Raw genomic sequence first — 57,671 nt, forward strand, 5'->3', positions numbered from 1 at the left:
ACCTGAAACAGCATAACTTAAAGCCAGGCATTTACCTGATCTCCCTGCAAAACGGCGCTGCCACTACCCACCAGAAAATTGTGGTGCAGTAAGCTTGAATAGCCTAGTAATTAAAACAACCCCTTAATAGTATCATCTTCCGGGTTATTGGCTGCGGACTGGATTAAACCAGCCCGCAGTTTTTTTTTATTGGTGGGTGAACATAATTACCAACATGTTGTTTTGAAACCGATTGTTACTTTTTACTGCCAATTCTCTACCGTTTTTATGAGTTACCATATTTTAGAACGCACGCAGTTATTACCAATTTCCCTAACAGAAGCCTGGAAGTTTTTCTCTGCCCCGGGCAATTTGAAGCACATAACTCCCGCCTACATGGGCTTCGAGGTCATTTCCGACTCGGGTTCAGAAACCATGTACCCCGGCCAGATCATTAATTATTATGTAAAACCTCTATTCGGTTTTAAAATGTTCTGGATGACCGAAATTACGCACGTAAAAGACCAGGAATATTTTATCGATGAGCAGCGATTCGGTCCTTATCAATTCTGGCACCATACGCACTTTTTCAGGGAAGTGCCGGGCGGGGTGGAAATGCGTGATCTGGTGCATTATCGTCTACCTTTTGGTCCTTTCGGCAAACTGGCGTATGCGTTATTCGTGAAGAAACAATTACAGGAAATATTCGATTTCAGAAACCAGGTATTGATTGAGCGGTTTGGAAAATTTGCGGAAAAGGGTGAGGCAAACACGTTGCTCAACAAAAAGTAAAACTGGAAATCCAGAAAATAAAAAAGCCGCTCCAAAAAAGGAAGCGGCTTTTTTTGTGATCCCGCTGGGATTCGAACCCAGGACCCATACATTAAAAGTGTATTGCTCTACCAGCTGAGCTACAGAATCATTAAAATTAAGAAATCTGGTAAAAAGATCTTTCTGCTTTTTTTAAGCAGAAAGATCTGATGGTGATCCCGCTGGGATTCGAACCCAGGACCCATACATTAAAAGTGTATTGCTCTACCAGCTGAGCTACAGAATCTTTTCTTAACTTTGAAATTCGAAAGGCGTCTCCCTGAATTGCGATGCAAAACTAATAGCTTAAATTTTAAATGCAAAACTATTTCTACAATTTCTGCTTATTTTTTTTCACAATTTTATTAAGTTTTAGCCAACCTGTTTATTCTCAAAAATTTACGCCACAGCTCCAGGCCGCCGATTCGCTTTATAAAAAAAAGCAATACCTCAAATCGCTGGAGCTTTATCAGGATATTCTGCAAAATGGCGAAGAATATACGCCGCAAATGCTTTTGAAAATGGCTTATATGGAAGAAGCGCTTCATCGGTATGAGCGCTCTATGTATTACTTGAACCTGTATTACAACCGCCACCCAAGCCGAACTGTGCTGCGGAAAATGGAAGAAGTAGCCCAAACGCACGGCCTTACCGGTTACCAATACCGGGATATCGATTTCTTCCGGACTCAGTTCAAGAAATATTATATGAAGATCCTGGAACTGATGCTGATTGTGGCGGTAGCTACGGTTACGATCATGTTTCTGAAACGGCAAAAAGATTTTTTCCGCAAACCAGCATTTCAGATCAGTTTTATGTTTTATCTGGCCTTCCTGTTCTACTACATCAATTTCCTTACTTTTCGCCGGGAAGGAATTACGCAAACGCGCCAGGCTGCATTAATGGCGCAACCTTCGGCGGGGGCCAAATGGCTGGTTAATTTTGCGCCCGGCAACCGCCTGTTTATTACCGGCGAAACCGATATCTGGTACAAAGTAAAATGGAACAATAAAAGTGCTTTTATCCGGAAGAAGAATCTGCAGGTTTTACCCGATTAAGCTGCAGTTTTTAGGGTTAAAAGCATAGCGTTTTTGACCCAAAACTAATTGATCGGGTTAGTAAGAAGCCTAAATATCTTTTGCTTATTTCTGAAAACTCAAACAGAGTTGGCATAAGATGTATTTTGTTAATACATTTGTCTGAAAATCGGCAAACATCAGGCTATGCCTAAACCCTACCTCCTTTTACTAAGAGCGTATTTATTGCTCTTTACTTTTTTCCTGCTAAACCATACCGTTTTTGCGCAATGTCCTGTTGCTAGTAGCTGCACGCCGGGTAACGCACCAACTTCAACATTTCCTTTTGGGATGGGGATTTTTAACGTTTCTGTTGGCAGCGGTGCAAACGGCTTTTCAAATGCTACCACGGGCGGCGCCTCGGCTGGTTACCAGGATTATTCCTGCACGCAAAAAGCTACTGTACTGGAAGGCGTAAGCACCAGCATTTCTGTTACCACCAATCCGAATGCAAATGAAAACGTGCGGGCTTGGCTGGACCTGAACAACAACGGTATTTTCGATCAGACCACGGAACTCATCTTTTCTTCGGTGAATGCGAAAGTGCATACTGGTTCGTTTACCATTCCGGCAAGCGCAGCAGTGGTAAAAAATGCGGTGCTTCGCCTGCGGGTTTCGGCCGATAACTTTTCTTCGGCGTTACCTACCCCCTGCTCTACGCCAGCTTACAGTCAGGTGGAAGATTATGGTATAACGGTAGTGCCGAACACCAATAAACCGGCTGTCGCTTTTTCGGTGAACAACCCGGTTACCTGTTCGCCTACGGTGCAGTTCCAGAATTTAACCCAGAATGGTGCTACATCTTACCTTTGGGAATTTGGCGACGGCACTACTTCCAATGCAGCCAACCCAAGCCATACGTATGCTGCAACCGGAACTTATACCGTAAAACTGAAAGCCTGTAATCTGAATGGCTGCGATTCTTTGACACAGACCAATTTCATTACCTACCACAATACTTCACCAACTATATCCAGTTGTATTCCAACAACTCAAAATTATTGTTGCAATTATGGTATTACGAATGTCAATTTTGGTAATGGATTAATGGTCAATAGCTCTGCCAATGGTTCGGTAGGATATGAAGATTTTACCTGCTCAAAAATTTTTACAGTGTCAGCAGGGAAATCATACCCGATAACCTTAAATACTGGTAATATTCTGCAAGATGTTAGGTTATATATCGATTTAAATAATGACGGAGCATTTACTGGTCCGAATGAGACAATTTTACAACTCTTCAGCCAGGTTAATCCTGTTGCGAATATCATAATGCCAACCACGACTTTTCTGAATGTACCACTACGAATGCGCATCGTCTCCGACATTCCGGGAAGTATGTTTAATAGTTGTAGCGGGATACAATTAGGCCAAGCCGAAGATTATACTATTAAAATTATTGAACCTCCGTTTGCTACATTTAACTATAGCGCTCAGATACTTTGTGATGGGACTGTTTCTTTTTCAGAAAGCTCAATGCGAAACCCAACCAGTTGGTTCTGGAACTTTGGCGATACAGCTTCAGGCCAAATAAATTACTCAACGCTACAGCACCCAACGCATACTTTTTCCAGTGCAGGCATTTATAATGTAACCTTAAAAAGCTGCAATAGCCAAGGCTGCGATTCTATTTCTGCGTTGATAAATGTCGCAAAAAATCAATCTATGAACCTACCGTCGGTTTGTATTCCTGGCATTAATTTTAACAGATCCAAATTCGCAATTTCTAAAGTACAGCTAGGAAACATAATTAATATTACCAGCGACTCCAGCCACACTTACTTCAATTATGCTTGTAATAATTTCACTAATTTAACTTATGGTAGTAATAATCAGGTCAGTATTTTAACCCATCATATAGAACCAATTTTAGTACAGATCTGGATCGATATGAATAATGATGGAGTTTTTAATTGGAGTGAAAATGTATTTATGTCTGCATCCATATACAATCATTATGGCACTTTAGATTTCCAACCAGGCACAAATCCTGTTCGGAATACATATTTGAGAATGAGAGTAAGATCAACAGGCGCTAGTCAAGTGCCTTTTCCTTTAGCGTGTGATAATATAAATGTAGGCGAAACTGAAGATTATGCTGTTATGTTTGTTGATCCTACTGGAATATCTGAAAATGATTTTTCTAATTCGATCAGCATACACCCAAACCCCAGCAACGGCACTTTTTCCCTCGAAATCCCTAGCATTTTTCAAGAACATTTTCAGCTGGAGGTACATAACCTGATCGGGCAGATAGTAGCGGAACGTGAACTTAAAAATGCCGAACCCATCACGCAGATCGATCTCAGTTATTTACCAAAAGGCGTTTACCTGGTCCGGGTTTTTAATCATACAAATTCGGCAGTTAAGAAAGTTGTAATCTACTAAACTCTAACAAAAAAGGTCCTCCATAATTGAAGGACCTTTTTTAATTATAAGCACTTTTTCATCCCGAAAGCCTACCGTTTTCAAACAAAAAACGCTATGCTTTTCACCTCAAAAACTCAAACCTATTTAAACGGCGAATCTTTTTCCTTTTTCATGTGGTTGTAAACCAGCTTATCGGCCAGGCTCGGGAACCAGCGGTTCAGGAAAATGGTAAATTTGCCCTGAAACGTTAAAACCAGGTCGCGTTTGCGATGAATGGTAGCGCGTAAAATATGGTCGGCAACTTCTTCGGCGGTCATCATTTTACCTTCGTCGCGCGGCGATTCGCCTTGCACTTGTCCGTTGGCAGCCAAAGCGGTGTTTCGAATATTGGAAGCCGTAAAACCCGGACAAGCCACCAGCACGTGCACATTTTTTGGCAGCAATTCAGTACGCAACGCTTCCAGGAAACCCTGCATCGCAAACTTAGAAGCCGAATAACCCGTGCGGCCCGGTAAACCCCGGTAACCGGCAATAGAAGAAACCCCGATAATAGAACCTTTAGCCGCCGTAATATAGGGCAAAGCGTATTTAGTAGCGTAAACCGTACCCCAGAAATTAATGTCCATCACCTTGCGGATCACGTCCAGTTCCAGGTCTTCGAATAACGCGCGCATGGAAATACCCGCATTGTTTATCAGAATATCGAGCCGCTGAAAACGGGAAATGGTTTCTGAGATCATGCGTTCCACATCGGTTTCGTTGCTCACATCGCCGGCAACGGCCAGGCATTCAATTTTATTGGCGGACAGTTCGGCGGCTACTTCATTCAGGCGCTGCTGGTCACGACCGGTTATCACTACTTTACAACCAGCTTTGCCAAATGCAAAAGCGCAGGCTTTGCCTATGCCGGAGCTACCACCGGTAATAAGCACAACTTTGTTTTTCATATTTTCTCTAAACGCGAAGAATGCAAAGGTAAGGAGTAACAAGTTTTTTCCGAGTACCTGCTGCCAATCTTTTCGTGATCCGGCTTCAGCCCGAATTTATACCTGAAACGACTCCAAAACACAATAAATACTATTTAAAGCAGAATCTTGGTTTTCAGCGGGTTTTGTGGAAAAATATTTTTGTTACCACAGGCAACGGCCGGACAATTTCGTGCGTCCTGTTTTTGGCGAAAATCTTGTTTTTTTCCGTGAATAAATTTTACTAACCGTTTGCACCAACTACTTTTATAGAGCTGAAGTTATGCAAAAACGGTAGCAAAATGGGCTCAAAAAGTCTGAAATAACACTTTTAGTGCTTTAAAACGCAGGATTACAGGAATTCCTCATTCAGAATTTGCATAAAAAACACAATCTGGATATGGAATTCCAACATTCTTTAACAACTTGCGACCGAATCTTGTATGCTGTACTCTTAATTTACGGAGCTACTGCAGGCTTAAAGTCTATTAAAAAACGAAAAAACTGCCTTACTACTACTATATGAAAAACTCCTTACTAACAAGGATTTCCGTTCTACTGATTATCGGGCTAAGCTTATTCCAGGCAACGGCTTTTGCCCAATGCCCGATAGCCAATACCTGCTCGCCGGCTCCAGGCGCCGCTCCAAGTGCTAACTGGATCTTCGGGATGGGGATTTTTAACGTGAACGTAAACAACGGCGCGATCAATAATGCTACGCAGGGTGCAGCCCAGGGCTACCAGGATTATTCCTGTACCATCGGTACTTCCCTGTTTGCCAGTATGAGTTACCCGATCAGTGTTCAGACCAACCCGAATGCGAACGAAAATGTGAAGGTCTGGATAGATTATAATAACGACGGCAGTTTCCATGCTACCAACGAACTGGCTTTCAGCTCGCTTAATGCAAAACTGCACGCGGGTACTTTTACCATACCGGCCACAGCCGTAACCAATACGCCACTACGCATGCGCGTTTCCGCCGACAACTTTTCGTCAGCAATGCCTACGCCCTGCTCTACGCCCCAATATTCGCAGGTAGAAGATTACCGCATAACTGTAACCGTTAATACCAATGCTCCGGTTGCCGATTTTTCTACTTCAGCCACTACCGTTTGCGCACCAACAGCCTGCTTTACAGATCTGTCGCAGAACGGGCCTACTTCTTGGTTATGGAATTTCGGCGACCCGGCTTCCGGCGCGAATAATACTTCTACGTTGCAGAACCCTTGCCATACATTCTCGGCGCCGGGCACATATACCATTACGCTTACGGCTACCAATTCTGTGGGCGCAGATACCGAAATAAAAACTAACTATGTTACTTATCACACCAATGTGCCGGTAGCAGCTTCCTGCACCCCGAATACCATTAATTACTGCTGCGGTTACGGTATTACCAACGTAAACTTCGGAAATGGCTTAATGACCAACACCTCAGCCAACGGGGCAGCCGGCTACCAGGATTTTACCTGTGCGAAATCGGTTTCGGTAATAGCCGGTAATATTTATCCGTTTGCCTTAACCACGGGCTCAAATCCGCAGGATACCCGCATTTACATAGACCTGAACAACAATGGCAGCTTTGCTGATGCAAACGAAATGGTGGCGCAAGTACTAAACCAGGTGAACCCGACAGGTAATATTACCATTCCCGGCACTACTTTTATGAACACGCCTTTGCGGATGCGCATCGTGTCGGATGAGATCGGCAGTTCTTTCAATAGTTGCAGCGGTATTCAAAGCGGTCAGGCTGAAGATTATACCATTATCATTACGCCTAATCCGAATCCGCCGGTTGCCCAGTTCACCTCCAATTATGCAACCGCCTGCGATACCGTAGTGCAGTTTACCGATCTTTCAAGCAACGCACCTACATCGTGGCTCTGGAATTTCGGCGACCCGGCTTCCGGGGCAAACAATACCTCTACTTTGAAAAACCCGGTGCACATTTACCACAACGCCGGAAATTATACCGTTACATTAACTGCGACCAACAACAACGGCGGCAACAGCATTACGAAAACCAATTACATTTCGGTAGTTAAACCGTGCCTTATTTATTGTCCATCCGGCGGCCACAATAACAATAACGTTCACATTTCCAATGTATCTCTGAGCAACCTGAATAATCCTTCCGGCCAAGCCGTTGGTGGTTATTCCAATTTCACCGCGATGGCTGCCACCTTATTACAAGGCAGTCCGGCCACTTTAAATGTTACGCGGGGCGGCCCTATCTTAAGTTCATCGGTTAGTGCCTGGATCGATTATAACAGGAACGGCTACTTTGAAACTTCCGAGCAGGTAATGTCTGTACCAAGAACAAACGGGGTTGCTACGGCCAGCGTTCTGGTTCCTGCAAGTGCACCGTTAGGTTCAACCCGCATGCGGGTAATGACCTCAACTACTATAAATGCACCAAACAATCCTTGTTTCAGCAATCAGTTCGGCATGGAGGTGGAAGATTATACCATCATTATCCAGACGAACCAACAACCTCCTATCCCGGATTTTACAGTACCCAGCCAGATATCGTGCAGCGGAATCGTAGCTTTCAGCGATAATTCCATTAATATCCCTACATCGTGGTCGTGGAATTTCGGCGATCCGGCTTCCGGGGCAAATAATACTTCTACGTTGCAGAACCCAAGCCATACGTATGCAAGCACTGGTCAGTACACCGTTACCTTAATTTCCTGCAACAGCTTCGGCTGCGATACCATCATTAAAACCAATTTCATTAACTACGACCCTACAAATGCTTTCTGTACAACAGTAGTAATGCCCGCAAACGGCACGGCGCCAAATGCAACTTTATGTGCCGGAACTGTTTATGATCCGGGCGGGCAATTTGGTCAGTATCCGAACAGTGCTGACAGCAAACTGACCATTGCACCAGCCAACGCCGGTACGGTTACGCTTACATTCTCTACCTTCGATCTGGAAAGCGGCTGGGATTTTCTGAGAATTTACGACGGTCCGAATACCAATTCACCGCTCATTGGAGTTTACTCGGGCACTAACCTGCCTAATGGCGGTAGCATTACTTCTACCAGTTCTGCGTTAACGCTGCATTTTACCAGCGATAATGGTGTAGTACGAAATGGTTTTGCGGCTACCTGGAACTGTACTCCGGTTACTACCAAACCGGTTACCAACTTCCGGGCCGACCTTACCAATATTTGTACTGGCAGCGTACCTTTCCAGGATCTATCTACGAACAGCCCTACATCCTGGCTGTGGGATTTCGGAAACGGTACTACTTCTACCCAACAAAACCCAACCGCAACGTACGCTACCACAACACCAGGAACTTATAATGTAACCCTGATTTCCTGCAACAGCTTTGGCTGCGATACGATTGTAAAAACGAATTTTGTGAACATTACGGTGCCATGCTTAACGTATTGTGCATCTAATGGCCACATGAATAATAACCAATGGATTAAAACCGTAAATACCGGCGGCATTAACAATACTACCGGACCTGACGCAGGGGGCTATGGTAATTATACCTATATATCGGGTAATATGATGTTAGCCAGCACCAACCCGGTTACGGTATCTGTTGGCAATACCAACGGTTACTTTCCATACATAGCCATCTGGATAGACCTGAACAAAGATGGTATTTTCCAGACTACAGAAAGAGTTTATAATGATCGCGCCATGAATGTTGGATCAACTGCTATTTCCACCACCGGCACTATTACGATTCCTGGCACTGCTCAGTCTGGTTTTACCCGTATGCGCGTGATCATGAGCCCGAACTTCAACCTTACCAACCCGTGTATCACCAACCAGAATCAGACCGATACGGAAGATTATACGATCAATATCACTCCGAACACGCTTCCTACGGTAGCAGATTTTACCGCCAACCTGAATAACATCTGTACTGGAACGGTGCAATTCAACGATGCTTCTTTGAACGGGGCAACTTCCTGGCAGTGGAATTTCGGGAACGGCAATACTTCCACCCTGCAGAATCCGGTCGCCACGTATTCTACTACAACCCCTGCAAGCTATAACGTAACGCTTATTGCCTGCAAAAACGGCGTTTGCGATACGATCACCAAAAACAACTTCGTAAATATTACTGTGCCTTGCTTAACGTATTGCGCTTCTAACGGCCATAATAACACCAACCAATGGATCAGCAACGTTACTACCGGCACAATCAATAATACCAGCGGACAGGATGCCAATGGTTATGGCAATTACACCTACCTGAATAACAGCATGGTGCTGGGCACAACTACGAACCCAGTTACGGTTACGTTGGGAAGTACAACGGGAGGAAACCGATATGTTGACATCTGGATCGATTTTAATAAGGACGGTATTTTCCAGACTTCGGAAAAGGTTTATAATGCCTTTACCAATAATATATCCGGGGTAAATTCTACTTCAGGTAATATCACGGTGCCGGGCACGGCCCAGACTGGGTTTACCCGCATGCGTGTGATCATGAGCACAAATTTCAACCTGGCAAATGCGTGTATCACGAACTTACCAATGGGCGAAACGGAAGATTATACCATCAATATTCTGCCAAACACATTGCCGGTAGTCGCTAACTTTACCGCCAATCTTAATAACGTTTGCAGCGGAACGGTGCAATTCAATGATGCATCTTTGAACGGGGCAACTTCCTGGCTGTGGGATTTCGGGAACGGTACTACTTCTACCCTGCAAAGTCCGGTCGCTACGTATTCTACCACTACTGCGGGCAGTTATAATGTAATGCTCACGGCCTGCAAAAACGGCGTTTGCAATACCATTACCAAAACCAACTTTGTAAACATTACGGTGCCTTGTTTAACGTATTGCGCATCCAATGGTCACAACAACAGCAATCAGTGGTTAAGCAATGTAACCTTTGGCACTATTAACAATACTACCGGGGCAGATGCCAATGCTTATGGCAATTATACTTACCTGAACACCAACGTGATAAGCGGTACGCCATCTAACCCTATTTCCCTGACTTTGGGCAATAGTACCGGGCCGTTTGGTTATGCCGATATCTGGATCGATTTTAATAAGGACGGCTTCTTCCAGAGCACTGAAAAAGTATTGAATATGCAGTTTAACGGTATGCCATTGGTTGCTAACGGTATAATCAATATTCCATCTACTGCGAGCCTGGGAGTTACCCGCATGCGCATTATCTACAGCCAGACTTTCGGACTTTTCGACCCTTGTGCCTCTAATATGTGGATCGGTGAAACAGAAGATTATGCTATCAATATTCAGCCGAACACCATTCCGCCAATTACAAACTTCAGCGCTGACCAGACAATTACTTGTAACGGAGTGGTTAATTTCACAGATCTTTCTCAGAATAACCCGACTTCCTGGTTGTGGAATTTCGGCGACGGCAATACTTCTACTTTGCAGAACCCAAGCCACACCTATGCAACCCAGGGAACTTATAATGTAACGCTTACCACCCAAAATGCTTATGGCAATAACCCGCACACCAAACCTGGTTACATTACCTATAGCACTACGCATGCTTCCTGCTTCAGCGTGAACATGCCGGTAAATGGCACTACCGTTACCCGAAATACCTGCACGGGCACTATTTATGACGACGGCGGACCATTGAATATGTATTCTAATAATGCCAGCGGCACAGTAGTAATAGCTCCAACTGGCGCAACTTCCGTTTCGCTAACGTTTACCGCCTTCCAGCTGGAATCCTGCTGCGATTATGTTACGATCTACGATGGGCCAAATACCAGTTCACCGGTTATAGGCATGTATAACGGTACTTTCCTGCCGAACAATGGTGCACCGATCGTTTCTACAGGCAATGCGTTAACCGTTCGTTTTACAACCGATGGCAGTGCGGTATTTTCAGGGTTCGCCGCGAACTGGAACTGTACGATCAATACAATGCCGCCAACACCGGATTTCACCGTTTCGCCGCCGATAACCTGCGATGGCCAGGTAACTTTTACCGATGCTTCCAGCAATATACCGACTTCCTGGTTGTGGAATTTCGGCGATGGTAATACTTCTACTTTGCAGAACCCGATCCACACCTATGCGAACCCGGGCACTTACTCAGTTTCGTTAACCGCTGGAAATGCGAACGGTTCGAATATCGTTACTAAAAACGGCCATATTCTTTTTGACCCGAACAACGCTGCCTGCCGCACCATTACCATGCCGACCAACTTTAGCGCTGTAACTACCAGATCTTGTACCGGTGTTTTGTATGACGACGGCGGCCCGAATAATTCCTACTCCAATATGGCAGATGGTATGGTGATTATTGCCCCAACCGGCGCTACAAGCGTTACGCTTACCTTTACGGCCTTCCACCTGGAATCTTGCTGCGATTATGTAATGATCTACGACGGACCGAGCATCACTTCGCCGCTACTGGGTACTTTTAACGGGACAATGTTACCGAATAACGGTTTACCGATAACTTCTTCCGGTGGCGCCCTTACGGTAAGATTCATGACGGATGGCAGCGGCGTGTACCCAGGTTTTGAAGCCAACTGGACCTGCCGCAGCAATGTGGGTATTCCGAAGGAAGGATTTGGTCCGGCAGTTTTCGAAGTTTACCCGAACCCTTCGGCCGGCATGATCAACCTGCGCCTGAACACCGCCGCGTCGGAAGATTTTGACCTGGAAGTTACCAATGTGCTGGGCGAAGTTTTACTCCGCAAAGAAGTAGTGCTTTCGGAAGACAAAGCGAATCCGCTGGATCTGCGCAGCCTAGCCAAAGGCGTTTACTTTATCAAAATTCAGAACAGTAAAACTTCCGGCGTAAGAAGAATTGTGCTGGAATAATAATCCCGATCAGCAGACTGGTTCAGAACTGGTCTGCTGATTTTTTGAACCACTCTTTTATTTACTAACCACATACTTTTTTGCTCCAAAACCATAGCGTTTTCTGGTTACTGCTGATAACAAAACGGTAGGGTTTGAGCCTAAAAAACTCAGAGTACATTTAGTTATTATTAATTTCGATCCGATTCAGACATTAAAAAAGGCTTTCAGGGGCAGGCAACTGAAAGCGGGTTGGATCGCGTCCTGTAATAAACAAGCCCTGCAACGGCAGCTGAAATTTATTCCGGCCGGCCGATTTTACTTAGAACTGCTTTAAACAAACTCGTTAATACCTTCCTATGCGTATTAAAAATTTACTCAAGACGTTATTCCTTCTAATTTTCCTGTTTCAGATGCGGGAACAGGCACAGGCGTCGCACTTATACGGCGGCGAATTTACCTACGAATACCTGGGCCAATTTGGCTCTCAGGCAACCCCCTTCCGGTACCGCATTACCCTGAAGCATTATGTTGGTTCGAGCGGCGCGAGTATTACCGACCCAATGGTATTTAATTATTATAGTTCTAACGGAAATAATTCGGGTTCGCACCTTTTCAATTCATTACCAATTTTTGCAAGCCCGGCTCCGTCTGCACTTCCAAATTTACCATTACCAATTCCGTCGAGTTGCCCTATTCCATTTCCACAGATCAAATTACTAACCTTCGTACATGTTGTAGATCTGCCATTATCTTTTAACGGCTATTATGTAACCGCCGTAGCCAATGCCCGGAACAGCGATATTACCAATATTACTGGTGGAAATATGTCATTATACATGCAGATTCCGCCGCCGTTCTTAGAAAATCCAGGTTCTTCACCGGTTTTCACCGATACAGCTGTGGTAGTAATTTTTGCAGGTGATACAACGAACGTTGTAAACAGTGCATTCGATGCCGATGGAGACCGCTTGATCTATTCTTTTAACCAACCTTATGCTTTTAATGCGGGTTTGTCGACTTTTAATACTCCCCCACAAACTGTAACTTATTTACCTGGCTATAGCTTTGCCCAACCTTTTGGGGTAGGCGGTTATGCCTCTATTAATGCCAGTACCGGTTTAGCAAAATATTATGTGCCCCCTATTCCGGGTAATACCCAGGACCGTAAGTATGTAGTATCTTTTCAGGTGAAGGAATACCGGAATATTCCGGGGGTGGGCGACATTCTGATCGGTTCGAGTATCCGGGATATTCAGCTGGTTGTAAAAGATATACCGCCCAATAATAACCTGAAACCTAATTTCACTTATACCGGTCCTAAAAATATAACCATTACGGAAGGGGCTGCTATTCCGCCAATCCTTTTTACGTTCACCGATCCAAATGTTGGGCAAACCCTGAAAATTACCGCATCCAGCCCGTTGCTTGATGGCCCCGGTAATAAAAATGCCAGCTTCAACGGCGCTACCAGCAACACAACCATAAAAAATGCAGTTAGTGGCACTACGGCAACCTTCAACTTCACTTCCGTTTGCGGCGACGCCAATATTTACCCGCTTAACATTACCGTTCAGGACGAAAACATTTGCCCGCCGCTCAGTAAAACAGAAACCTTCCAGATAGAAGTGTTGCCTTACGAAGGTCCGCAGCAGATTTCCGGCGATACCACCGTTTGCAGCAACAGCACCGAAACCTATAATATCTTGGGCAAAGCTTCCGCCAATTACAACTGGCGGTTATCCGGCGGCGGCAACATTCTGGGCAATAAAAATAACGACTCGATCCGGGTGCAATGGTCAACCGCCGGGCGTTATAAATTAACAGCTATAGAAACCAGTACCGGCAGCTGCACCGATTCCATCAGCTTTTTTGTGAATGTATCGCCAGGAATTGCTTTAACGCTGAACGCTACGGCTACGGCAGTTTGCGTAGGCACCCCGGTAACTTTAACGGCAGCCGGCGGCACCAATTATACCTGGTCCGATGGTACCAATACTTTTGCTGGTTCAACGCTGACGGTTACGCCTACTGCCACCACTACTTATTCGGTTTCCGGTACGGGAATTACGGGTTGCAACGGCGCGAATTCCATTACGATAACCGTAAATCCGCCACCAACGGTAGATGCCGGTACTAACCGCAGTATTTGCCAGGGAAGTGCAGCAACCTTAACCGCAACAGGTGCATCAACTTATTCCTGGACCGACGGAGTAAGTACCTTCACCGGAAACAACATAAATGTAACGCCTTTAACTACCACAACTTACACCGTAACCGGAACCAATTCTTTGAGTGGCTGCTTCAGTACCGATCAGGTTACTATTACGGTGCTTCCGGCTCCGGTAGTGGATGCCGGCGTAAACCAGGCTGTTTGCGCAGGTACGCCTGTTACTTTAAATGCCACCGGTGCTACAACTTATACCTGGACGAACGGAACCAATACTTTTACCGGCTCCAGCATTACCGTTTCACCAACCGCCACCACCACTTATACCGTAACCGGCACCACCAATTCTTGTACTTCCACGGACCAGGTAACAGTAACCGTGAATCCGTTGCCGGTAATTACAGCTTCCAACCGCACCATTTGCGCCGGGCAAGCGACTACCCTTTCGGCGACTGCAACCGGAATCAGCAGCTTTACTTTTACTGATGGCACCAATACTTTTACCGGCAATAACATCAGCGTTTCGCCGGCGGCTACTACAACGTATACCGTAACCGGAACTACTGCTTCGAACTGCAGCGCGAATACCCAGTTAACTGTAACGGTAAATCCACCTCCGGTTGTAGATGCCGGCGCAGACCGCGCAATTTGTCTTGGAACCCCAACTACGCTTACTGCAACTGCAAATGGCCCGATGACTTTCAGCTGGACAGATGGCACCAATACTTTTACTGGCAATAACCCTAGCGTTTCACCGGTGGTAACTACTACATATACCGTTACAGCTACCAACACGTCAACCGGTTGTATCAGCACCGATCAGGTAACCATAACTGTAAATCCGAAACCAACTGCGAACGCAGGCACTAACCAAACAGTTTGTTCCAACGAACCTGCTACTATTGGTTCTCCTGCAGTTGCCGGCATTACGTATTCCTGGACCGGCACCGGTTTATCAAGCACTACCATCGCCAATCCGGTTGTTACTTTGCCAAACACAACAACTGCCCCCATTAACCAAACCTATATTGTAACCGCTACAAATTCTTTTGGTTGTATTGCGAAAGACACGGTGATCGTAACTATTAAACCAATGCCAATTGCCAACGCTGGTTCCGATAAAACGATCTGCTCCGGCACGAATACAACGTTGGGTACAACTGCCAGCGCTGGCTATACTTATTCCTGGTCTCCGGCTACGGGCTTATCCAGCACCAGCGCAGCCAACCCTACTGTTTCGTTAACGAATAATACGGCTTCCCCGATTACCCAGAATTACACCGTTACAACTACTTTAAACGGTTGCGTAACTACCGATCAGGTTACGGTAACGGTTAATCCGGCCATAGTTGTAGATGCTGGAGCTAACCAGGTGATCTGTTCCGGAAATATGGCAACGGTAGGAACGGCGGCGCAACCGGGTTATACTTATAGTTGGGCTCCGAATCCTGGTTTATCGAGCTTAACTGCTGCTATGCCGGTATTTACCGGAACCAATACCACAGGCAGCCCGATCACGGTACTACTTTATGTAACTGCTACGGCCAATAACTGCTCCAAATCAGATTCAGTGCTGGTAACGGTAAATCCTTCGCCGCTGGCGGATGCTATTTCCGGCCCTACCTCAATTTGCCCTGGCTTATCCGGTGTGAAATACAGCATTGTGAATCCGCGGCAAAGCAATTACCAATGGTCAGTTTCCAGCGGTAATGGTACAATTGTTTCCGGTCAGGGAACTACGGAAATTACCGTAAACTGGAATGGCGCTGCTTCGGCTTCGGTATCTGCGCAGGCAGTAAATACACAAGGTTGTACTGGCCCAACATTCAGCTTACCGGTAACTATCAACCCGATCTTAGTAACACCGCAACCGGTTGGTCCAACGTCTATCTGTAAAAACCAGGCGGGCAATGTAATGTACGTAATGCAAAACCCAACCATTGGTTCTAGCTTTACCTGGACCGTAACCGGCGGAACTGTAACGAGTAGCAACGTTAAAGGCGACACCGTTTACATTAACTGGACTTCCGTTGGAGCAAACAGTATTGTGGTGCAGGAATCGAGCACCGGTTCGGCTAATTGCTTCGGTAATTCACCTACATTTGCCGTAACGATCCTGCCTTCACCTAACCCGCTTTTAGCCATTTCCGGCCCTTCGGATATCTGCCTGAATACGGCGGCAAACTTTACAATTTCCGGTGCTGCAAATTCCACTTACGCCTGGACAGTAACGCATAATGGAACTACTACCCCGCTAACCAGCACTTCCGGCACGGTTCCTTTCCAGTCAAATACTTCCGGCTTGCACACGTTAACGGTAATTGAAACGAATGCGAATGGTTGCGTAGGCACTCCGATCACGAAAGTTGTAAACGTAGAACCAACGCCGGTGATATCGCAGATCTTCGGCAATGCAAATGTTTGCCCGGAAAATCTGAATAACCAGCTGTTCTATGTGCAGGGTGGAATAGGCTATACGTATAACTGGCAAGTTTCCGGCGGCACTATGGTAAATGCCGGCTCTACTAACGACAGTATTTATGTAAACTTCGATAACACCGATACCAAACAGATTAAAGTAACGCCTATATCTGCTCTGGGATGCGAAGGCGCACCAGTGTTATTAAATGTTATTCTGGATGCTTCGATAGTTAAACTGAATAATATTTCTACGGGTGCACAGAACGACAAAGTAGTGGAGCTGGATCTGCAAATGCTCCGAAACACTACCGGCAATACCAAATCTATTGAAGTTTACCGCCGCGAAGCCGGAACCACTACTTTCAGCAAAATTCAGACGCTACCCAATACGGCTCTAAGCTTTACCGATAACGGCGCGCAGACCAGCAACAAGGTTTATGAATACCGCCTGGAAAGCCTGAACGAATGCGGAACAGTGCTGAACAGCACCACGCATAAAACCATGATGCTGGAAGTAAAAGCCAACGAAGCCGCTAAAACCGTAACCCTGAACTGGAATGGTTATTACGGTTGGAATGTAAGCGGTTATGAAATTTATGCGCAAGCCGATAACGGAAATTTCTCGTTGCTGCCGACCAAAACCTTAACGGCTAACGATACCTCGGTTACTTTAAGCAATATTTCTTCACTTGGTTTTAACCAGTGCTTCCGCATAAAAGCAAAAAGTGCCGATACGCGGGTTTCATGGTCTAATGTGGCGTGTGTGAATTTTGTGAACGAGCTGAAATTCTACAACATCATTACCCCGAACGATGACAATTATAACGACAAATTCGTGATTGAGAACATTAACCTTTACCCTGGCAACGAACTCAGCATTTTCAACCGTTGGGGCAATGAAGTGTACCGCAAAAAAGATTACGATAACTCCTGGAATGGTAAAGATCTGGCTCCGGGCACTTACTACTTCCTGCTGAAATTGAAAGACGGCCGCAGCTTTAAAAACTGGGTTGAGATTTCGAAATAAAGCTCTGCTCTAAATCCAAACTTCCGAGCCGATCAAAAAAAGCCACCTGTTTTGCAGGTGGCTTTTTTATTTTCATCATCAATTTAAAGTTAAAACTCTCGGAAGCTTCCGCGACTTTTCAGGCTCAAAACCCTACCGTTTTTACAGTTTTATTTCTCTGAAACTTCATTCTGAATACGCTATTGTAAATGTTGGCAGCAGTAATGATTAATGAAGCATAAAGCCTGAATTTCAGGGCCAAAACCCTACCGTTTTAAGAAAATTAACAGTATAATTCTTAAAAAAAACGGTAGGGTTTTGAGCCAAAAAAATCAATAAGACTACGCTTTATCGCACGATCGTAACGTAACCTTTGTATGTTTTCTTCTCGAATTTCACGCGGTAATAATAAACGCCGTCGCTTATATTTTTCCCGTTCCAGGCAAAGTTGCGGTCTTTAGAATCGTAAACCTGGTGGCCCCAGCGGCTGAAGATCCTTATCTCCATGAAAACATCGTTGCATTTATCTTTGGGCAAGGTCGGCATTACAAACTTATCGTTAAAACCATCGCCGTTCGGGGTAAAGATATTGGGCGGCAGAAATTCTACCAGATCCGGATTTTCCGCTAACCACACTTTTACTAAAACGGTATCAATATGGTCGGTAAAACAGCTGTTATCTTTCACTTTAAAGCGCAGGTCATATTCGGTTCGTTCCAGAAATTGCTCACAAGCCGGCGTCCAGGAAAACCCGGACCGCACTTCGCCTTTCCCGGTTAGCGACGTTAAATTCATGCTCAAAGCTGCCGCATTAAATCCAACGCCTTCCATAGAAACCACCAGGTCATCCTGGTCCGAATCGGTGCTTAGCAAGTTAAAATTCAGGGTTTGGCCAACTTGCGCAGAAGCTTCATTATTCACCAAGTTTTGCGTTACAATTACGGGTTTAGCATTCGGTTTGGGCACCACCAGGTAAGTAAGTTCCAGCGTATCGGTGCCGGCATTTCCGCAGGCGTTATCTCTGGCTATAAGGTTTACTTTGTATAGCGTATTCGGCGAATTCACATTACAATCGGCCCAGCAGATCTGCCCGGTTAAGGTTTGCCCCGCCTGCGCAATCGTGCCCGAAGCAGGCGTAATAACCGGTTTCTGCGCAAAATTGACCGGCACCACTTCCAGCGTAATGGTCTGGCCTAAATTAGAATCGGAAAAGGAAAAAGGATAGCAATAATCGGTCGCATCGGTTACAAAAAGCGTATCGCCTTCCTGATAATCCTGGGTGGCGCCGGGTAATCGTAAACTGAGTTTTGGTTTCTGGTTGCTCTGGCAGGCCGTTACTTTCACCTGAATATCGCGGCGCACCTCTCCTATTTTCACATTATTGCGGAATTCTGAAATGGTAACGGCAAAAACATATAAACCCGCATTTTGCGGCCTCACCGAAAGCAAACCAGTTGTAGCGTTAATATTAAGCGCCGGGGAACCAGGAATCATATTCGCTAAACCATAACCTGGTTGCCAGATTACCGGGCGATACGGAGCAGGATTCGGAACTGATTGGATTGGAAATTGCTGGTCGGTGCTGCCATACATTGGCTCTGAAAGTTCATAAACCAGTTGGTCGCCGTCGGCATCGGTAGCCTGTAGAGAATACTGATACAGTTCCTGCACGCATAAAATATCGGGGGGCATAGGCGGTAAAACCGGGCTGCTATTAATAAATGCTGCCGCATTTTTAGTTACTGCCGGAAACTCAGCATAAAACACGAACCCCGCAAAATTCGGCTGTTGAATATTGGCAATGCCGCTGTTCCGGCAACAACGATCCCAGACGATGTAATAACCGTTCGGATTGCTGTATAACGCAGGCGCCAGGTATTTCTGTAACCGGTACTGCAAAACTTTGGTTTGTATAGAAGCGTTTTTACACTGCAGGTTCACATAAGGCACAAAAAAGGTAGAACTAATGGGTATCCTGAAAGCTTCTACCATTTGGTTCGTTTGCTTACTGAACGTTGCCACATCCACAAATTGATCTTCGTTTCCCTGCGGACCATTTAAGCCTGCCGCATCGCCGTAAACATTCAGCTGGATCTGGTAGGTAAAATTGCTTTGGTAAGTTATCTGAAATTCGCCGCCTACCAGGTGATTGGCAAAAGTCGTTTGGCTCAAAAACGCTATGCAAAGGAGCAAAAAAAGTCTGACGTGCTTCATAATTATAAATTTACCTATTTTTTAATACATCCGGTATTTTCCGATGCTTTATATTAATTTTGCGGCATCGTGAAAAAGAAAAAATTTGAGCTGATCCCGCAGGTCCGTATAGAAGAAATGGTTGCGGAAGGAAAATGTTTGGTGCGTTACCAGAATTTAGTGGTTTTTGTGAAAGATGTAGCCCCCGGCGACGTGGTGGATCTGCAGGTTACCAAAAAACGCAAGAGTTACCTGGAAGCCAAAGCCGTTAAATTCTACGAATATTCCGATGTGCGCGTAGAGCCTTTCTGCGAACATTTTGGCGTTTGCGGCGGCTGTAAATGGCAGCACATTGGTTACGAAACGCAATTATTCTACAAGCAGAAACAGGTAAAAGACAACCTGGAGCGTATTGGCAAAGTTTCTACCTCCGAAATGCTGCCTATTCTGCCTTCTGACCAGTTGAGCTATTACCGGAACAAACTGGAATTCACCTTTTCCAATAACCGCTGGCTGACGTACGAGCAAATAAAATCCGGCGAGGAATTCGACCGGAATGCTTTGGGTTTCCATATTGCCCAGCGCTTCGATAAAATTATCGATGTGCAACATTGCTACCTGCAGCCTGCGCCATCGAACGAAATTCGTCTGGCAGTAGCGGCATATGCCCGTGAAAATGGCCTCGTTCACTTCGATCTGCTACGCATGGAAGGCTTTTTGCGCAACCTCATCATCCGGACAGCCAACACCGGCGAGCTGATGGTAATTGTGCAGCTGGGCCGCGAAGAAGCAGAAAACCGTATTGCACTGCTCGATTTCCTGCTGCAGAAATTCCCGCAAATTACCTCGCTCCATTACGTGATCAATAGCAAAGGCAACGAAACCTTCCATGACCTGGATGTAGTGTGCTACCACGGCTTGCCTTACATTCACGAAAGCATGGAAGGTTTGCGTTTCCGCGTGGGCCCAAAATCTTTTTACCAGACCAATTCCGCGCAGGCCTACGAACTCTACAAACTGACCCGCGAATTTGCTGACCTTACCGGCAAAGAAAACGTGTATGACCTTTACACCGGCGCCGGCACCATTGCCAATTTCGTAGCACGCCAGGCCAAACAGGTTATCGGCGTAGAATACGTGCCAAGTGCCATCGAAGACGCCAAAATTAACTCCGAAATTAACGAAATTACAAACACGCACTTTTACGCCGGCGACATGAAAGACGTACTGAACGACGAACTTTTCGCCAAACACGGCCGCCCGGATGTGATCATTACCGACCCGCCGCGCGCCGGCATGCACCCTGATGTGATTAAAATGCTGCTCGATGTACAAGCACCGAAAATTGTGTACGTAAGCTGCAACCCGGCCACACAGGCCCGCGACGTAGAAATGCTTTCGGAGAAATATACCGTAACCAAGATCCAGCCGGTAGACATGTTCCCGCAAACGCACCACGTAGAAAATATTGTTCAACTCATTGCCAAGTAATTATGCAGAACGACCCTGAACTGAACGGTAAATATCTCGGCACCATTACCAAAGATTTCGCCATCGTAGCCGATACTTTAAAAGAAGCTTCGTACCAGATCCGCAAACGCGACATCTCCAAATTCCCGATCTTTATTTTCTCGAAACAGATCGTTCCGCTGGGTTCCCTCCTGCTTCGCGCCGACGAAGCTGCTTTGGAATGGCATGTTTTCGCATCTTACCTTTCCAATTTTGTAGAGAAGAACGTAATATCGGAAGAAAAAGTAGCCGATTTCCAGGCTGCTTATAAAGATCCTGACGAATTCTGCTGCCTGTTCGTGGTAGATCATGAATTCACCAATTTCGTATTTGTTCCCTATCCGGAAGATTAAAATTTTTAGAAAACAACAATTAATTTAACATAATTTTCAAACCAATACACAAAAACGGTAGGGTTTGAAGCCAAAAAAGCCAGGTCTTTATATTGACTTGACTTTTTTATTTTTTGCAATACTGTAAATTGACGTAGCAATGCTACGTCTCTATATGATCGGGAAAACGGTATAGGTATTATTGCTGAAAGTGTTCCCAGCCTTGTGCTTTTAACGGGTAAGCATTTCCACTTGGTGTAACCAGGTTTAAGCCTTCTTCTTTCGGAACGATCTTGCCCAGAATAGTAATATCCGGGTGATTTTTAATTTTATCGAAATCTGAAAGTTTTACCGTAAAGAGTAATTCGTAATCTTCACCTCCGTTCAAAATGCAGGTTAACGGGTCTATCCGGAATTCTTCGGCCGTATTCAAAACCTGTTCATCGGCCGGAAGCTTATCCTGGTAAATAGCCGCACCCACTCCCGATTGACCGCAGATATGGAAAAGTTCGGAAGCCAGCCCGTCAGAAATATCGATCATGCTGGTTGGTTTTACGCCAAGTTCGCGCAGTTCATGAATCACATCCATGCGTGCTTCCGGACGTAACTGGCGTTGCACCAGGTATTCTTTTTGTTCCAGTTCCGGTTGCATTTCGGGGTTCGCCATAAAAGCTTGTTTTTCACGCTCCAGTATCTGCAAACCTAAAAAGGCGGCCCCGAGATCGCCGGTTACGCAAACCAGGTCATTCACCTGCGCTGTATTCCGGTAAACCACATCTTCGGCATTAGCTTCGCCAATAGCCGTAACATTAATAATAAGCCCGGAATTAGATGAAGTAGTATCGCCACCCACCAGGTCGACTTTATAATTCTCGCAGGCGATCCGGATCCCGTCGTAAAGTTCTTTTATAGCTTCTACCGAATATCGGCCTCCAACTGCCAGACTCACCAGAATTTGCGTGGGCGTGGCATTCATGGCCGCAATATCCGAAACATTTACAGCTACCGCTTTATAACCCAAATGGCGCAACGGACAGAAAGTAAGATCGAAATGCACGCCTTCCACCAGCATATCGGTAGAAATTACCACTTGCTTTTTGCCTGGCTCGATCACCGCCGCATCGTCGCCGATACCGTATTGCGTAGAAGCATTTTGCCGGGTAGCCGATAGCTTCAATTCATTAATAAGTCCAAATTCGCCGATTTCCTGTAACGAAGTAAGTTTCATAGTAAATAAATGATTTTCAGAAGTTAAAGAACAGCCTCTATACTAATAAAGCCGTTTAAAGAATATAAAATTATTACTAAACGCTAATTAAATCTGCTATGAAAACAAGATTACTGGCACTGGTGCTGGCAACAGCCCTATTAGCCGCTTCGTGCGCCGCGCCCAATTCCCGGGCTTTTCACAATCGTTCTAACCGCATGATGTCGCTTGATAGAACCCGTTAATTTTTTTAGTATTTATTCTTTAAAAGCCGCAAGTTAAGGCAAAAAAAAGAGAGAAGTTTCCTTCTCTCTTTTTTATTATGTATTCAGTTTAAGATTACTGAACTACTACGGTTTTGTAAATAGTGGTTTTGTATTCGTTATCGCCTACAAATTTCACGAAGTACATGCCTTGCTTTAAAGAAGAAACGTTTACTTTAATTTCAGCAGAAGCGGCGTTTGCCGGAACCACTTTAATGTTCTGACCAACAGCATTCAGGATGGTAATTTCAGAAACTTTCGTGTTCTTAATGCTGATAGACAGCTCTTTGTTGGTTACCGGGTTCGGATAAACGTTGATTGCGCGGTTGAAATCTTCCAGTACGCCGGTAACGCTATAAGTACCAAGTTGACCTGTATACGTATGACTAGCTAAGTTAGAGTAATCTTGTGAATAATAATCAGCAGGGGTTGTACCACCATTCCATTCAGAAAATTTCTCCCACTCATCAGAGATCAGGAAGGATCCAGAGGTAGGATTAACTGTGGTTCCGTGTTCGATATTACTTTTACGGTTTAATGACATGTTTTTGCTAGAAGCTAACAAAACATTTTGACCACCCACAGTTGTATTAGAGAACCATGCACCACCTGCAGGATCTTCACCGATTACACCAAATATATCAACAATTACAGGTGTTCCAGCTCCAGGCAACTGTGGATCTGATGCAGTTGGATTTAATTTTCCAGGAGTACCTCCGATCCAACGAATTAATGCAACTGCATCATTACCATTCCAGGCAGCTGCTCCACCTTTTGTGATTACTGATGAAGCAGTAGATGTATAAGCTGCCGCCTGCTGATCCCAAACGTTAACAATTTCAAGTAATGTTGCATCTACAGCGCCGTAAACAAATACATCGGCAGAAGCTAATTGATTGTTACCTGTAGTTGGCTTATTACGGATTAGCTTTTCTTCTTCTGTTGGTACAGGACTTCCATTAGAAAAACGAGCAATAGAATATTGGCTCATATCTACAGAAGAAGTAGTTGGATTAAAAATCTGTATTGCTTTTTCATTACCTAATGAAGCTGTGCCACCTCCAGGAGGAACCGTAGTATTTGGGTGCGCACCTTCGTTATAAGCTGAGAAGAACAATTCATGCCCTTGGGCAAAAGCGCCGGTTGCCATAAATAATGCACCAGCTAATACGTAAAGTTTTTTCATAAAATGTTGCCTTTTATAGTACAAAGTTACAGAGACTATTACTTTATTCCTAAATGGAAGGTTATTTTTATGTTAATATGCATAATAAATTTTGGAATTCCACCTACCAAGCACTCCCTAACAACGTCAGAACCAACTTGAATGACAGCAATTTTATCCCTCATGCATTAGACCCGGAAATCAGAATAAATATTAAGTATTCTATTAATGATAGCTCACAACAATTAACGCAAGAGCAGTTATTAGTGCATTAAATTTCCGGAACCAGCTCTTGCTAACGAACGTTAGGTTGCTTATATTTGTCTTTATAATATGACTACCAGCACGCTTTCGCGAAAAGATCAGATAGAACAAACCGCTACGGCGCTTTTTAAAAGCCGCGGTTACGCCGCTACGAGCATGCGCGACCTGGCCACCGAACTTGGTCTGGAAGCTGCCAGCTTGTATTCGCACATTAAAAGCAAAGAAGAAATTCTGCAGCGCATCTGTTTTAGAATGGCCAATGAATTCTTCGAAGGACTGATGCAAGCCGAAAAAACGATAGGGAATTCAACCCAAAAACTCGAAGCCGCCATTAAAAGTCACTTAACGGTGCTAACTAAGCAGCCTGCCGCTTCGGCCGTTTTTCAGAACGAATGGAAACACTTAAGCGAACCGTTCCTTTCCAATTTCCTGAAGCTGCGCCACGACTATGAAAACCATTTCCGCCAGATCATTCAGGAAGGAAATGCCAGCGGTGAATTTGCCGTAGCCGATGAGAAAATGGCTACTTTAATGTTGCTTTCCAGCCTGAACTTTGTGCACGCCTGGTACAAACCTTATGGCAAATTAAGCCCGCAACAGATCAGCGATACCCTCAGCAATATGCTTTTAAACGGTATCGTTTCGGGCGGAAAAAGTCAAACCGCTGTTCGGGATTTATCAATCCCGAATCAATCTGATGGAGATGTATACATCCCCGCGCAGAAACCTGCCGGATTTAAAAATCCGAAAGAGCAACTAAAGAATATTCATCAAAACTAAAATATCATTTTCTAATTCTTAATTAAAGAAACTATGTACGGAGGAGGAAATATTTTTGAAGCCACCAAATTCGACGACCTGACTACTGAAGATCCGGTAAAACTGGCCGAATTTGAAGCCCGCATTGCCCGCGGCGAAAAGATCGAACCAAACGACTGGATGCCGGAACTTTACCGCAAGCAATTAATTCGCATGATCGAGCAGCACGCCCATTCCGAAATTATCGGCGCTTTGCCGGAAGGTACCTGGATCACCCGCGCGCCGGGTTTCCGTCGTAAAATGGCGCAAATGGCTAAGGTGCAGGATGAAGTTGGCCACGGCCAGTTACTTTATTCCGCTGCTGAAACGCTTGGTAAATCCCGGGAAGCCATGCTGACCGACCTGATTAACGGCAAAAGCAAATATTCCAACGTATTCAATTATCCGGCTTTAACCTGGGCAGATTCCAACATTATTTCCTGGCTGATCGATGCCGGCGCGATCGTGAACCAGATGGCCAACGCTAAAGGTTCTTATGGCCCGTATTGCCGCGCGTTAGACCGGATCTGCGCAGAAGAAGCGTTCCACCTGAAATACGGCCACGATGCGGTAGTACACATGGCAACAGGTTCGCCAAAGCAACGCGAAATGATCCAGGCGGCATTAAACCGCTGGTGGCCCCCGATCATGACTTTCTTCGGTCCTTCCGATAAAATGAGTACGCACACCGAAACCCTGGTTCGCTGGAAAGTAAAAATGGCAACCAACGACGAATGCCGTCAGCAGTTCCTCGATATGTACGTACCAAAGATCTGGGAATTAGGCTTAACCGTTCCGGATCCGAAACTGCGCAAAAATGAAGACGGCGTTTGGGAATTTACAGAACCGGATTGGGTTGAATTCAAAGAAGTAATTAACGGCAACGGCCCGTGCAACAAAGAACGCTTAGCCGTTCGCCGCACCGCCGAAGAAAAAGGCGCCTGGGTTCGCCGCGCGTTACTGGCTCCTAAGAAGGAAGCTAAATACGTGAAGCCGCTGGCGTAAACGCGAAGTTAAAAGTTATGAGTTCAGCGTTATGAGTTTTTTTGGAAAAACGCTATCGTTTTCAGACTTAAAACTCGTTTCGTAACAAAAAAAACAAGGAATTGCTGTTCGGGATTTATCATTCCCGAACCAACCTGATGGGGATGTATACATCCCCGTGCAGGAAACTTCCGGATCAAAAAAATCCGGAAGAGCGAAAAGGCAAAATCCTAACTCATAACTTTCAACTCATAACTAATAAAAAAAAACGGTATCAATTTAAGCGCAAAAAGTCGTGGTAACACTTAACTTTTAACGCTTAACTCATAACTAAAAAACGATGAGTTTAAAATCATTAGATCCCCGGGTTACCCGCTTAGAACTGCCGGAAAACCCGACCGAGCCAACACCGAAACCGGAGCTCGACCAGCTGATCACCTACGAAGTTTTCCACCAGAAAAAGGAAAACGCTGCCTATACATACGTTGGTCCGGTGCACGCGCCGAACGAAGAAGTTGCCTTCCTTTTTGGCAAAGAGCAATACAGCCGCCGCTATGCATGCACAGGCATGTGGGTAGCTGAAACCAAAAACGTAATGGTTACGCCTTACACCGACGAAGCCGTTTCGGTTTACGACGTGATCCGCATTCAACCGGAAAACGCTATGGAAAACCAAGGCAAAACTGCTGAAAATTACGAGATATTCCACCTGAAAAAACGCGGCAAAGCTCACCAGCATATGGGTACTGTATCGGCAATTTCGTACGAAGGTGCACTGGCGGAAGCGAAAAACCAGTTCGGCGATAAGAAGCCTTGCGTGAACGTGTGGGTTGTAAAAGCTACCGATCTGTTCCGTTCCGAAGCCGAAGACAAAGACATCTGGAGCACCACCCAGGAAAAAATTTACCGCGAAGCCACCGCTTACCGCGTAATGGACAAAATAACTAAGTACAAAGAAGAAAACTCCGTAGCGCAATGAACACCGAAGCCTTAAAAGACCTCCTTTACAAGATCGCCGACGACCAGTTAATTCTCGGTCACCGCAACTCCGAATGGACCGGCTTCGGCCCGATGCTTGAAGAAGACATCGCGTTTTCTTCTATGGCGCAGGACAAACTCGGCCACAGCCTGGCGTTCTACAAAATCCTGAATGACCTCGGCGAAGCGGAACCAGATACCGTAGCTTTCACCCGCAACGCAAACCAGTTCCATAACTGTCAGTTAGTAGAGTTACCTATTGGCGAATACGATTTCAGCTTGATCCGTCACTTTCTGTTTGACAACGCCGAGATTCTGCGTTTCGACATGCTGACCCGCTCAAGCTACGAACCAATTGCCAAAGTTGCTACCAAACTGAAAGGCGAAGTAAAATACCACGTGCTGCACGCCAACACCATGATCAAGCAACTCGGCAATTCAACCGACGAAGCCATCGAACGCCTGCAAAATTCTCTGAATGAAGCGCTGCCGTACGCTTTAGGCATTTTCGAAAAATCGAAATTCGAAAACGAACTGATATCCGAAGGTATTTTTGAAGGCGAAGAAAAACTGCAAGCTCAGTGGCTGGAAAACATCAAAAAAGTGCTTTCTCAAACACATTTAGAATTGCCTGATCTTTCTTCCATCACGCCAAAATCCGGCGGCCGCTACGGCGAACACACCGAACACCTGCAGCCACTTTTAGACGAAATGGCCGAAGTGTTCAGTATCGATCCAGGCGCCGAGTGGTAAAATTCGATCGTTCGACTTTTTGATATTCGATTATTCGATAACCGGGTTTTAAAGCTGCTCTTTCGGATTTGTAATCCGAAAGTTTGCAGGCCGCGGATTTGTAATCCGCCTGCGTATGCAGAAAAAACGGTATCTAAATCGGTTAAAAAAGTCGAACAATCGAATATTGAACAATCTAAAAATCGAAACGCATGTTAACCAAAGAACAAGTACTTATCTGGCTTGAAGAAGTGAAAGACCCGGAAATTCCGGTGCTGTCGCTGATTGATCTGGGCGTAATTACGGACGTAATGGTATCGGAAAACGGCGAAAAAGTGCAGGTGGAAATGACGCCTACGTTTGCCGGCTGCCCCGCCATGGATTACATGAAGCGCAACGTAGAAGAAGTGCTTACCAAATACGGCGTTACAGATTTCGAGGTGCGCATGAGTTTCGACAAGCCTTGGGATAGCAACAAACTTTCGGAAAAAGGAAAAGCCGCGCTGAAGAAATTTGGCCTCGCTCCTCCCCCGGAATACAACTTAATTCTGGATCTGGATATTCTGGAGCACGTAAAATGCCCGTATTGCGATTCCGAAAACACCGAGTTAAGAACGCCTTTCGGACCAACGCTTTGTCGCTCGATGCACTATTGCAACAATTGCCGGCAAATGTTTGAGCAGTTTAAACCGCTTTAAAAGCTCCCCTCCTTTTCAATGAGGTGTTAGGGATAGTTGAAATTTAATTTAAAAAGCGCTTCAATTTTAACTAAATTGAAGCGCTTTCTCATTATTACCATTTAAACTAAAAACTGCTTAATGAAAAGAATTCTCTTCGTACTTTTTGGAACATTTTGCATAGCGTTTTACAGCTGCAAAACTGATAAAACCAAAACCACAAAAGTTAAAAAAGGGCATGTAATTGCTAAGAAAACAGATGCAGAGGTTAAATCTGACCTCGATAATCTGCAAAAGGAAATGGACGCCGCCTGGAATGAAATGATGGCTTCTGATGACCAGAAAATTGAAAATCTGCAAACACTTTTAGCCAGAATTGGGCGCGATAAAAGTTTCGAAAAAAGTGCTCTGACGGAATTGCTGACTGCACAAAATAAGATAAAAGCCCAGCGTTATGATCGACAGGGAGTTGCCAGCGTAGCCGCAGTAGATGCTTATGATTCGGCACAGATCAAATTGATGGATGCCACATATGAAATTGTAGAAGATGCTAATTTATCGCAGCGCGATACCGTTGCGGGAAAATTGGTTTCCCAAATTCAGGAAGATGATTCCCGCGTTCCTATTTTCAGAGGCCGTTACGATAAAGCGGCCAAAGCATATAATCAATATTTAAAAGATTATCAGCCACAAATTCAGAAACTAGGTTCGCCGTATAATGAAATGAAATCTGCACCGCTATTTGTGGAGCAACCACTACTGTAGAATCAGGGTTTTCTGGATTCAAGGATTTTCAGGACTTTAGTTTATTCTGAATTATTTATTAAAAGATAAAAAAAGAGCTTTTCCGGAGATGGATAAGCTCTTTTTTATTTGATGTGCTAAATTCCTCTTACTTATAAATTCGATGAAATTGGAGGCTGTTGCTTCCAAAGTTAATTAGCAAGCCGAGTGGAAGATTATAAGCAACCAGGTAATTTTTAGCTTGAGCAAGCTGTATATCTTCAAGTTTTATGAGAGCCTTTAATTCCAGCATAATTTGGGATTCAACAATAAAATCGGCTCTACGGGTACCAACCTGAATATTATTGTAATAAATAGTCTGTTCCTTTTCCCGTTCAAAATTCAACCCGGTACTTTCCATTTCTATTGCTAAGCAACGCTGATAAATTACTTCCTGAAAACCATTGCCAAGTTTCTTATGAACCTGCATGGCGCAACCAATTATTTTATAAGTAAGCTCATCGTTTATCATGGCATAAAACAAAAGTTAAAAGGAAGCAACGGCATAAAATAAAATAGGTTAGAAAATCTGAAGCAAACGCCTCAAATCTTCTAACCTATTTTTAAACTAATTGCATCCAGAACCTTAATCAAAAAAAACTAAAGTCCTGAAAATCCTCAAATCCTGATTCAGAGAGCAGCCATTTCAGCTTTCACAAAATCAGCCAAGCTTTTAATATAATCCGTAGAGAAATCGAAACGGATTCCGGCTGCTTCGTAAATCTCGCTGATGGATTTGGTATAACCTAAAGCCAGTGCATTTTTATAACTTTTTAAGCCTTCCGCCGGATTTTCTTTAAAATGTTTCCAGACAGCAATTGCACCAAGTTGCGCCATGGCATATTCAATGTAATAGAACGGCACCTCGTAGAGGTGAAGTTGTTTCTGCCATACGTAAGTTTTAAAGTTTTCCAATCCTGCCCAGCTAACTTCTTTCTGATTGAATTCATCGAACAATTCTACCCATTTCGAGTGGCGTTGCTCCAAAGTATGCGTCGGATTTTCGTAAACCCAGTGCTGGAATTTATCGATGGTGGCTACCCAGGGGAACGTTTCTAATACGCCTTCCAGGTGCGTTTTCTTGGCGCGTTTCAGTTCGTCGGCATCCGGAAAGAAAATATCCCAATGATCCAGCGTCAGCAATTCCATACTCATCGAAGCCAGTTCTGCAACTTCAGAAGGCGGATGTTTGAAGGCGCTTAAAGCCAGGTTTCTGGTCAAAAATGAATGCACGGCGTGGCCACCTTCATGCAACATCGTTACTACGTCGCGCAAAGAGGAAGTAGCATTCATAAAAATGAACGGTACACCAACTTCATCCAACGGATAATTATAACCACCCGGCGCTTTGCCTTTGCGGCTTTCCAGATCCAGGTGACCCATATTTTTCATGGTTACCAGGCAATCACCTAAAAACGAATCTAACCGGTAAAAACATCCAATACTTTTTTCGAGTAATTCGCTACCGTTTTTGAAAGGCGTAAGCGGCGGTTTGTTGCTCGGATCAACATCCAGATCCCAGGGCTTCAATTCGGTTAAACCAAGTTCAGCTTTACGCTCACGATCAAATTCGCTGATCATTGGCGTTACAACTTCCGCTATAGAATTCTGAAAATCAAAGGTATCCTGCGGCGTGTAATCGAAGCGGCCTAATGCGGCAAACATATAATCGCGGAAGTTGGCAAAACCGGCGTTGGTGGCAACTTTATGGCGCAGCGTAATTAGTTCAGAATACAATTGGTCAAGTTTCTCCCAATCCTGGCTACGTCGCTCCTGAATAGACCGATAAGCTTCTTCGCGTATTGCTCGGTCCGGATTTTTCAGACGATCGGCAGCGCGTTGCAGGGTCATTTCTTCGCCATCCAATGTAACGGTCATAGCACCGGAAATGGCGGCAAATTGTTGTTGTTTGGTGCTGATCTCGGTATTAAGCGGTATGTTTTCTTCCCGGAAAATTTCCAGCGCTTTTTTAACCGAACGCAGATAAATGCGGTATTTCTCCTGGTCCAGTTCGTTCAGATACGGCGATGCGATCAGCTTTTTATTCAGCTCATGATCGTAAGGCGCCATTTTCGGATCGATCTCTTCTACAAAAAACTGGAAAGCTGCTGTTGCTTCTTCGTTCGTAGTATCGCAGGTCATTTTAATGTAACGCCAGCCCATATCTTCCTGCAGCGCGCTTTCCAGTTCGCTGCGGTCCAGCATCCATTTTTCGAGTTCGGAAGCCGAATTTACATTGCGGTCGCGGAGCTCGATAAAGTAAGGTTCTATGGTAGCCCAGTCGGTTACGGTAAACGAATCGGGTAAATATGTGCGCGGCGTTTTGGTTATTTCCGGTACGGTTCTTTCGAGGGTATTCATAGTAGTAATTCGGGTGATGATTCAGAAATTACAGGTATCACGTAAAACATAGCTTCCGTGTTCCTGTATTTTAAGCGCTATTAACGTGGTAATATAGGAATTTTTAGAACAAACGCTACACATTCCCACTAAAAAAAAGCCATGCGGATTTTCAAAACGGTAGGTTTCAGGCAGTAAAAAGTCAGAAGGCGTTTAAGGTGTTAATCAGCCAGATATTCCTGACCAGGAAAATAGAATTACTAAAATAAATAGGGTGTTGAAAGAGCAAAAAAAAGTGTCAGGTAAGAATACCTGACACCATAAAATCTAATTAGCAAAAAGCAATTATCCAATCTCGATCACAACGTCGCTGGTAAGCGGATGGCCTACGCAATTCAGTACGTAACCTTCCTGCATTTCTTTATCTGAAAGACCTTCGCGTTCGTCCATGTGCACTTTACCGCTCAGGCATTTGCCGCGACAAGCGGTACACAAACCAGCCTGGCAGGAATAAGGCAGATCAATATCCTGGTCTAAAGCCGCTTCCAGAATGGTTTGACTTGGTTCAACCGTCACTTCGTATTCATCGCCATCGTAAATAATTTTTACGGTCTGCGTTTTAATCGTGCCATCGGTTGCTTCACCGGCATTTACACCTTCGGTATCTACTGGCTGCGCGGTTGTGGCCGTAAAGCTTTCTTTATGCACTTTATCGGCGGGCACTTTCAGTTCGGTTAAAGCTTCTTTGGCACCGTCCATCATTACTTCCGGGCCACAGATATAATATTCGGTATCCAGAAAATTAGTTACGCCCTGCGCCTGCAATAAAGAAATGATCTTTGATTTATCGAGATTTCCCGTATGCGAAGCCGGGAAATTGGCTGCTTTCGGCTGATTGAAAACATGCTCAACTTTAAAACGGCCGCCTGCTTCTGCTTCCATTTTATCGAATGCCGCTTTAAAGATCGTTGCATCTTCGTCGCGGTTGCCGTAAAACAGGATCACTCTCGAGTTTTTTTCGTTCTTCAGTACCGTTTTGGCAATGCTCATTAAGGGCGTAATACCGCTGCCGCCGCCTAACAATACCACGGTGCGCGTGGCGTCGGCTTTCGGTTCCAAACAGAAATTCCCGATCGGCGCCATTACTTCCATGGTATCGCCAACCTTTACGTTATCCGGCAAAAAGTTCGACATTAAACCACCCTGCACCCGTTTTACGGTTACCGAAAGGCGGTGTCCTTCGTGTGGGGCGCTGCATAACGAATACGCGCGGCGCACGCTTTTCCCGTTAATATTGGTGATCAGGGTTAAAAACTGGCCCGATTTGTACGGAATGGTTTGTTTTTCCGGATGTTCGAAATGCAAGGTGATCGCATCGGCGGTTTCCTGGGTAATATCTACAACTTTTAAGTTCAGGTATGGGCTACTCATATATACAAACGGGTTTACCGGGTTTCGGAAGGCCTAAATTACAGGGCACGAAGTTACAAGTTTATGCCTGTTTTGTGAAGTTTTGCAGCGGGCATTTTACTTTTTTCTCCGAAAATGCTACCGTTTTGTTTAAGCAACCCGTCAATCAGAAGTTAAATCCCCAAAAAGCCAGCTTTAGCTCAAAATTTAAAAGCTAAGTTCTCACATTCATGAAATTCATGAGTCGGAATATTATTTCAGAAAAACAGCATATCTTTTTGCCTGCATTCGCAGTATAGGCACCAAATTTATTTTCTGATTTTCCATGATAGATCTTAGCAGGTACACCCGCACCATTACCAACTACGCCGTGCTTTACGGCATGAAAATCGTGATTGCTTTACTGATCTTAATAATAGGCCTCTGGCTGATCAGGCGTATTACAAATTTGCTGCACCGTTTAATGGAAAAACGCGGCGTAGATGCTTCCCTGATCCCGTTTTTGAGCAACATTGTAAATATTCTGCTCAAAATCATGCTCATCATCATCGTGATCTCCCAGATCGGGATAGAAGCAACTTCGTTCTTAGCCATTCTGGGTTCGGCGGGTATTGCCATTGGTTTAGCGTTGCAGGGCAGTTTAAGCAATTTTGCGGGCGGCGTTTTGCTACTCACGCTGCGGCCATTCCGGGTAGGAGATTTTATTGATGCGCAGGGCCAGAGCGGTAAAGTTCACATCATTAACATCTTCAACACGGTAATAAAAACCGGCGACAACAAAACCATTTTTATACCGAACGGACCTTTAGCCAGCGGCACAATTGTGAATTATGACTTAGAAGAGAAGCGGCGGGTAGATCTGAAATTTTCGATTCCGGCTGGTAAAGATGTGAACAAAACCCGCGATATTATTTACAATCTGGCCGCGCAGGATTTGCGCATCTTAAAAGAGCCGGCTCCCAAAATTGTAGTTTCAGAAACTACGGGCGCAAATGTAACGCTCTTAGTGCGCGTCTGGGCCAACCACGAAGATTACTGGGATGTTTATTATTCGCTGCAGGAAAATATTAAAGATGCGCTTCACAAAGAAGACATCGTTTAACTACTGCTGCTGCTTCAAACAAAAAACGCTATACTTTTAGAACAGAAAAGTATAGCGTTTTTTTTAAAAAATTGAATAACGTTATTTTTTAAACAAGTAAAATCTATCTTCTGAAACAGGATCTGTGTTTTCTAAAATTACTTTACTTTCTAATGTTGGAGGAACGGCAACATCTTTACTCAGCAACAAATAATCTATTCTATATTGCTCCACAAAGTCATTCTGACTTTCCGGAATGCTTTTAAAAGTATTGGCTGCTTTTTGCCTGGCCACAAATTTATAAAAGCTGGTATTCTGAACTAACTGCGTTTCTAAAGCCACCTTCGCAGGATTGATCGGAATATCAAAAATGCCCAGGTTAATGGTGTGGTAAGCGTACTTATTATCGGCATAAGCCAGATAAAGCCCTTTCGGAAAGATATTTGAAGATTTCGGGTAAGGATTCTGATACTCATCCGGGTGCCGCATATATACGCCGATCGGATTTAAACCATCTAACTTCTGCAAAACTGACTGAGCAAAACCGGCAGAAAATTCGGGTTTTACATTTATGTATTTTATAGTTTCGAGGTAGTTAAAAACAACATAAACCAACACGATTGCCACCAGATAAACTTTTCGGAATGCTTTTGCCCAGGCAACGCTTAGCAGAAACACCATTAAAATGTTAAAAACCGGCGCCGCAAGATTCGTTAAAAACTGCAGGGAATCGTTCATTTCTTCATTTATGGCCCAACTTAAACTGGCCGCCAGTATCATACAAGCAGTTAAAACAATTCCGTTACTTTTTAAAGACCTACGGAAATCTTTTAACCCGATAAAGTAAACTGTAAATAGAATAAACAAGCCAGTAGTTACTATTAGCTGCAGCACAGTTTTCAACTCTAAAACAACCATATTCTTCAGGTTATTCCAAGTTAATAATTGGCTTAACTGCTCCGAAAGATAACTTTTATAAGGCGTGCTTCCCGGCGGATTGATCACATTATAAAAGATCACAATAAATAACGTAAAGCCTATTGTAATTGCAGCAAGCTCCAAAGCATCTTTTTTCTGGCCACGTGCAAACAAATAAATTACAAAGGCAAAAAGCCCCCCAACAACGCCAGGAGCAGACACCACAGAAACCAGCGGAAGAAAGAGCAATGAAATATAAGCAGCTTTTTCCTGTTTGTGCAGATAAAGCAATAAAGCGGCAATGAGCCCAATAAAAATGGGGAAAAGTTTGGCGTAGAATACTGTATTGAACTGCAGATACACAGTAAACTCAAAAATCTTATTCCGGAAATCCGGAAAATCAACGCCGGTTAAAATGAGACACGCCAAACAGAGTATTTGGACGCTCCGGGTAACGTTAAGCTTGTTCTCAAACAAAGCACAAAAGCCGGTCCAAACTGCCAGAATACCAATGCTGTACGTAACCAGGTAAAGCAGGTGAACACTATTAGCACCAAACAATTTCAGAAAAAAGCCATTCAGCCAGAGTTCATAATAATGATAAGGCAATACCGGATTTTCTTCTAAATAAATGTATTCGATATTAGAAGTTTCTAAACCCGTTTTCAATAAATAAGCAGAAAGCTTGGCGTAAAAAATAAGATCTTGGTGAAGGCTGGGCTGGCCGTATTCCAGATAACCAAAATAGAACCGGAAACTAAAAATAATAAGGCCGGCCAGCCATAATGCTAATAAATTATGGAGATGACTTCTGAAAGTAACCGGTGAAAGGCTATCGGAAGCACTGCTTTTCTTATTTCTCAACCGGGAAAAAACCACCGCTGCCAGAACTGGAATGCCTAATAAAACGGAGTTAAATCTGCAGGCCGCTAAAGCAGTAAGTATCGCAAAAATTGTTAACCCGATTACCAGGCTGCTAAAGATTGCTGTAAATCTTTTTTGCGGTAATAATCTGGTTTTAAGCAGGAAAAAGAAACCGGAAAAATAAGCAGCAGCAATACCTATCGCCAGGTAACCAAAATAAGAAAAGAAAATATCAACCATGCAACATCGTTATTTTTGCGACAGAAACCTGGAATATTTTCAATCGAAGCGAATTGCTTTTACCGGTTTAATGCGCGAAACTAAAGCCGTTGGTAACAGCACCGACAGCAAGGTAAGCAGGAAAATGGCCGCGTTCAGAATTAAGATAACCATGAAATTCCAGTGGATCGGAACGGTATCCATGTAATAATTTTCAGGGTCTAAAGGAATAAGCTGGGTATAATATTGCAAGGCGCAAAAACCTAAACCAACCACATTTCCCCAAAGCAAGCCCTTAAAAGTAAGTTTTGCGCCGTTATAGAAAAATATTTTCCGGATCTGGTAATTTGTAGCGCCCAAAGCTTTCAGAACGCCGATCATGTGTGTCCGCTCCATGATCATGATAAAAACCGTGGAAACCATATTAAACGTAGCCACAAAAACGATGAGCACCAGGAAAATGATCACGTTGCGTTTTAGTAATTTCAGCCAATCGAAAAGCTGGGCGTATTCGTCTGTAATTTTCTGCAGCTGCAGGTCATAATTCATTTTTTCGAACACTTTGTTCGCCGTGGCATCAATTGTGCGAAAATCTTTCAGAATAATTTCGTAACCGCCCACCAGCGTATCGTTCCAGTTATTTAGGTCACGGATGTGGCGCAGATCACCGATCACGTACACATTGTCGAATTCATCGAGGCCGGTTTTATAAATACCGGCAATTTTAAATTTCCGGACACGCGGCGGGTTTTGCACAAAATAAAACAGCGCTTCCTCTCCTACTTTCAAACGCAACTGGTCCGCAATTTTCTTACTTACCATTACCTCATCCGAAGCCGTAGAATCATTGAACTCAAGGGCTTTACCAGAAACCAGATTCGCTTCCATAGCCGAAAGATCGTAGGTCCGGTCAATGCCTTTTATCACCACTCCCAGCACTTCGCCTTCGGTTTTTACAATGGCGGTTTTGCGCGCAAAAGGTTGCATGTGGGCAATTTCCGACACCTGATTTTTATGCGGACTTAAACCCGTATTAATGCTTATCGGTAAACCTTCTAAAGAATTATTGGTATCGTATTTGGTAATTTGCAAGTGCGCGCCAAAGCTGAAAATTTTGTCCTGGATCTGGTTGCGAAAACCTTCCAGAATGGCAAACGAAACAATCATGATGGCAAGGCCGATGGCTATGCTGATAATTGCTATTTTTGTAACCGAAGAAGTAAACGACTCCGAAGCAGAGGCGGTTATTTTTTTAGATATGTACCGGGAAACGTTCACGCGCTAAAATTTCCTGCAAGATAACCACAATTTCCATTTTCTCTGTTCCAAGTCATGTTTCAACCGCTAATAGTTTTGCTTTCCGTTTTTTTGCTCGGCCTGCCTTCCTGCCAGAAATCTACGCCCAACAATTCCGAAACGGTAGGCATTTCTACGCCAAAACCCGAAGAAAACGATAGGGTTTCAGGCCAAAAAACTACAGAAAATGCTACGCAAAACAACTTAAAAACCGGCGCCGAACAAACCGAAAAATACCTGCCGTTGCTGCGTGGAAAAAAAATTGCGCTGGTCGTAAACCAGACTTCGCTCATCAAAAACACGCATCTGGTAGATTCGCTGCTTGCGCATAAAATTCAGATCGTAAAAATCTTCGCGCCCGAACACGGTTTCCGCGGCGAAGCCGATGCCGGCGCGCACATCAAAAACGAAACCGACGCCAAAACCGGTCTGCCGCTGGTGTCGCTTTACGGCAAAAACAAAAAACCAACCGCCGAACAACTCAAAGATATTGACCTCATTCTCTTCGATATTCAGGACGTGGGCGTACGCTTTTACACCTACATCAGCACGCTGCACTACATAATGGAAGCCGCTGCCGAAAACAACAAAACGGTTTTAGTTTTAGACCGCCCCAACCCGAACGGCGATTACGTAGATGGTCCGGTGCTGGAGAAAACGCACGTTTCCTTTGTAGGCATGCACGAAATCCCGCTGGTACACGGCTTAACGGTTGCAGAATTAGCAAAAATGCTGAACGGCGAAAAGTGGCTGGAAGGCGGTAAACAATGCAAACTGGAAATTGTTCCGGTGAAAAATTACACACATAAAACGGTATACGAATTGCCCGTAAAACCCTCGCCTAATTTGCCTAATTACCAATCCATCCGTTTGTATCCGTCGCTGGGATTGTTTGAAGGTACGAACGTAAGCGCAGGCCGCGGCACCGATAAACCGTTCCAGATTCTGGGCAGTCCGTTTTACAAAGACACCACGTTTTCCTTCATTCCGAAATCCATACCCGGCGCAACCAATCCGCCGCACTTAAATGTAAAATGCTACGGCAAAGACCTGAGCCAGATCAAAGCGCCTAACTTTACCTTAAGTTACCTCATCGATTTCTATAAAAATTCGCGCCAGCAGGAAAAATTCTTCAACAGTTTCCTGACCAAACTCGCCGGCACCGAGCAACTTCGCAAACAAATAGAAGCCGGCCTGAGCGAAGAAGCGATTCGAAAAACCTGGCAACCAGCGTTAAACCGCTATAAAGTAACCAGAAAAAAGTACTTATTGTATCCTGATTTTGAGTAAGATTAATGCTTGAATGAGAGAATGAAGTTTATTAGATAAAAGTCCCCCTTTGGAGGGGGTAGGGGGAGGATAGGAGAATTATTCGATTTTAATCTATTCTGATAATGTAAAAATCCTCCCCTTACCCCCTCCAAAGGGGGACAACGCAAACCTGACAACATCTTTAATAATTTCCTCATTTCCCCATTCAACCATTCGCTCTTTCACTAATTCAATCATTAAAAAATGAACAAACCTCTCCGCATCATATTCATGGGAACGCCCGATTTCGCGGTGCCCACTTTGCAAACCCTGGTAGAAAACGGACAGAATGTTGTAGCCGTAATTACTGCACCCGATAAACCCGCCGGCCGCGGCCTGAAACTGAACGAATCGCCGGTGAAACAATATGCCGTTTCACAGCACATTCCGGTGTTGCAGCCTACCAATTTAAAATCCGAAGCGTTTCTGGAAGAACTGAAAAGCTACCAGGCCGATCTGCAGATCATTGTCGCGTTTCGCATGTTGCCGGAAGCCGTTTGGAATATGCCGCCTCTCGGTTCATTCAACATTCACGCTTCGTTGCTGCCACAATACCGCGGTGCCGCGCCTATCAACTGGGCCATCATGAACGGCGAAACTGAAACCGGCGTAACTTCCTTTTTCCTGAAACATCAGATCGATACCGGCGACATTATTTTCCAGGATAAAACTGCAATTCTGCCGGAAGATGATTTCGGCACGCTTTACGAAAAACTGAAACATACCGGCGCTGCCTTAGCCCTTAAAACCGTAAAAGCCATCGAAGACGGCAACGTGCCATCGCAGCCACAACTTGCTTCCGAAGCATTAAAAGAAGCGCCAAAAATTTTCAAAGAAACCACGCAGATAGACTGGAACCAGCCCGCCGGAAAAACTCACAACTTCGTGCGCGGCCTTTCGCCCTACCCTACCGCCTGGACTGTTTTCGACGATAAAACCTTTAAAATTTTCAAAACCGAAACGGTAGCAAAAACGGCAGAAAAAGTCGGGCCCGGCCAGGTAATTACCGACGGCAAAACTTATATTCACGTACAAACCGCCGACGGCATTTTAAACATTCTGGACCTGCAAATGGAAGGCAAAAAGCGCATGAGCGTGCCGGAATTGCTGCGCGGTTACACCTTTATAAACGCAAAAAACGCATGATAGCCTTAGTAGTAGCCATGGCCGAAAACAACGTGATCGGCAAAAACAACCAGCTCATCTGGCACCTCCCCGCCGACCTCAAACACTTCAAAAACCTGACCTCCGGCCACCCCATCATCATGGGCCGCAAAACTTATGAATCCATCGGCAAACCGCTTCCCAACCGCACCAACATCGTAATTACGCGGCAGGAAGATTATAAGCCGGAAGGTGTTTTGGTTGCGCATTCTTTGAGTGAAGGTTTGATGCTGGCGCAGCAATTAGATACCAATATTTTTGTGATCGGAGGCGCGGAAATTTATAAACAAGCCATGTTCCTGGCCGATACCATTTACCTCACCGAAGTACACCACGAATTTGAAGGCGATACTTTTTTCCCTGAAATCGATACCCTTTTATGGGTAGAAACCGAACGCGAAGAACATAAAGCCGATGAAAAAAATCCTTACGATTACGCTTTCGTAACGCTGACTGCGGTGGAGTAAAATTCAACTTCCTGCTTTTTTCCAAAGAACAAATATCAATTGCCGTTACCTTTAGTCAACAGAAACAAAAAAGGGAAGCCGCAACATGCAGCTTCCCTTTTTACTTTTTCAGGCCGAAACCCTACCGTTTTTAGCGCAGAATATACAGCTTGCCGTACTCTTTTTTAAACGCTTTATCGCCGGCAGTTTTGCGGTGTTTCATTTCTTCCAGCGGCGATTTCTCCATCACTACGCGATACAGATAAGCACCATTCGCCAGTTTATCGCCATATTCATCGGTACCGTCCCAAGGCAAACTCATGTTGTTACCCACGTGTATCGGCCCAAGTTCTTCTTTCTGAATTTCCCGCACCACTTTACCGGTTAAGGTCATGATCTGGATCTTCAGGTTGCGCGGCATATTTTCCGGGTTTCCGGTAAGTGTAAACACAAAGCGCGTATGGCTCGAGAACGGGTTCGGATACGGGTAAAAATGTGTGATCGAAGATTCATTCACCACCCGAAACGAAATGGTATAAGGCTCAAATCCAGCTTCATTATCCGAGTTATCTTTCCCCTGCACCCTCAAACTATAAAGTCCGTCGGCCAGCCCTTTCGGGTTGAACATGATATTGAAATCACGTTTATCTTTCACACTATTCATATCCGGTAACGTGATCAGGCTAGCATCTGTCATATCAATGCGTTCGTAATTCGTCAGATCATCGGGTTTGGAAAGGAAAAGCTCCAGTTTATTCGGGTCCTGCACGTAATCGTATCTATCCTCATCCTTCAGGTTGATCGCAATTTTCGGGCTCGGCGAAACCAGATCCCCATCCATAATATGCACCCCGTCAAATACCACATCCAGCACCGGATGCAGATCGGCATGCGGCATGGTAAACGGAATTTCGAGGAAGTTATTGAAATAATATTGCTCTGGCTGTATGTAAGGATTCACATCTACCCGCACCGTATTATTCCCTTTCATGCCCGCCGTAGAGAATTCGTAATCGAAGAAAATGCTGTCACCGGCCATCAATCGTTTCACTTTGATCGTATCCTGCAGCGCAATTTTGGATCCTGTTACACTCCGTACTACCGCAAGCGAATCGGCAAAAGGTAAACCGGAAATATTACTGAAAGCAAAACGCATCTTCACTTTGCCTTTTTCAGCTTGCTTCGAAATATCCTCATACTTATCAAGCCCTACCAGATCCGGACGCATAATTCCTTCCGGCACCGGTTGGTAAACCACCATCCATTGCTCCAGTTGCGGCGCTGTACGATCGGCAGTATCCGCTTTCGCTAATTCCAGTTGCAGGTACGGGTATTGTTGTGCACTCACCCCGGCTAAGCTATAAGATTTACTTTGAATATCGGCCTGGATCAATGAACGGTTTCCTTTCAGATCGAAACCATAAAGATCGAGGGTATATTCATCTTTGGCATTGGTTTTAATAGTATGGAGCAACGTAGTCCATTGCGCAGCAGGACCAATTTTGGTAGAAGTGATCTTCCCTTCATCCTGATTACCCTGAATTGCCTGAGAAAAGTTGATATTCTGGTCCTGAGCCGGCAGAGATGATGTATTGTCGTAAGTCTGTTCCTTCAACAGGCGGGCTTTTGCAGGCGTAGCACCTTTCTGCCCTACAATTCCAAATGGATATCCGGTCTGTAAATTATCTATCAGTTTAGAACCAATTAATTTAAATGCATCTTTCTGCGTTTGGGTAAGCGTAGAGAAAGGTACATTATATTGAGTCAACATAGCTACATAATAACCATCCGGTACGCTTTGTAACAAATTAACCAACCCATTGATCCCCGCCTGATTATTCATCTCAAAATAATAAAAGGTCTGAGGCCAGCCACATTTATTGGTCGGGAATCCCATATAAGGTTTTAAATTCCGGTTATTGAATATTGCAACCATTATGCCCGGCAAAGTAGGCGCACCGCAGAAATAAAAAGAAGCATTGTTATTCACAAAAAGCCCATGCGGCGGGAATACAAAAGGTATATTTCCTCCACCGGTTCTGAATATTAATTCTTTATAAACTGGCGAAAACTCCCAATCGTGGGTTAAACTATCCCGCTCAATTTGCTCCTTACTATCTTTTGTAAACTGGGCATAATGGCTTTGCGACCAACCGGCCGGGCTATTGTTAATAAACCGGAAAGAACTTTCCGCCCAGATAGTATCTTCATCTGCGCCAAATTCATTAAATCTGAAACGCCAGTAAAATACCAGACTATCTTTCGGTGTTCCACCTGCAAATAAATTAACCTTCCAAGTTGGCGTTACATTAGCGTTATAAACAATATTAGATCGCTTAAAAGAGCTGTTAAATGTGCTAACGGTATCAATTTCAAAATAATAATTACGGGCTGTACTCATTAAATTCGCTGGCTGCCCGATCAACTTAACGGTGGTATTCGAAACAATACTAAATTCTGCAGGCAACAAGGCAATTACTCCATTTACAGACAAGTAGCTTTCTAAAACCGCATCATTGTTGGTTTCTGAAAGTTCATCTACCGAATTACCCGGGTCTAACGTAACCTCAAACTTATTATTCCCGAAAGCATTTAACCCCTTCGAATTGATCTCATATAAATAAGTTGCTTTGTTGTATAAAGGCGCATATTTCACTGGTTTGTATTGCACAACATTACCATTGGGCAGCGTTCTCTTTACCGCAATTACTAAAGAGTCATTGGTAGCTTTTCCTAAATTCTTGGCATCTATTACCAGGTCAAATTTATCCATACTCGCCGTTACAGCCGAGCCGGGCGGGTTAGATTGCAAACGAAGGCCATTAGCCTGGATAGTATAATCTGGCTTTTCAGGAGCAAAAAGTCTTACTGCCGGGTCTCCTTGGAGTACCATCTGTGTTGCAACAGCTAAATTTTCCCAGTTATTCGGAGAAACCATTAAGGTTTTCTTAGCAGCTTCAGCGTTGATCTCTCCTACTGTTTTGCCATAAAAGGCAGAATCTGTAAAAGCCAGATTATAGAAGCTGCTGGAAAAATTATTAAGCGCATACGGTACTGCAGCTGCAACGTCTGCTAAAAACAGAATAGCCCCTTTTTTAGGCGTTAATAACCAGTTTTCACCAAAAGAATATTTCTGAAGTAAAGTGTTCTTCAATAAAAAAGCATTTCCCGATCCGCAGCCATTCATCAGGATCATCGGATACTTATTCGGATTATTATAGCCATTAACCGCGTCTGAAACATACCCAATATCCAGATCGGAAACAGAAGAAGAGCTATGCCCAAAAAAGGTCATGAGTGTTAACCCGTTATTGAGTTCATCTTTAACGTTTATTGACGAAATAGCGGCTCCGTTATTACTTCTTAAAATAGATTTAACGGATGCACCCAGTAAAGGACCTTCAACTTTATTTTCATAATTACTTAAATATCTGGCAAGTTGTGAAGCTTCGGCCTGAGTAGAACCACCACCTAAATGCAGTATATTTTTTCTCCATTCTTCTACTCCTAACTGCTCATGGTCTTTTACCTTTTCTAAATAATCAATTATTTCCGAAGCAGTTACAGCCGGAATACGACCGGTAGCTACCTGCGGCGAGAAAGAATTATTCCTGTAATCTGCGGTAAACAGCACATCCGATGCCGGGAAACCAAAAGTAGGCACCAGGTCTTCTCCTAAGCCCTGCGCAGCGTAATAATTTGGTCTTTTTCTGAAATCGCCGCTACCGATATTCATTTCCAAACCTTTGCCCATCAGCAACATAAACTTCGGAGAACCATTAGCCATCATCCATTGCATAAAATTGCGGATGGCCATCGATGATTTCTCGCCGTAGTGGAATTGTTCGTAAAGCTCATTAATATTTACCACCACCGGCTTATAGCTACCGCCAGCGGCACTTGCCCGGTAAGCAGCGTAATCTGCCGGAGGATCAGTAAATGCAGTTCCTGAAACTGGTGTTCTTAAGGAAGGATGCGTAATAATGATATAATCGAACTGAGATGGATTGGGAACTTGGTTGAACTGAACAGTCTTAATACCAGCTGGCGAAATAGCAGTTTGGCTGTTAGTGATCAGGATGCGGCGTTTAAAAGTTGCCGGATCGAATACAAAGCCTACCTGACTGCCGGAAGTTACGCCGGTAGTTCTGATAATATTGTTTGGATCGGTAATTTCGTAGGCTACAGCATTGGCCGGTGGGTTGGAAAATTCAAAGTAAGACGGCGTGGTTTTGGTAGAATCGGTAAGAATTACGCGGCTATTGTTTCCCAGATTGTTTGTACGTGCATACGTAATTTTATAATAGGAAACGCGGGTTTGCCGCACTAAAGAAGTGTTGGCAGAATCGGCATTTGCGGTGCGTATATAAACCACTCCATTCGGGTGAATATCGGAGTTCTGGATTTCAAATTTTGCGCGCCGGAAATTATACGCCGGGAATGCTAAAATACCAGAAGGACCAGTAGTAGTGTTTGTAAGCACTCTTTCCGGTGCCCCCGGCGGTTTGATCAGAATCTTTAATTGCGCAGCAGCAGCATTCGCGCCCTGAACCCCCACTTCCAATATTGGATTTCTACCGGAACTTTCAACATTATTTAGGCTATTCAGCGTATCCTTCCGGGAACGAGGAAACTGTGTGCTGGTAAATCCTTCGCCCATTTCACCTAATGCGCCTTCAGTAGAGCCAATCTTATAACCGGAAAAAAACTGCACATTCAGCATCCGGAATTTTTCGGCATAATGGCGCGGTTCCGGGCTTAAGCCATTGGTTTGGGAAGTACGCTCCTGCATGCGTTTACCGTTGGCAGTTCCCCAGGTCAGGTAATAAGCAGCGGTATCGGTAAATAAACTATAGGCATCACTCAGTTGATAAGAGGCATTCCGGTACAAAGGGTTGTCCAGTTTACCATCATTTTTCTGGCCGTAGAAATCGATGTAATCGCCACTGTTTAAAACACCATCAGATTGGCCGTTCACGTAGATAGCAACTTCCTGGCCACGACGGAAAAGCTGAAATTTCTGGGGATCTACATTAGATATGCCAGCAGCAACCAGATCGTTATAAGTCAGGCGGTGCATGCCCGTGTTTACAACTTTGATCTTATAATAAGGCTGCGAATAATTTATCCATTCATTGCCGTAAACGGGCGTGGTCTGCGCTTGAGAAACGGTATGGAAACCGATCAGAAAAGTGAAGACCGAAAGGAAAAATACGCTGCGAAACAGATAAAAAAAACGCATACTATATTTTAAAATTATTTATCGAATTTATAACCTAACGAAACTATTACGGAAGACACGTTACTGTTATCGGCTACTTTGCTCAGAGCCAGATCCAGATTTAACCCGCCCATGGCTGCTCCTACCCCGAAATTCGGTTGTACTTTCCAGCTTTTACCGCCTTCCAGTTTTTCGAATTCCTGAATATTGTTAATGCCACCACGTAAGAAAACAATGCCACCATAACCAATTTCAGCCCCGATATGTGGATCTACCGAAACAAGTCCGCTTCTTAATAATACGTTACGTTTGCCGTCGAAGGTGAAATCGAGGTCGGTAGCTACCAAAGCGGTAAATTTCTCACCCATTTTAAAATCGCGCCCAACTCCGAAGATCAGACGCGGCATGGTAATTTCCACGCTGTTTTTAGGAAGATCGTTGTCTGTAGCCAGGTAAACTTCGCGGAGCTCCTCCGTATTGATTGACCAGGCATTGAAAGTAGTGGTAATATCTTTGGCTACTAACCCGAATTTCCAGCGGCGGCGCTCTAACTGGGCACCGGCATCAAACCCAAAACCCCAGCAGGTAGCAAAACTTCCGACGTGGCGGTAAATGATCTTGGTATTTGCTCCTAGTTTTAATCCTGGTAGTAAATTACTTTTGCGGGCATACGAAACCAGTAAGGCATAATCGGCTACAGAAAAGAACTGAATGCTATCGTATTGAATTTGCCCACTGGCGTTGTAAAGGCGGCGGGTATCAACAATGTCATCTACCCCAACCCGAATAACGGAAACAGCAAGTGCGCTCGAAGTGTCTAAAGGTGTGGCAAAACTGAGGTAATCGTTCTTTACACTTCCGGCAAAAAGCTCGGAGTGCATTCCTACTATATTATATTTATGTTTCAGATCGGTAAGGCCGGCGGGGTTCCAGAAACCGGCAGTAGCATCCGAAACAATAGCCGACTGTACATTTCCCATACCCAATGCGCGTCCGCCTACCCCAATATTCAAAAATTCGTTGCTGTATTTTGGCGCAGAAACCTGAGCATTCGCAACAGTACTAACCAGCGCAATTGCCCCTGCAGCCAGTGTAACAAACTTTTTAAGCATACATAATTAATTTAAGACTTTAGCTTCCAACGGTTAGGGCTGTACTTAAGTACGTAATTGGTAAAATTTGTTGCTGAAATCACTGTTTTCCAGTACAAATCAGGCACAAAACGGAATTATCTAGTTAAACCAGCGCACGCGTTGTTTCGTTCCGGAATTCCCTTTTCATAAAACCGTTCGTAACCGTTGTTCTCACCCGGCAAGTTAGGAAGCTTTTGGCATACTATATATATAAATGCGTAAATGTTTAAATCCTTTCAATCGGCAGCTTTTTCAATTTTGATTAAATACCAAACGATGTAACAGCAAAAAGCAAAAGGCGAGTGTGTTGCATTTTATAGAACTCACCCTCCAATGTGGTAAAAGTGTTAAACCCCGGTTCAATTTATCCGGAAAAACGCTATGCTTTTTATTATAAAAAGTCGGCTTCCTGAATTTCAATTTCTGCCAGCCTTTGCCTGCAAGCCATTGCCCTGTACAACCTGAAACGGTATACTTTTAGCCTGAAAAACTCACCATTATTTTTGACCCAGCCAGTTTTTACTCCTATTCCGATAGCGTTTTGAAATTTATTCCAAAAAATTCTTTCGCTGTTTAACCCTTTATTTCAACCGTTTAACCGGCATTTCCCTCATTTCCACAACCTACTTGGCATAACCGCGTAATTATTTTTACACAGTACCTTGCGTTGCATAGTACCTGCTTATATATTTGCAACATCAATTCATTAACCGCTTAACGCAACATGGCTTATGAAAGTAGAAAACACCCAGGTTCAGATGCGGAAAGGAATTCTCGAATTCTGCATCCTGGAAATAATTGCCCGCGGCGAAGCTTACGCCTCGGATATGTTAGAGGAACTCACTTCCGCTAAGATGATCGTGGTGGAAGGCACGCTTTACCCGCTCCTCACCCGCCTCAAGAACGCCGGCCTTCTGGATTATGCCTGGGTCGAAAGTTCCGCCGGGCCGCCCCGCAAATATTATAAACTCACCGACAGCGGCAAAGATTTTCTAGAGCTGCTCCGACAAACCTGGCGCGAGCTGGTAGACTCCACCGAATTCATCATCAACAAGAAAAAAGCCTAATTCCCATGAAAAAGAATATCAGCATAAACCTGCAGGGCATGATCTTCCACATCGAGGAAGACGGTTACGAAGTTCTGAGAACTTACCTTGACAGCATTAAAATATACTTTTCCGGTTACGCCGGTCACCAGGAAATTATTGCCGACATCGAAAGCCGCATGGCCGAACTTTTCTTTGCGAACCTCACACCAACGAAACAGGTTATTACCCTGGAAGATGTGCAGGCACTGATCAAGAAAATGGGCAGCGTTAACGATTTCGCGCAGCAGGATAAAGACGAAGATGAAATAGAAATGGAAGCTCCAAGAATGATCGGCAGCGCTACTTCCGGTTCTTATTCATCTGGTTCTGGTTACGCTTCAACTGGTTCTGCTACCTATAGTGGCACCAAGAAATTGTTCCGCGATGGCAACCGCAAAGTTATTGCCGGCGTGGCCTCCGGAATTGCCGCTTATTTCAATACCGAACCGCTTTGGATCCGTCTGATCCTGGTTTTCCTGGTACTGATTGCGCCAATGACAGCCGGAATTTCAGCTGGCTTTATCATTCTGATGTACATTTTGTGCTGGGTGGCTTTGCCGCTGAATTACGATACGCCGGTGGGCAACAAAGCGTATTCCGTAGGCGATACTACCAGCCGCAAACTTTTCCGCAACCCCGACGATAAAAAACTGGGCGGCGTTTGCAGCGGCCTGGCACTTTATTTAGGAATCGATCCGGCTATAATGCGACTGATCTTTCTTGTTTCCTTCTTCTTTTTCGGAACAGGTTTATTGATTTATTTACTGCTTTGGATCATTCTGCCGGAAGCCAAAACGGTAACTGAAAAAGCGCAGATGCAGGGAAAGCCTTTAACCCTGTCTGGTATTGAAAACTCGCTGAAAAACAGCCTGCAGCCAGACGGGGCTACTCAGGAAGAAAGTCCGTTAGTTCGCTTGATCTTGTTGCCGGTACGGTTGATCTCTCAGATCCTGGTTGTTTTATCGCGGGTTTTGGGACCGGTTATTAATGCGTTGCTCGTTGTAGTGCGCATTTTTGCCGGCGTGATCTTAATAATCATGGGGGTTTCCGGAATTATTGCGCTGGTTTCGTTGCTGCTGGTAAGCATGGGCGTAATTCAGGATGCTAGTTTTGTAGACCTCAACAATGTTCCAACCGATTTCTTCTTCTCCGATTTCCCGGTTTTTGGTAAGATTGCCGGGTTCCTGGCTGGTCTTATTCCTTCGCTCTTCGTGATCATCTTGGGCCTGGGCTTGTTAACCAAACGCTTCTATATGCGGGCAACTGTGGGCTGGACCATGTTTGCCGTAATGCTCATCAGTGGCTTCGTATTCATCATGTCATTAATCAGTTACCACAAGAATTTTGAGGAAAACGGTACTTATATTGCTGAAAAAACCTTCCCGGTTGCGAATTATCAGACTATTTCACTAGACGCTAATAAAATTGAACGGGTAATGAACGATCACATTGATGTGGAAGTGGAAAGCTATTCCGGCAACGACATCCTTTTGATTCAGCAATTTGGCGCCGAAGGCCGCACCGAAGAAGATGCCATAAAAAATGCTCAGATGATGAACTACCGCGCTGTGCAGAAAGACTCGATGCTGATCCTGGATAATGGTTTTACCTTTAAACCGAACGCAATTTACCGCGAACAGGAACTGGCGTTAAAACTGCGCTTGCCGGAAGGAAAAACGTACCGCATTTCTTACGATCTGGCTCGCTTACTGCCGGAATCAAATTTCGATCTGGGTTACTCGAACGAACAAATATCGAAACACGCCTGGAAGATCAAGAACAACGTGTTTAGCTGCGTTACCTGTACTGCCGCCGATTCAGCTTCCGTAATTGGCCAAGACGATTCTGCCAGCAAAATTGATTATGACGACGAAGGTGAAAAAAGCTTCCTGAAATCGGCCGATGAGTTTGGTTCTTCCACCCGAAAGCTGCAGGCTACCGGCTTCCGAAAGGTGTCGGTAGTGGGCCCATTCTATGTGAAAATTACCCAGGGTTCAGCATTTAATGTAACTGCCCGGGGCGACGCCGACGACCTGCGCGAAATGCGTTTTGAAATGGAAGGCAGCGAACTGACAATCTACCCTAAAAAATCTGGTTTCAACTTTGGCCGGGATAATATGGATCCGATCTACGTCAGCATCGAAATGCCAAACCTGACCGAAGTTTCTCTGGTAGGCGCTTCTACTGCCGAAATAACCGGTTTCAAACCCGGCCAATTCACCCTGAGCCAAACCGGTGCTACCAAAGCTTATGTAAACACCGAAGCCCAGAACCTGAAACTGAAACTGACCGGTGCATCGGAAGCTGTGCTTGAAGGCAATACCCAGAACCTGGATGCCGATGTGATAGGGGGCTGCCAGCTGAACGCTTTAAAGTTACAAACCAATAATGCGAAGCTCGAAGTAATTGGTGGTTCTGAAGCCCACGTAAACGTAAAGCGCAGCCTCCGCGGAGATGTAGCTGGTGGGTCTGAACTTACTTACACCGGCGATCCGGGGGAAATAAATGTAGATGAAGCCGGCGGTGCCAGCGTAACCCGCAGAGAGCAATAAAACGCTATCCTTTTACCTCAAAAAAGTGCGGCTGCCAATCTTAAACTGCAGCCGCACTTTTAAAAATCTTCAGGCATTTCTTTCCTCTTCAGCCAGTTTCAGGTACCACTTTCATTGCTCTGAGTTCATCGGATAATTTCCTTTTCTGGCACCTGAATTTCAGCTCAAAAACCCACAAACTAAACCTATGAAAAAGCCATTCCTGTTTCTAAGCTTGCTGGTAATTCCGGCCTGGGGGTTCCGGTCTACGGATATTAATAAAGCCAATAAAGCTGCAATCACTTCCTGCGAAACAAAAATTCTTTCTTATACCGGCTGGAAGGAAACGCCAAAAACCAAATGGAACCTGGAAATAAAAACCCGGAACAGCGGCCAGTTAACCTATTTCGGAGCCGAACATTCTGACAAACCGGAGCATAGCCAATTTAAAAAGATAAAAGCCGAATTCCTGAAAACGCAGCCAACGCTGGTCTTTTTCGAAGGTCCTAACCGGGGCATTGCAACTTCCGAAACCGAAACCATAAAACAATTTGGTGAATCGGGTTACGTGCGGTTTTTGGCCAATAATGCGAACGTAAAAGTTCAAAGCCTGGAGCCAAACCCGCAAGACGAAATACGCTATTTAATGGAAACCGGCAATTACTCAGCTGAACAGGTGAAACTATTTTTCGTGCTCCGCGAAACTGCCCGCCTCCGCGACCGCAAAAACGTTACCGGTCAGGCCTTAAAAACCAGCATCAGCCAATTGCTGCAAAAAGCAAACGCTATGTTTCCGGAGTTCAAAACTGTAATAACCGACACCACCGAACTGCAAACCGCTTACGCCAAATACTGGACCGCACCGCAAAACTGGACCCAAGCCCCTTCCGCCTGGTTCGATCCGAAAGGAAATGCAGAACAAACCGGCGGCAAATTCACCCACGACATTAACCGCTTGAGCAGCGAATTCCGAAACGTGCATATGTACCGAATATTAAGCGAAGCCGTGCAAAATGGAGAAAAGGTATTTGCGGTAGTCGGCCGGAATCATGTGCCCATGCAAGCCGAGGCCCTGAAATGCAGCCTGAAAGGTTTGTAAAACGGTAGGGTTTGGAGCTAAAAAAGTAAAACAGGTGATCAAATTAATTATTGATTAACACCCATTGAACTTATACCATAGAAAAATGGTATAGCAAAGAACTTAAAAGTGCAGACAACCAGCAAGTTAATTTCTGCATCTTTTAAGCACAGCCACTAATCAAAAAAATTTGTTTTAGGAAGGTTGAACAGTTTGTCAGGTAGCGCAGGTCTGAACAGCCTGCGCTATTTTTTTGCCGATTTCGCCGCAAAACAGATTATTAACGCCTAGACTTTCCGGAATATTGTAATCAATATTAATTTTTCTGAAGCTCGGGCTTACATTTCCTTTGCAGTCGCAGAAACTTTCAATTCTTCCGCTTCTTCCTTGCTTAAAACCTGCACCGGCTCCAGCTTCATTTTTTTCCCTTCCTGTAATAAAAACGGATAAGCCGCTTCAAACTCATTCCGGATATGGCCTTCTAAAATCGCTTCTGTCAACGCTTCTTTCAGAATTCCAACTTCCCGCGAAGGCTGCAAACCGAAAGTTTTCATAATAATTCCGCCGGAAATTACAGGCTGGAAATTGCGGAGTTTGTCACTTTCTTCTACCTGGCGGAGCTTTTCTTCTACAATTTTGAAGTTCTGCATGTAGCGTTTCACCTTCGCATCGTTTTTGGAAGTAATGTCCGCGCCGCAAAGTTTCATCAAGTCGTCAATATCGTCGCCGGCTTCAAACAGCAATCTTCTTACGGCCGAATCGGTTACGGTTTCTTTAACCAGAGCAATAGGCCGTAAATGTAAACGCACCAGTTTCTGTACGTAGCGCATCTGTTCGTTTAACGGTAGTTTCAGGTCGGCGAAAAGTTTGGGAACCATGCGCGCACCGCGATCTTCGTGTCCGTGAAAGGTCCAGCCGGCTTTTTCGTGGAAACGTTTGGTGTCGGGTTTGGCGATGTCGTGCATGATAGCGGCCCAGCGCAACCAGAGGTTATCGGTTACTTCGGCTACGTTATCCAACACCTGCAGCGTGTGGTAGAAATTGTCTTTGTGCGATTTGCCGTTTTTGGTTTCCACGCCGTAAAGCTCCACCATTTTCGGGAAAATCAGCTTGAGCAAACCAGTATTGAACAGCAACTTGAAACCGTAGCTTGGCTTTTTGGCCAGGATAATTTTATTCAGTTCATCCGTAATCCGTTCTTTGGAAATAATGCTGATGCGGTCTTTATGATCCACAATGGCGTCGTAAGTATCGGCATCAATATCAAAGTTCAGTTGGGTAGCAAACCGGATGGCGCGCATCATTCTTAACGGATCGTCGGAGAAGGTGATACCCGGTTCCAGCGGCGTTTTTATCATTTTCCGCTTGATGTCGCCTAAGCCGTCGAATTTATCAATGAGTTGCCCGAAGGATTTTTTGTTCAGACTGATGCCCAGCGCATTGATGGTAAAATCGCGGCGTTTCAGATCATCTTCCAACGTACCCGCTTCAACTTCCGGCTTCCGCGAATCGGAGCGGTACGATTCTTTTCTTGCACCGACAAATTCCACTTCCCACTCTTCCGCCCGCAGCATGGCCGTTCCGAAATTCTTGAACACGTTTACCTTCGGTTTATGCGGTAATTTCTCCGCGACTTTTTCGGCTAATTCGATACCGTTTCCCACGCAAACCACGTCAATGTCTTTGGAATTTCTTTTCAGGATCAAGTCCCGCACAAAACCACCGATCACGTAGGTTTCCACATTCAATTCGGCAGCGGCTTCGGCTACGGTTCCAAAAATTTTATGATCGGGCAGTTCAACAGTTTGCATTCCAAAAACGGTAGGGTTATAAACGAAAAAAGTCAGAAGCAGGAATAGCTGGCAGATTCCCTTGTCCCCCTTTGGAGGGGGTTAGGGGGAGGACCAAATTTTACGATAATTACTTATGCTGGTGCGAGCTTGCAGCTCGTACCCGATTTATTTGATCGGATAATGTAAAAGATACGAGCTGCAAGCTCGCACCAGCGATCGGCAAAACACCGGATAATGTAAAAGTCCTCCCCCTACCCCCTCCAAAGGGGGACTTAATCTGCAATACTTTCAGCTTCAGACTGCAAAACTACTCAAAAAACGGTAGGCTTTTCGGCTAAAAAACTATTCCCGGATCACTTTCATACTTCCATCCGATTGTAATTGGACAATTCTGGAAGGCTGGGCGGTAATTTCTTCCTCCTGCCGATGAATTACCACATAATCCACTTTCTGCTTAATGCTATCCGGAATGCCCGAAAAACTGCCGTTGGTTTGTTCCCCACTCACGTTAGCCGAAGTTGAAACAATGGCTCTTTCGAACTGCCGAAGCAAGCGGAGGCAAAATTCATCGTTCGGAATCCGGATGGCTACGCTGCCATCGTTGGCCAGCACTTCTTTGGGTAAATTCTGAGGTTCGGAGAAAATATAGGTTGTTGGCCGTTCCTGATTTTGGAGTTGGCTTTCGAAGGTTGAAGGCAGGTTTTTTACGTAGCGCTTCAGCATTTCTAAGTCCGAAACCAGCAGAATAAACGGTTTATCTTCCGGCCGTTCTTTTACCTGGAAAACCTTTTTTACCGCCGCCGCATTCTCCGCATCGCAGCCAATTCCCCAAACCGTATCGGTGGGGTAAAGGATCACGTTGCCAACCAGAAGTTCGTCTACTACCCGTTGAATTTCTTTTATTTCTTTGTTCATCGTTTTAGCTCGTTTTGGGTTTGGATACGGAAGAATTTTGGGGTGGTTGAGGGGAATTTGGCGAAGGGATTTTCAACACGCTTCTGCGTCATTCCGAGCGAAGCCGAGGAAACTTATGCAGATATTAATTTCAATTTAGACTTTGCAGGTGGATTTCTTTTTCTTGGAAAGTGTTCTTTATTAACAAACATCCGAAAATCTAAAATTGAATGTAGTTTACCATATTCAGTTTTAATTACAGTACCAATTTCTTCGATGCCTTTGGAATCAAAAGGTGCATCTTGAAGTGCATTTAATACCAAAAGTTCAAAGGCTGTGGCAAGCATCCAATCAACTTCTGATTTATACCCAATTACAGCCAAAGCTTTGGTTTTATTAAGAAAACTATGAATACGCCTTGCATCAATATTCAACGTTTCACATGATGCAAAGAAGATTATTTTCCTTTCACACGTTCCTTCCAAAAAGTCGCCAAGCATTTCTAAAGTATAATCACAACTGTCCGTTATATTTATACACCCTTTACTGCCGTGAAAAGCGAAATATAAAATAGGGTACTTTTCACCTATAGACTTGAGCTTCCATCTATCAAGATAATATTCAAATTCTTCGTGAGTTGCTGAATCCTTATAAATATTGCTACAAACTCCATTTCTTTCTAGCAATTCCAAGATAGGATGGACAGAAGATTTTCGTCTTAAATTCTGTTCCCAAAGCCCTTCAAGGCAAAATATTCCTTTCTTCATTTATTCCTTTGATTAATTAGAATCCTGATAATCTTTTAATTTTGCAAATCCTAGTTCAGATAAAAGCCCCATAAGTTTCCTCGGCTTCGCTCGGAAGGAGGCAATATTTTGAAATGACTTTTATAGCCAAAAGCCCTACCGTTTTCCAACGTTCAATTCCTTACCAGAAATCCTGTCATCTTTAAAATCCCAAAAATCGTGTTCAGACAATTTCATAGCCAACTTCCCTACCAAACTTATGAGATCTCTCCTACCGTCGAGATGACCGGCAGAAAAACGCTATCCCTGCCACCCCAAAAACCCAAGCAACAATTTAACCATTAAGCCATTCAACAATTTACCTAATCTCCTGGCACAACTCTACCAAAACCCCGTTCGCGGTTTTCGGATGCACAAAGCAAACCAGTTTGTTATCGGCGCCGCGTTTGGGTTGTTCGTTCAGTAAGGTAAAACCTTCGGCTCTTAGCCGTTCCATTTCGGCGTAAATATCTTCTACCTCGAAAGCCAGGTGGTGAATGCCTTCGCCTTTTTTCTCCAGGAACTTCGTAATAGCGCTGTCGGGGGTTAAGCCTTCCAGCAATTCGATTTTCGCTTCGCCCATCCGGAAAAACGAGGTATTTACGCCTTCCGAAAGCACTTCTTCCATTTTATAAGGCTCCGTGTTCAGCAGTTTGGAGAATAAAGCGTTGGCGGCGGCAAAATCTTTCACGGCAATACCAATGTGTTCGAGGTTTTTCATATTATTTATATTGAATCTAATTTAGTAATTTTGCGGCGTACTAAACTAAAGAGCAGCCGCGGTTGTTCTTTTAGCGGTAAAAATATAGATCAGTAACCACATATTAGCAATTATGCTGAAATTCCCAATATACCTGGACAACAACGCTACCACGCCGATGGACCCCCGCGTGTTGGAAGCGATGCTCCCTTACTTTTCCGAAAAATTCGGTAACGCGGCTTCGCGCAACCACGCTTTCGGCTGGAACGCCGAAGAAGGCGTAGATTATGCCCGCGAACAAATAGCTGCATTGATCAACTGTAACCCGAAAGAGATCATCTTTACTTCGGGCGCTACCGAAGCCGATAACCTGGCAATTAAAGGCGTTTTCGAAATGTACGCTTCCAAAGGTAACCACATTATTACGGCGGTTACCGAGCACAAAGCGGTTTTAGACAGCTGCAAGCACATCGAAAAACTGGGCGGTAAAGTAACTTATTTAAAAGTGAACCACGAAGGTCTAATCGATCTGAAAGAACTGGAAGCTGCCATTACGCCGCAAACCATCCTGATCTCGATCATGTACGGCAACAACGAAGTTGGCGTGCTGCAACCAATCAAAGAAATTTCTGCCCTGGCGCGCAAAAACGGTGTTCTTTTCATGACCGATGCCACGCAGGCGGTTGGAAAGATCCCGGTAGATGTAGAAGCCGATGGCATTGACCTGATGGCGTTCTCTGCGCATAAAATGTACGGTCCGAAAGGCGTTGGTGCATTGTATGTGCGTCGGAAAAACCCGCGGGTTAAAGTTACTGCCCAGATGGACGGCGGCGGACACGAGCGCGGCATGCGTTCCGGTACCCTGAACGTACCTGGTATTGTTGGTTTAGGTAAAGCCTGCGAGTTGTGCAAAAACGAAATGGAATCTGATACAGCTCGTATCTTAAAACTGCGCGAAAAACTGGAAACCGAACTCCTGAAAATGGAAGAATCGTACCTGAACGGCTCAAAAGAGCACCGTTTGCCGCACGTAAGCAACATTTCCTTTAAATATGTAGAAGGCGAAGGCCTGATGATGGGTATTAAAGACTTAGCCGTTTCATCCGGTTCTGCCTGTACCTCAGCCTCTTTGGAGCCAAGCTACGTATTAAAAGCCATGGGCATGAGCGACGACCTGGCGCATTCTTCCCTTCGTTTCGGCTTAAGCCGTTTCACTACCGAAGAAGAAATTGATTTCGCCATTGCGCACGTAAAAGAAGCAGTAACCAAGCTCCGCGAAATGTCGCCGCTGTGGGAGATGTTCAAAGAAGGCATCGACCTGGAAAGCATCGAGTGGGCAGAACATTAATAGTGATTAGTGTTTAATGAATAGTGATTAGTTATTCTGTATTAGAAATTAATCACTTTTCGTTAATCATTTAAACACTAATCATTAATCACTAATCATTAATCACTAGTAAAAATGGCTTATTCAGATAAAGTTATTGACCATTACAGCAATCCGCGCAACGTGGGAACGCTGGATAAAAGCAAAAAAAGTGTTGGTACCGGTTTAGTTGGTGCTCCTGAGTGCGGCGACGTTATGCGTCTTCAAATTGAGGTTGACGAAAACCAAATCATTACCGATGCTAAATTCAAAACTTTTGGTTGCGGTTCCGCTATCGCCTCTTCTTCTTTGGCTACCGAGTGGCTGAAAGGAAAATCAGTTGATGAGGCGTTAACCATCGACAACATGGAAATTGTGGAAGAGCTGGCTTTGCCGCCGGTTAAAATTCACTGCTCTGTTTTGGCCGAAGATGCAATTAAATCTGCGATCAACGATTACCGCGTGAAGAACGGTTTAGAGCCGCTCGAAATGCCGAAATCGCACCACTAAGAATTATTTGTCCTTTTATTGTCATGTTGAGCGCTAGCGAAACACCTCG

General features: G+C 44.6%; 39 protein-coding genes and 2 tRNA genes. 24 read left to right on the forward strand and 17 right to left on the reverse strand.

Annotated features, from left to right (window positions below):
• Positions 1-267 precede the first annotated feature (267 nt).
• Positions 268-771, forward strand: coding sequence for an SRPBCC family protein (locus ACFPIB_RS14900; protein WP_378018264.1), 504 nt, complete (start codon positions 268-270; stop codon positions 769-771).
• Between the two features lie 56 nt (positions 772-827).
• Here the strand turns inward: ACFPIB_RS14900 and ACFPIB_RS14905 are convergent.
• Together ACFPIB_RS14905 and ACFPIB_RS14910 are read right to left on the reverse strand one after the other, a co-directional pair.
• Positions 828-900, reverse strand: a tRNA-Lys gene (locus ACFPIB_RS14905).
• A 60-nt stretch (positions 901-960) separates the two neighbouring features.
• Positions 961-1,036 (reverse strand) — tRNA-Lys (locus tag ACFPIB_RS14910).
• A 70-nt stretch (positions 1,037-1,106) separates the two neighbouring features.
• Here ACFPIB_RS14910 and ACFPIB_RS14915 point away from each other — a divergent pair.
• Both ACFPIB_RS14915 and ACFPIB_RS14920 read left to right on the forward strand, forming a co-directional pair.
• Positions 1,107-1,847 (forward strand): tetratricopeptide repeat protein, encoded by a 741-nt coding sequence (locus ACFPIB_RS14915; protein ID WP_378018265.1) that lies wholly within the window; start codon positions 1,107-1,109, stop codon positions 1,845-1,847.
• 165 nt (positions 1,848-2,012) lie between these two features.
• Positions 2,013-4,253 (forward strand): GEVED domain-containing protein, encoded by a 2,241-nt coding sequence (locus tag ACFPIB_RS14920; protein WP_378018266.1) that lies wholly within the window; start codon positions 2,013-2,015, stop codon positions 4,251-4,253.
• 122 nt (positions 4,254-4,375) lie between these two features.
• Here ACFPIB_RS14920 and ACFPIB_RS14925 read toward each other — a convergent pair whose 3' ends face one another.
• Positions 4,376-5,182 (reverse strand): SDR family oxidoreductase, encoded by an 807-nt coding sequence (locus ACFPIB_RS14925; RefSeq protein ID WP_378018267.1) that lies wholly within the window; start codon positions 5,180-5,182, stop codon positions 4,376-4,378.
• A 540-nt stretch (positions 5,183-5,722) separates the two neighbouring features.
• On the opposite strand from ACFPIB_RS14925, the gene ACFPIB_RS14930 reads away from it, so the two are divergent.
• Positions 5,723-12,013: a PKD domain-containing protein gene (locus ACFPIB_RS14930; protein WP_378018268.1), complete on the forward strand. Its 6,291-nt coding sequence runs from the start codon at positions 5,723-5,725 to the stop codon at positions 12,011-12,013.
• Between the two features lie 338 nt (positions 12,014-12,351).
• Positions 12,352-17,610 (forward strand): T9SS type B sorting domain-containing protein, encoded by a 5,259-nt coding sequence (locus tag ACFPIB_RS14935; protein WP_378018269.1) that lies wholly within the window; start codon positions 12,352-12,354, stop codon positions 17,608-17,610.
• 327 nt (positions 17,611-17,937) lie between these two features.
• Here ACFPIB_RS14935 and ACFPIB_RS14940 read toward each other — a convergent pair whose 3' ends face one another.
• Positions 17,938-19,803 (reverse strand): gliding motility-associated C-terminal domain-containing protein, encoded by a 1,866-nt coding sequence (locus tag ACFPIB_RS14940; protein WP_378018270.1) that lies wholly within the window; start codon positions 19,801-19,803, stop codon positions 17,938-17,940.
• 66 nt (positions 19,804-19,869) lie between these two features.
• Here ACFPIB_RS14940 and rlmD point away from each other — a divergent pair, with 66 nt between their 5' ends.
• Both rlmD and ACFPIB_RS14950 read left to right on the forward strand, forming a co-directional pair.
• Positions 19,870-21,273 (forward strand): 23S rRNA (uracil(1939)-C(5))-methyltransferase RlmD, encoded by a 1,404-nt coding sequence (gene rlmD, locus ACFPIB_RS14945; protein ID WP_378018361.1) that lies wholly within the window; start codon positions 19,870-19,872, stop codon positions 21,271-21,273.
• Between the two features lie 2 nt (positions 21,274-21,275).
• The gene (locus ACFPIB_RS14950) at positions 21,276-21,644 is read left to right on the forward strand and encodes a hypothetical protein (protein WP_378018271.1); all 369 of its coding nucleotides are present in this window, start codon (positions 21,276-21,278) and stop codon (positions 21,642-21,644) included.
• Positions 21,645-21,822: 178 nt separating this feature from the next.
• Here ACFPIB_RS14950 and thiL read toward each other — a convergent pair whose 3' ends face one another.
• The gene (thiL, locus tag ACFPIB_RS14955; protein ID WP_378018272.1) at positions 21,823-22,851 is read right to left on the reverse strand and encodes a thiamine-phosphate kinase; all 1,029 of its coding nucleotides are present in this window, start codon (positions 22,849-22,851) and stop codon (positions 21,823-21,825) included.
• 98 nt (positions 22,852-22,949) lie between these two features.
• Between thiL and ACFPIB_RS14960 the strand changes: the two genes are divergently transcribed.
• On the forward strand, positions 22,950-23,075 hold the full coding sequence (locus ACFPIB_RS14960) for a hypothetical protein (protein WP_378018273.1): 126 nt from the start codon (positions 22,950-22,952) through the stop codon (positions 23,073-23,075).
• A gap of 94 nt (positions 23,076-23,169) precedes the next feature.
• Here the strand turns inward: ACFPIB_RS14960 and ACFPIB_RS14965 are convergent, their stop codons facing one another.
• Positions 23,170-24,279, reverse strand: a complete 1,110-nt coding sequence (locus ACFPIB_RS14965; protein WP_378018274.1) for a T9SS type A sorting domain-containing protein — start codon at positions 24,277-24,279, stop codon at positions 23,170-23,172.
• 312 nt (positions 24,280-24,591) lie between these two features.
• Between ACFPIB_RS14965 and ACFPIB_RS14970 the strand changes: the two genes are divergently transcribed.
• From ACFPIB_RS14970 to ACFPIB_RS14995, 6 genes are all read left to right on the forward strand, one after another.
• Complete coding sequence (locus tag ACFPIB_RS14970; RefSeq protein ID WP_378018275.1) at positions 24,592-25,302, forward strand: TetR/AcrR family transcriptional regulator; 711 nt, start codon at positions 24,592-24,594, stop codon at positions 25,300-25,302.
• Positions 25,303-25,335: 33 nt separating this feature from the next.
• Positions 25,336-26,325, forward strand: coding sequence for a 1,2-phenylacetyl-CoA epoxidase subunit PaaA (paaA, locus tag ACFPIB_RS14975; RefSeq protein WP_378018276.1), 990 nt, complete (start codon positions 25,336-25,338; stop codon positions 26,323-26,325).
• 319 nt (positions 26,326-26,644) lie between these two features.
• Positions 26,645-27,283, forward strand: coding sequence for a phenylacetic acid degradation b (locus ACFPIB_RS14980; RefSeq protein ID WP_378018277.1), 639 nt, complete (start codon positions 26,645-26,647; stop codon positions 27,281-27,283).
• Positions 27,280-28,035 carry a 1,2-phenylacetyl-CoA epoxidase subunit PaaC gene (paaC, locus tag ACFPIB_RS14985; protein WP_378018278.1) on the forward strand — a complete coding sequence of 252 codons (756 nt, stop codon included), beginning with the start codon at positions 27,280-27,282 and terminating at the stop codon, positions 28,033-28,035. Before ACFPIB_RS14980 ends, paaC begins: the two co-directional genes overlap by 4 nt.
• A gap of 191 nt (positions 28,036-28,226) precedes the next feature.
• Complete coding sequence (gene paaD, locus ACFPIB_RS14990; RefSeq protein WP_378018279.1) at positions 28,227-28,712, forward strand: 1,2-phenylacetyl-CoA epoxidase subunit PaaD; 486 nt, start codon at positions 28,227-28,229, stop codon at positions 28,710-28,712.
• Positions 28,713-28,832: 120 nt separating this feature from the next.
• Positions 28,833-29,456, forward strand: a complete 624-nt coding sequence (locus tag ACFPIB_RS14995) for a hypothetical protein (RefSeq protein ID WP_378018280.1) — start codon at positions 28,833-28,835, stop codon at positions 29,454-29,456.
• Positions 29,457-29,583: 127 nt separating this feature from the next.
• Here ACFPIB_RS14995 and ACFPIB_RS15000 read toward each other — a convergent pair whose 3' ends face one another.
• The 3 genes from ACFPIB_RS15000 to ACFPIB_RS15010 all read right to left on the reverse strand — a co-directional run bounded on the left by ACFPIB_RS15000 (position 29,584) and on the right by ACFPIB_RS15010 (position 33,245).
• On the reverse strand, positions 29,584-29,946 hold the full coding sequence (locus tag ACFPIB_RS15000; protein ID WP_378018281.1) for a GxxExxY protein: 363 nt from the start codon (positions 29,944-29,946) through the stop codon (positions 29,584-29,586).
• Between the two features lie 158 nt (positions 29,947-30,104).
• A complete protein-coding gene (locus ACFPIB_RS15005) occupies positions 30,105-31,835 on the reverse strand; it encodes a M3 family oligoendopeptidase (protein ID WP_378018282.1) in 1,731 nt (576 codons plus the stop codon).
• A gap of 324 nt (positions 31,836-32,159) precedes the next feature.
• Positions 32,160-33,245, reverse strand: coding sequence for an FAD-binding oxidoreductase (locus tag ACFPIB_RS15010; protein ID WP_378018283.1), 1,086 nt, complete (start codon positions 33,243-33,245; stop codon positions 32,160-32,162).
• Positions 33,246-33,549: 304 nt separating this feature from the next.
• Between ACFPIB_RS15010 and ACFPIB_RS15015 the strand changes: the two genes are divergently transcribed.
• Positions 33,550-34,326 (forward strand): mechanosensitive ion channel family protein, encoded by a 777-nt coding sequence (locus tag ACFPIB_RS15015; protein ID WP_378018284.1) that lies wholly within the window; start codon positions 33,550-33,552, stop codon positions 34,324-34,326.
• 81 nt (positions 34,327-34,407) lie between these two features.
• On the opposite strand, the gene ACFPIB_RS15020 is transcribed toward ACFPIB_RS15015, so the two are convergent.
• Together ACFPIB_RS15020 and ACFPIB_RS15025 are read right to left on the reverse strand one after the other, a co-directional pair.
• Positions 34,408-36,327, reverse strand: coding sequence for a hypothetical protein (locus ACFPIB_RS15020; RefSeq protein WP_378018285.1), 1,920 nt, complete (start codon positions 36,325-36,327; stop codon positions 34,408-34,410).
• Between the two features lie 39 nt (positions 36,328-36,366).
• A complete protein-coding gene (locus ACFPIB_RS15025; protein WP_378018286.1) occupies positions 36,367-37,473 on the reverse strand; it encodes an ABC transporter permease in 1,107 nt (368 codons plus the stop codon).
• On the opposite strand from ACFPIB_RS15025, the gene ACFPIB_RS15030 reads away from it, so the two are divergent.
• The 4 genes from ACFPIB_RS15030 (at position 37,454) to ACFPIB_RS15045 (ending at position 40,544) form a co-directional block, all read left to right on the forward strand.
• On the forward strand, positions 37,454-37,591 hold the full coding sequence (locus ACFPIB_RS15030) for a hypothetical protein (protein WP_378018287.1): 138 nt from the start codon (positions 37,454-37,456) through the stop codon (positions 37,589-37,591). The genes ACFPIB_RS15025 and ACFPIB_RS15030 overlap by 20 nt on opposite strands.
• Positions 37,592-37,638: 47 nt before the next feature.
• Positions 37,639-38,892 carry an exo-beta-N-acetylmuramidase NamZ family protein gene (locus ACFPIB_RS15035; protein ID WP_378018288.1) on the forward strand — a complete coding sequence of 418 codons (1,254 nt, stop codon included), beginning with the start codon at positions 37,639-37,641 and terminating at the stop codon, positions 38,890-38,892.
• A 225-nt stretch (positions 38,893-39,117) separates the two neighbouring features.
• Positions 39,118-40,059 carry a methionyl-tRNA formyltransferase gene (gene fmt / locus ACFPIB_RS15040; RefSeq protein ID WP_378018289.1) on the forward strand — a complete coding sequence of 314 codons (942 nt, stop codon included), beginning with the start codon at positions 39,118-39,120 and terminating at the stop codon, positions 40,057-40,059.
• The gene (locus tag ACFPIB_RS15045; protein WP_378018290.1) at positions 40,056-40,544 is read left to right on the forward strand and encodes a dihydrofolate reductase; all 489 of its coding nucleotides are present in this window, start codon (positions 40,056-40,058) and stop codon (positions 40,542-40,544) included. The genes fmt and ACFPIB_RS15045 overlap by 4 nt, the downstream gene beginning before the upstream one ends.
• 130 nt (positions 40,545-40,674) lie before the next feature.
• Here the strand turns inward: ACFPIB_RS15045 and porU2 are convergent, their stop codons facing one another.
• On the reverse strand, positions 40,675-45,765 hold the full coding sequence (porU2, locus tag ACFPIB_RS15050) for a putative type IX secretion system sortase PorU2 (RefSeq protein ID WP_378018291.1): 5,091 nt from the start codon (positions 45,763-45,765) through the stop codon (positions 40,675-40,677).
• Between the two features lie 14 nt (positions 45,766-45,779).
• Positions 45,780-46,856, reverse strand: a complete 1,077-nt coding sequence (locus tag ACFPIB_RS15055) for a putative type IX sorting system protein PorV2 (protein ID WP_378018292.1) — start codon at positions 46,854-46,856, stop codon at positions 45,780-45,782.
• Positions 46,857-47,608: 752 nt separating this feature from the next.
• Here ACFPIB_RS15055 and ACFPIB_RS15060 point away from each other — a divergent pair.
• The 3 genes from ACFPIB_RS15060 (at position 47,609) to ACFPIB_RS15070 (ending at position 51,595) form a co-directional block, all read left to right on the forward strand.
• Positions 47,609-47,944, forward strand: a complete 336-nt coding sequence (locus ACFPIB_RS15060; protein WP_378018293.1) for a PadR family transcriptional regulator — start codon at positions 47,609-47,611, stop codon at positions 47,942-47,944.
• A 5-nt stretch (positions 47,945-47,949) separates the two neighbouring features.
• Complete coding sequence (locus tag ACFPIB_RS15065) at positions 47,950-50,517, forward strand: PspC domain-containing protein (RefSeq protein ID WP_378018294.1); 2,568 nt, start codon at positions 47,950-47,952, stop codon at positions 50,515-50,517.
• A 187-nt stretch (positions 50,518-50,704) separates the two neighbouring features.
• Positions 50,705-51,595 (forward strand): hypothetical protein, encoded by an 891-nt coding sequence (locus ACFPIB_RS15070; protein ID WP_378018295.1) that lies wholly within the window; start codon positions 50,705-50,707, stop codon positions 51,593-51,595.
• Positions 51,596-51,912: 317 nt separating this feature from the next.
• On the opposite strand, the gene ACFPIB_RS15075 is transcribed toward ACFPIB_RS15070, so the two are convergent.
• The 4 genes from ACFPIB_RS15075 to mce all read right to left on the reverse strand — a co-directional run bounded on the left by ACFPIB_RS15075 (position 51,913) and on the right by mce (position 55,767).
• Positions 51,913-53,385 (reverse strand): CCA tRNA nucleotidyltransferase, encoded by a 1,473-nt coding sequence (locus ACFPIB_RS15075; protein ID WP_378018296.1) that lies wholly within the window; start codon positions 53,383-53,385, stop codon positions 51,913-51,915.
• A 324-nt stretch (positions 53,386-53,709) separates the two neighbouring features.
• Complete coding sequence (locus ACFPIB_RS15080) at positions 53,710-54,282, reverse strand: L-threonylcarbamoyladenylate synthase (protein WP_378018297.1); 573 nt, start codon at positions 54,280-54,282, stop codon at positions 53,710-53,712.
• Positions 54,283-54,395: 113 nt separating this feature from the next.
• Complete coding sequence (locus ACFPIB_RS15085) at positions 54,396-55,028, reverse strand: DUF6642 family protein (RefSeq protein WP_378018298.1); 633 nt, start codon at positions 55,026-55,028, stop codon at positions 54,396-54,398.
• A 337-nt stretch (positions 55,029-55,365) separates the two neighbouring features.
• Positions 55,366-55,767, reverse strand: coding sequence for a methylmalonyl-CoA epimerase (mce, locus tag ACFPIB_RS15090; RefSeq protein WP_378018299.1), 402 nt, complete (start codon positions 55,765-55,767; stop codon positions 55,366-55,368).
• A gap of 112 nt (positions 55,768-55,879) precedes the next feature.
• Between mce and ACFPIB_RS15095 the strand changes: the two genes are divergently transcribed.
• Complete coding sequence (locus ACFPIB_RS15095) at positions 55,880-57,094, forward strand: IscS subfamily cysteine desulfurase (protein ID WP_465251499.1); 1,215 nt, start codon at positions 55,880-55,882, stop codon at positions 57,092-57,094.
• 114 nt (positions 57,095-57,208) lie between these two features.
• A complete protein-coding gene (iscU, locus tag ACFPIB_RS15100; RefSeq protein ID WP_378018300.1) occupies positions 57,209-57,622 on the forward strand; it encodes a Fe-S cluster assembly scaffold IscU in 414 nt (137 codons plus the stop codon).
• Positions 57,623-57,671 lie beyond the last annotated feature (49 nt).

This window comes from Adhaeribacter terreus, from assembly GCF_042657365.1.
Lineage (GTDB): Bacteria > Bacteroidota > Bacteroidia > Cytophagales > Hymenobacteraceae > Adhaeribacter_A > Adhaeribacter_A terreus.

Bases quoted from the DNA above. Each gene is read 5' to 3' on its own strand.
- ACFPIB_RS14900 (WP_378018264.1), top strand. From the start codon at position 268: ATGAGTTACCATATTTTAGAACGCACGCAGTTATTACCAATTTCCCTA.
- ACFPIB_RS14915 (WP_378018265.1), top strand. From the start codon at position 1,107: ATGCAAAACTATTTCTACAATTTCTGCTTATTTTTTTTCACAATTTTA.
- ACFPIB_RS14920 (WP_378018266.1), top strand. From the start codon at position 2,013: ATGCCTAAACCCTACCTCCTTTTACTAAGAGCGTATTTATTGCTCTTT.
- ACFPIB_RS14925 (WP_378018267.1), bottom strand. From the start codon at position 5,182: ATGAAAAACAAAGTTGTGCTTATTACCGGTGGTAGCTCCGGCATAGGC.
- ACFPIB_RS14930 (WP_378018268.1), top strand. From the start codon at position 5,723: ATGAAAAACTCCTTACTAACAAGGATTTCCGTTCTACTGATTATCGGG.
- ACFPIB_RS14935 (WP_378018269.1), top strand. From the start codon at position 12,352: ATGCGTATTAAAAATTTACTCAAGACGTTATTCCTTCTAATTTTCCTG.
- ACFPIB_RS14940 (WP_378018270.1), bottom strand. From the start codon at position 19,803: ATGAAGCACGTCAGACTTTTTTTGCTCCTTTGCATAGCGTTTTTGAGC.
- ACFPIB_RS14950 (WP_378018271.1), top strand. From the start codon at position 21,276: ATGCAGAACGACCCTGAACTGAACGGTAAATATCTCGGCACCATTACC.
- thiL (WP_378018272.1), bottom strand. From the start codon at position 22,851: ATGAAACTTACTTCGTTACAGGAAATCGGCGAATTTGGACTTATTAAT.
- ACFPIB_RS14960 (WP_378018273.1), top strand. From the start codon at position 22,950: ATGAAAACAAGATTACTGGCACTGGTGCTGGCAACAGCCCTATTAGCC.
- ACFPIB_RS14965 (WP_378018274.1), bottom strand. From the start codon at position 24,279: ATGAAAAAACTTTACGTATTAGCTGGTGCATTATTTATGGCAACCGGC.
- ACFPIB_RS14970 (WP_378018275.1), top strand. From the start codon at position 24,592: ATGACTACCAGCACGCTTTCGCGAAAAGATCAGATAGAACAAACCGCT.
- paaA (WP_378018276.1), top strand. From the start codon at position 25,336: ATGTACGGAGGAGGAAATATTTTTGAAGCCACCAAATTCGACGACCTG.
- ACFPIB_RS14980 (WP_378018277.1), top strand. From the start codon at position 26,645: ATGAGTTTAAAATCATTAGATCCCCGGGTTACCCGCTTAGAACTGCCG.
- paaC (WP_378018278.1), top strand. From the start codon at position 27,280: ATGAACACCGAAGCCTTAAAAGACCTCCTTTACAAGATCGCCGACGAC.
- paaD (WP_378018279.1), top strand. From the start codon at position 28,227: ATGTTAACCAAAGAACAAGTACTTATCTGGCTTGAAGAAGTGAAAGAC.
- ACFPIB_RS14995 (WP_378018280.1), top strand. From the start codon at position 28,833: ATGAAAAGAATTCTCTTCGTACTTTTTGGAACATTTTGCATAGCGTTT.
- ACFPIB_RS15000 (WP_378018281.1), bottom strand. From the start codon at position 29,946: ATGATAAACGATGAGCTTACTTATAAAATAATTGGTTGCGCCATGCAG.
- ACFPIB_RS15005 (WP_378018282.1), bottom strand. From the start codon at position 31,835: ATGAATACCCTCGAAAGAACCGTACCGGAAATAACCAAAACGCCGCGC.
- ACFPIB_RS15010 (WP_378018283.1), bottom strand. From the start codon at position 33,245: ATGAGTAGCCCATACCTGAACTTAAAAGTTGTAGATATTACCCAGGAA.
- ACFPIB_RS15015 (WP_378018284.1), top strand. From the start codon at position 33,550: ATGATAGATCTTAGCAGGTACACCCGCACCATTACCAACTACGCCGTG.
- ACFPIB_RS15020 (WP_378018285.1), bottom strand. From the start codon at position 36,327: ATGGTTGATATTTTCTTTTCTTATTTTGGTTACCTGGCGATAGGTATT.
- ACFPIB_RS15030 (WP_378018287.1), top strand. From the start codon at position 37,454: ATGGCAAACGAAACAATCATGATGGCAAGGCCGATGGCTATGCTGATA.
- ACFPIB_RS15025 (WP_378018286.1), bottom strand. From the start codon at position 37,473: ATGATTGTTTCGTTTGCCATTCTGGAAGGTTTTCGCAACCAGATCCAG.
- ACFPIB_RS15035 (WP_378018288.1), top strand. From the start codon at position 37,639: ATGTTTCAACCGCTAATAGTTTTGCTTTCCGTTTTTTTGCTCGGCCTG.
- fmt (WP_378018289.1), top strand. From the start codon at position 39,118: ATGAACAAACCTCTCCGCATCATATTCATGGGAACGCCCGATTTCGCG.
- ACFPIB_RS15045 (WP_378018290.1), top strand. From the start codon at position 40,056: ATGATAGCCTTAGTAGTAGCCATGGCCGAAAACAACGTGATCGGCAAA.
- porU2 (WP_378018291.1), bottom strand. From the start codon at position 45,765: ATGCGTTTTTTTTATCTGTTTCGCAGCGTATTTTTCCTTTCGGTCTTC.
- ACFPIB_RS15055 (WP_378018292.1), bottom strand. From the start codon at position 46,856: ATGCTTAAAAAGTTTGTTACACTGGCTGCAGGGGCAATTGCGCTGGTT.
- ACFPIB_RS15060 (WP_378018293.1), top strand. From the start codon at position 47,609: ATGAAAGTAGAAAACACCCAGGTTCAGATGCGGAAAGGAATTCTCGAA.
- ACFPIB_RS15065 (WP_378018294.1), top strand. From the start codon at position 47,950: ATGAAAAAGAATATCAGCATAAACCTGCAGGGCATGATCTTCCACATC.
- ACFPIB_RS15070 (WP_378018295.1), top strand. From the start codon at position 50,705: ATGAAAAAGCCATTCCTGTTTCTAAGCTTGCTGGTAATTCCGGCCTGG.
- ACFPIB_RS15075 (WP_378018296.1), bottom strand. From the start codon at position 53,385: ATGCAAACTGTTGAACTGCCCGATCATAAAATTTTTGGAACCGTAGCC.
- ACFPIB_RS15080 (WP_378018297.1), bottom strand. From the start codon at position 54,282: ATGAACAAAGAAATAAAAGAAATTCAACGGGTAGTAGACGAACTTCTG.
- ACFPIB_RS15085 (WP_378018298.1), bottom strand. From the start codon at position 55,028: ATGAAGAAAGGAATATTTTGCCTTGAAGGGCTTTGGGAACAGAATTTA.
- mce (WP_378018299.1), bottom strand. From the start codon at position 55,767: ATGAAAAACCTCGAACACATTGGTATTGCCGTGAAAGATTTTGCCGCC.
- ACFPIB_RS15095 (WP_465251499.1), top strand. From the start codon at position 55,880: ATGCTGAAATTCCCAATATACCTGGACAACAACGCTACCACGCCGATG.
- iscU (WP_378018300.1), top strand. From the start codon at position 57,209: ATGGCTTATTCAGATAAAGTTATTGACCATTACAGCAATCCGCGCAAC.